Raw genomic sequence first — 57671 nt, forward strand, 5'->3', positions numbered from 1 at the left:
ATGCTGACGCGGTCCACGTCGTAGATGACGCAGGCGCTTTTGGTGATCAGCTCGGCGGCTTCCAGCAGGGTATTGGTGGTGGTGTAGCGATGCCGCGTCAGGCGCAGGATGAGGTCCTGCTGAGCCCGGACGCGCTCCAGATGCGCGTATTGATCACGCTGGGCGCGCTGGTTCAGCTCCAGAGCGATCTGCAGGCGTGAGTTGCGGGTTTCCAGATCATTGTCGACGGCCACTTCGCCTTCTGCGAGAGAGTCTTCGACGATGAGGAAATAGCCACGCAACAGATGGCGATTGTGCTGCTTGTAGGCTTCACCGATTTCCAGCAGGCCAACCGGGCCTCTGGGCGTGTGCAGGGTATAGCGAATGCTGTAATTGTTGGACGTCGCCAGCTGCAGTTGCACCTCGTCGTGCAATTGATAGCGCGCTTCGGGCTCCATCAGACTGGCGTAGGGCGATCCAATCAGGGCGCAAAGATCCACGGCAGGCAGGCCGAACTGTTTTTCACAGTTAGCGTCGAGGTACAACAGCGCCCAATTGGCTTCGTTAAGCCGCTCGAAACGCAGCATGCCCAGGCGCGAAGGCACAGGCAATTGCGTCACTACCTCGGCTGCGGATCTACCGGCAGCATCGGTCTGGCTCTTCATCAACAAATTCGCTTCCGGAATACTGATTGCGTTGGGCCAAAGGCCTGTTTCCGCTTATGGCAAGGTTGCATCATGCGGCCCATGCTTACAAGAGACCACGGTGGCTTAGTGCTATAAAAGTGTCGGCCGCAAGAGCCAGTTCTTCAGCGCAGATGATCGGATAGGCTAAACGATTCAGTTTTGAAGGCGCCAAGTTCTGTCTTTAGCGGGGAAATGGTCGCGCATAAAACAGCCGATGGCTCGTGAAATTGATGGTTTCGACGCGCGTTGCGCAGACACTGGCGTCCGAGCTGCATCTCCACGCGCAGTGCTCATCATCATACAAAAAGCCCTTCACGGAGGAACACGATGATGATCGTTCCCACGCGCCTGCGTGGTAACGCCGCCCAGAGCGCTCCGCGTCCGTTCTTGAATGTGACGCAGAGCGTCACGGGGGCACGCCCACGCGGAGCGGTGGGCACCGGAGCTTAGAACGATCACTCCATTGCCATGAGGCTCTGCGTCATGGCGACGACAATGAAACGGCAGGCAAAAAAAGCCCCGCGTGAAAGCGGGGTTGAGGTTCGAGCGTGGCAGCTCGTAAACACGTGCGGCAAGGCCCGCTGTGAGGCGGGCCTGCTCGGGCTTACAGCAGGATTGTGCGGATGTCCGCCAGCAATTCGCTCAAGCGCTTGGTGAAGCGGGCAGCGGCCGCACCGTTGATCACGCGGTGATCGTAAGACAGCGACAACGGCAGCATCAGCTTTGGCTGGAAGGCTTTGCCGTCCCAGACTGGCTGGATGGTTGCCTTGGAAACACCCAGGATAGCCACTTCCGGCGCGTTGACGATTGGCGTGAAGCCAGTACCGCCAATATGCCCGAGGCTGGAGATGGTGAAGCAGGCGCCCTGCATGTCGTTGGCGGTCAGCTTCTTGGTGCGGGCCTTTTCGGCCAGTGCAGCGGCTTCGGCAGCCAGTTGCAGCAGGCTCTTCTGATCGACATCACGGATGACCGGGACCAGCAGGCCGTCCGGGGTATCCACTGCGAAACCGATGTGCACGTACTTCTTGCGGATCACAGCCTTGCCGCTTGGTGCCAGCGAGGCGTTGAAGTCCGGCAGCTCCTTGAGCAGGTGTGCGCAGGATTTGAGCAGCAGAGGCAGAACGGTCAGCTTGACGCCCGCCTTCTCGGCAGCGCCTTTCTGCGCGACGCGGAAAGCTTCCAGTTCGGTGATGTCGGCCTGGTCGAATTGCGTAACGTGCGGGATGTTGAGCCAACTGCGGTGCAGGCCGGTCGCACCCAGTTGCATCAGGCGAGTCATCGGCACTTCTTCGATTTCGCCGAAACGGCTGAAATCGACTTCCGGAATCGGCTGGATGCCCATGCCGCCGCTTGCGCCGCCGGCCGGTGCGTCCTTGGCCTTCTGCATCATGGCCTTGACGTAAGCCTGAACATCTTCCTTCAGAACGCGGCCGTGCGGGCCGGTGGCGCTGACTGCGTTCAGCTCGACCCCGAACTCACGGGCCAGTTGACGAACTGCCGGGCCAGCATGGACCTTGGCGCCGTCTTTGGCCGGTGCAGCCGGTGCTGGCGCGGCGTCCGCCTTGGGAGCAGGTGCTGCGGCCGGAGCCGGTGCGGCTTCAGTCTTGGCAGATGCGGCTGCCGGTGCGCTGGCTGCCGGAGCAGGAGCGGCGGCAGGAACTGCGCCTTCGACTTTCAGCTTGAGGATCAGGTCGCCGGTGCCGACTTCCTGGTCCAGTTTGACTTCGATGCTTTCGACAACGCCCGCAGCAGGAGATGGAATCTCCATGCTGGCCTTGTCGGATTCCAGGGTGATCAGCGATTGATCGGCCTGGATGCTGTCGCCGACCTTGACCATCAGTTCGATGATCTTGGCCTTGCCCGACGAGCCGATGTCCGGCACGTGGATGTCCTGTACCGAAGCGGCAGCGGCAGGCGCTGGTGCAGCGGCTGGAGCCGGTGCGGCTTCAGCCGGTTTTTCGGCAGCAGCCGGGGCAGCAGCAGGTGCGGCCTCGGCCGGTGCGGCAGCCGCTTCGCCTTCGATTTCCAGCTCGAACAACTCGTCGCCTTCTTTCAGGCGGTCGCCCAGCTTGACCTTCATGGCCTTGATCACGCCCGCCTTGGGGGCAGGGATTTCCATGCTTGCCTTGTCGGACTCAAGCGTCAGAACGCTCTGGTCAGCTTCGATGCGATCACCGACCTTGACCATCAATTCAATGACTTCACCTTCACCGTTGCCGATGTCGGGTACGCGAATTAGCTCACTCACTCTGTATCTCCTTGGGAGAACCTGTTCACTCACGAATACGCTGGTTCAGTTACAGCGAAACAGCCTTGGATGCTCATTTACGCGAGGTAAATTCCGCACCTTCGGCTGTTCACGCCCTGATCAGCGCTCTTGAAGCAGACTCTTAGCAGTCCAGTGGATTGCGTTTTTCTGGATCGATACCGAACCTGGCAATGGCTTCAGCCACGACTTTAGGTTCGATATCGCCGCGATCAGCCAAGGCTTCCAGGGCTGCCAGCACAACGAAGTGGCGGTCGACTTCAAAGAAGTGACGCAGCTTCTTGCGGCTGTCGCTACGGCCGAAACCGTCGGTGCCCAGTACTTTGTATTCCTTGGTTGGAACCCACTGACGAATCTGGTCAGCGAACAGCTTCATGTAGTCGGTCGATGCGATGACCGGACCCTTGCGACCGTTCAGGCACTGCTCGACGTAGCTCAGCTCAGGCTTCTGACCTGGGTGCAGGCGGTTGTTGCGCTCTACCGCCAGACCGTCGCGACGCAGTTCGTTGAAGCTGGTTACGCTCCAGACGTCAGCGCCGATGTTGAACTCGTCACGCAGGATTTTCGCCGCTTCGCGAACTTCACGCAGGATAGTGCCCGAGCCCAGCAACTGGACGTGGTGCGCCGCTTCCTTGGTGTCTTCTTCGAGCAGGTACATGCCCTTGATGATGCCGTCTTCCACGCCGGCCGGCATGGCTGGCTGGGTATAGGACTCGTTCATCACGGTCAGGTAGTAGAAAACGTCCTGCTGTTCTTCGAACATCAGGCGCATGCCTTCACGAATGATGACAGCCAGCTCGTAACCGTAGGTCGGGTCGAAGGTGCGGCAGTTCGGGATGGTCGAGGCCAGGATGTGGCTGTGACCGTCTTCGTGCTGCAGGCCTTCGCCGTTCAGCGTGGTACGACCGGCGGTGCCGCCTACCAGGAAGCCACGGGTGCGGCTGTCGCCAGCGGCCCAGGCCAGGTCGCCGATACGCTGGAAACCGAACATCGAGTAGAAGATGTAGAACGGGATCATCGGCTGGTTGTGGCTGCTGTACGAAGTACCTGCAGCGATGAAGGAGGACATGGCGCCTGCTTCGTTGATGCCTTCCTCGAGAATCTGACCCTTCTTGTCCTCGCGGTAGAACATCACCTGCTCTTTATCGACTGGCTCGTAGAGCTGGCCGACGGAGGAGTAGATGCCCAGTTGGCGGAACATGCCTTCCATACCGAAGGTACGGGCTTCGTCCGGGATGATCGGAACGATACGCTGGCCGATTTCCTTGTCCTTGACCAGTTGGGCCAGGATGCGCACGAACGCCATGGTGGTGGAGATTTCGCGGTCGCCCGAACCGTCAAGGATAGCCTTGAGGGTTTCCAGCGGTGGCGTCGGCAGGTTGAAGCTCTGCGCACGACGCTGTGGCACGAAACCGCCCAGTGCGGCACGGCGCTCGCTCAGGTAACGGGCTTCGGCGCTGCCTTCTTCCGGCTTGTAGAACGGCAGGGCTTCCAGCTCGGAATCCTTGACCGGGATGTCGAAGCGGTCACGGAAGTGACGCAGGCTGTCGACATCGACCTTCTTGGTGTTGTGCGCGGTGTTTTTCGCTTCGCCTGCGCCGGTGCCATAACCCTTGATGGTCTTGGCCAGAACCACGGTCGGTTGGCCCTTGTGGTTCACGGCTTCGTGATAGGCCGCGTAGACCTTGTACGGGTCATGGCCACCACGGTTGAGTTTCCAGATCTCGTCATCGGACAGATCGGCAACCATCGCCTTGAGTTCAGGCGAGTTGAAGAAGTGCTCACGGACGAACGCGCCGTCCTTGGCCTTGTAGTTCTGGTATTCGCCGTCGATGACTTCGTCCATACGACGCTGCAGGATGCCGTCGACGTCCTTGGCCAGCAGTGGGTCCCAGAAACGGCCCCAGATGACTTTGGTGACGTTCCACTGAGCACCACGGAACACGCCTTCCAGTTCCTGGATGATCTTGGCGTTGCCGCGAACCGGACCGTCCAGACGCTGCAGGTTGCAGTTCACGACGAAGATCAGGTTGTCCAGCTTCTCGCGACCGGCCAGGGCGATGGCGCCCAGGGATTCCGGCTCGTCGGTCTCGCCGTCGCCCAGGAAGCACCAGACTTTCTGCTTGCCTTCCGGGATGAAGCCGCGGTGCTCCAGGTACTTCATGAAGCGTGCCTGGTAGATCGCCTGGATCGGGCCAAGGCCCATCGACACAGTCGGGAACTGCCAGAAATCTTTCATCAGCCATGGGTGTGGATAGGAAGACAGGCCATTGCCATCGACTTCCTGACGGAAGTTGTTCATCTGCTCTTCAGTGATGCGGCCTTCCATGAACGCACGGGCGTAGACGCCTGGCGATGCGTGACCCTGGAAGTAGATCAGGTCGCCGCCGTGCTCTTCGGTCGGGGCCTGGAAGAAGTAGTTGAAGCCGATGTCATACAGCGTGGCACTGGAGGCGAAGCTCGAAATGTGGCCGCCCAGATCCGGGTCGTTCAGGTTGGTTTTGACAACCATGGCCAACGCGTTCCAGCGCACCAGCGAGCGAATGCGGCGTTCCATGAACAGGTCGCCAGGCATGCGTGCTTCGTGGGTGACAGGAATCGTGTTGCGGTAAGGCGTGGTGATGGCGTAAGGCAGTTGCGAACCACTGCGGGTGGCGAGTTCGCCCAGACGGGTCATCAGGTAATGAGCACGGTCTTCGCCTTCTTTGTCGAGAACCGATTCCAGGGCGTCCAGCCATTCCTGGGTTTCGACGGGATCGAGGTCTTGCATGGCTTGCTCCAGGGCGGAAAGGCTTCCAGAATCGGTTGCCTGAGTTTGCGACTGGCCTTGTGGGCAGACGACATAAATTCTTGGATTACCGGAGGTTGGCCCGGCGGCGTGTAGTTTTACTACAAATCGACGACTATTTCAGCCCTCCGAGTAACTGAACCAGTAGTAAAACTACAGAGAAGCGACCAAATCGCTCCTGTTGTGTTGTGAGATAAAACGTTACTGTTGATGTGTTTCGAAAGTGTTGCGGTAAAAAGTCGGAATTTTATGCTTCTAAAACGATTTTTCCAGCAATTTATAACCTTTGTTCGACAAGCGGCGGTGGCAGGTGAAACTCCCAGTCATGGCAGGTAGCCCTTCGCACGCCGATCAAGGATAGACCATGAGCCTACCTTTACTGGCCGATTTTCCGGCCATCCTGCTGCCATTGATTACCCGAGCACAACAGACATTTCGCACAGCTCTCGCTGATTTGTCTGCCGAGGCACTGGCTTCTTTCGACGCTTGGCCCGAGTCGCGTCGTCTGGCGTTCGACCGCGTGTGCGCAGCCAGCGATTTCGTCACCGAACAAATCTGCCGGGATCCGTGCATGCTGCTGGATATGGCTGATGCGGGCGAACTGGAACGTAGCTTTTCGGCAGGAGAGTTGCGTGGACAAATAGCCAATGCATTGGGCACCGCGACCACTGACGATGAACTGGGACGTAATCTACGTCGCCAACGCATGCGGCATCAAGTGCGGATTATCTGGCGCGACCTGACACGCCAGGCGGACCTGATCGAGACGTGCCGCGACCTGTCGGACATGGCCGATGCCTGCATCGACCTGGCCTGCCACTGGCTTCACGAGCGTCTCTGTCAGCAGTTCGGTACGCCCACCGGGCGCCGCACGGGGCTGCCGCAGCAGATGGTGATCCTGGGCATGGGCAAGCTGGGTGCCGTCGAGCTGAACCTGTCCTCGGACATCGATCTGATCTTCGGCTACCCGGAAGGCGGCGAGACGGTGGGCGTAAAGCGTCCTCTCGACAATCAGGAATTCTTCATTCGCCTGGGGCAGCGACTGATCAAGGCGCTGGACCCGGTGACCGTCGATGGCTTCGTGTTTCGCGTCGACATGCGCCTGCGGCCTTACGGTTCATCCGGGGCGCTGGTGCTCAGTTTCAATGCGCTGGAGCAGTACTACCAGGATCAGGGCCGTGACTGGGAACGCTACGCCATGATCAAGGCGCGAGTGGTCGGTGGCGATCAGAAGGCGGGCGCCGAGTTGCTGGAGATGCTGCGCCCGTTCGTCTATCGCCGTTATCTGGATTTCTCGGCCATCGAAGCGCTGCGCACCATGAAGCAGCTCATTCAGCAGGAAGTGAAGCGCAAGGGCATGGCTGAGAACATCAAGCTCGGCGCTGGCGGCATTCGCGAAGTCGAGTTCATCGCCCAGGCCTTTCAGCTGATTCACGGCGGTCGCGACCTCAGCCTGCAGCAGCGTCCGCTGTTCAAGGTGCTGAAAACCCTCGAAGGGCAAGGCTATCTGCCCGGCGCCGTGACCGAAGAGTTGCGCGAAGGCTATGAATTCCTGCGCTATACCGAACATGCCATTCAGGCAATTGCCGACCGTCAGACCCAGATGCTGCCGGACAACGAGCAGGATCAGGCACGTATCGCACTGATGATGGGCTTTTCTGACTGGGCGAGCTTTCACGAACGATTGATGTACTGGCGTGGCCGGGTGTCGTGGCATTTCCGGCAGGTGATTGCCGACCCGGATTCTGATCCGGATGAAGAGCAGGAAGACGACAGTGACGTGATCGTCGGCGGCGAGTGGCTGCCATTGTGGGAGGAGTCACAGGACGAAGAGGCCGCCAGCCGCCAGCTTTCTCAGGCCGGTTTCGTCAACGCCGAAACGGCGATCAGACATCTGGCGAACCTGCGCAGCAGTCCGCACCTGCGTTCGATGCAGCGCCTGAGTCGCGAACGGCTGGACGCTTTCATCCCGCGTCTGCTGGCTCAGGCCGTGGAGCACGCTAAACCTGATCTGGTGCTCGAACGTGTATTGCCGTTGGTGGAAGCGGTGGCCCGGCGTTCGGCCTACCTGGTGCTGCTCACCGAGAACCCCGATGCACTGCGCCGTTTGCTGACCCTGTGCGCAGCCAGTCCGTGGATCGCCGAGCAGATCGCCCGTTTCCCGTTGCTGCTCGACGAACTGCTCAATGAAGGCCGTCTGTTCAATCCGCCACTGGCGCCTGAACTGGCCGCCGAACTGCGCGAGCGCTTGATCCGCATTCCCGAGGATGACCTTGAGCAGCAAATGGAAGCGCTGCGACACTTCAAACTGGCTCACAGCCTGCGGGTGGCGGCGTCGGAAATTACCGGCAGCCTGCCGTTGATGAAGGTCAGCGACTACCTGACCTGGCTGGCCGAGGCGATCCTTGAGCAGGTGCTGGCGCTGGCCTGGCGTCACAGCGTGGCCAGGCACGGCACGCCATCGCGGCCTGACGGCACGTTGTGCGATCCGGGGTTCGTGATCGTCGGGTACGGTAAGGTGGGGGGGATTGAACTGGGTCACGGCTCCGACCTTGATCTGGTGTTCATTCATGATGGCGACCCGCAGACCGAAACCGATGGTGCCAGGCCAATCGACAGCGCGCAGTTCTTTACCCGGCTGGGGCAGCGGATCATTCACCTGCTGACCACTCAGACCAACTCCGGTCAGTTGTATGACGTCGACATGCGGCTGCGTCCGTCCGGCGCCTCGGGGCTGCTGGTCAGCTCGCTGGGCGCATTCGCCCGCTATCAGGACAAGGAAGCCTGGACCTGGGAGCATCAGGCGCTGGTCCGTGCTCGCGTCCTGACGGGCAGCCCCGACGTAGGCCGTGAAGTCGAGAAGGTGCGCGCCGACGTGCTGGGTCGCGAGCGGGATCTGGACAAGCTGCGCGCCGAAGTCAGCGAGATGCGCGCCAAGATGCGTGACAACCTCGGCAGCCGTCTGACAGCGGCGGGCAGGGGAGCCAATGCCTTCGAGTCCTCCATGCCGTTCGACCTCAAGCAGGACGCCGGAGGTATCGTCGATATCGAATTTATGGTGCAATACGCGGCCTTGGCGTGGTCCAGAGAGCATCCGGGGCTGCTGCAATACACCGATAACATTCGTATTCTCGAAGGGCTGGAAGAGGCCGGGCTGTTGCCCGACGCCGATGCCAGCCTGTTGCGCGAGGCCTACAAGGCGTACCGTTCGGCGGCGCACCGACAGGCCTTGCAGAAACAAGCGGGTGTGGTCAGCGGCGATCAGTTTCATTGCGAACGGCGTGAAGTGATGCGGATCTGGGCGCAGATGGGGTTGAGCTGAACGGGCGACATGTCGTCCTTTCACAACAAGACTATATAAAGCTATGACAGGGAGGCGACAGGTTGTGTGGGAATGTCACGCAGCCTGATCGGCCTCCCTGATCGTTTCCGGTCGTTTTTGGATGAAGCATGAATATTCTGATCGTTGGGCCTAGCTGGGTCGGTGACATGGTGATGGCGCAAACGCTGTTCCAGTGCCTGAAGCAGCGTCATCCCGAGTGCCAGATCGACGTACTGGCGCCCGAATGGAGTCGTCCGCTGCTTGAGCGTATGCCCGAAGTGCGCGCCGCCCTCAGCTTTCCCCTCGGCCACGGTGCTCTGGAGTTGGCCACGCGTCGGCGTATCGGCAAGTCGCTGGCCGGTCAGTACGATCAGGCGATTCTGCTGCCCAATTCCCTGAAGTCCGCGCTGGTGCCTTTTTTCGCCGGCATCAAACAGCGCACCGGCTGGCGTGGCGAGTTCCGATACGGGCTGCTCAACGATGTGCGCACGCTGGACAAGCAACGTTATCCGCTGATGATCGAGCGCTTCATGGCGCTGGCCTGGGACAAGGGTGCAGAACTGCCCCGGCCATACCCCAAACCGAGCCTGCAGATCGACCCGGCAACCCGCGATGCCGCGTTGGCCAAGTTCGGTTTGACGCTGGATCGTCCGGTGCTGGCGCTGTGTCCCGGTGCCGAGTTCGGCGAGTCCAAGCGCTGGCCCGCAGAGCACTACGCTCAGGTCGCCGATGCGCGAATCCGCGAAGGCTGGCAGGTCTGGCTGTTCGGCTCGCAGAAGGATCACCCGGTCGGCGAGACCATTCGCGAGAACCTGATTCCCGGTCTGCGTGAAGAGTCCGTCAACCTCAGCGGCCAGACCTCGCTGGCCGAAGCCATTGATCTGCTGTCGTGTGCGGACTCGGTCGTTTCGAACGATTCCGGTCTGATGCACGTTGCGGCCGCGCTGAATCGTCCGCTGGTGGCCGTGTATGGTTCGACATCGCCGGCGTTTACCCCGCCGCTGGCCGACGAGGTCGAGGTTGTCCGGTTGGGTATCGAGTGCAGCCCATGCTTTGATCGGACCTGCCGCTTCGGTCATTACAACTGCATGCGTCTGCTTGAGCCGGGCGCCGTGATCCAGGCGCTGGGCCGTCTGGACAGCACTCCGGTAGAGGTCATTTGACGTTGCGGGTATTGCTGATCAAGACGTCTTCGCTGGGTGATGTGATCCATGCCCTGCCCGCGCTGACCGACGCGGCCCGCGCGCTGCCGGGCATCCGCTTCGACTGGGTGGTGGAAGAAGGCTTTGCCGAGATTCCCGCCTGGCATCCGGCGGTCGACCGGGTCATTCCGGTGGCGATCCGCCGCTGGCGCAAGAACCTGTGGCAAACCTTCAGAAGCGGCGAGTGGCGCGGATTCAAGGCGCGTCTGCGCGAGCAGCGTTATGACCTGGTGATCGACGCGCAGGGTCTGTTCAAGAGCGCCTGGCTGACCCGTTATGTCGATGCGCCGGTGGCCGGTCTGGACCGTGACTCGGCACGCGAACCGGTGGCCAGCCGTTTCTATGACAAGCGCTACCCGGTGGCACGGGGGCAGCATGCGGTCGAGCGTTTGCGGCAGTTATTCGCTCAGGCGCTGGCCTACAGCGTTCCGACTGAAATCGGTGACTACGGGCTGAATAAGCTGACAGCTCAGGATGATGCGCCTCAGGCTCCCTTCGTGCTGTTTTTGCACGGCACCACTTGGGACACCAAGCATTGGCCGGAGCTGTATTGGCGACAGCTCGCTGAACGGATGGCCGCTCAAGGCCTGCAGGTTCGCCTGCCGTGGGGCAATCCGGCTGAAAAGGCACGCGCCGAACGCATCGCCGACGGGCTGGAGGCGGCGCATGTGTTACCCAAATTGAATCTGGCGGGCGTGGCGCAGGTGCTGGCTCAGGCGCAGGCCTGCGTGGCGGTGGACACCGGTATCGGTCATCTGGCCGCTGCACTGGATGTACCGACCGTCTCACTGTTCGGGCCGACCAATCCGGTGCTGACCGGGGCCTATGGAAAATCTCAGGTGCATCTGGCCGCCGATTACCCGAGCTGCGCGCCATGCCTGCAAAAGAAATGCACGTACCAGCCGACCGCTGAAGATCAGCGCCGGTTTGACCTTAAACGCGAGTGGCCACCGTGCTTCACTCGCCTGAATCCCGAGCGAGTAGCGAGCCAACTGGGCGCGCTGTTGCTGGCAAAGGAACCTGGCTGATGCAACTGGCTTTCGTCCTGTACAAATACTTTCCGTTCGGCGGACTGCAACGCGACTTCATGCGCATCGCGCTGGAGTGCCAGAAACGCGGTCATCAGATTCGCGTCTACACCCTGATCTGGGAAGGCGAAGTGCCGCCCGGCTTCGAGGTTCTGGTCGCGCCGGTCAAAGCCTTTTTCAACCATCGCCGCAACGAGAAGCTCAGCGCGTGGATGGAGGCGGATCTGGCCAGGCGCCCCGTGGACCGTCTGGTCGGCTTCAACAAGATGCCGGGTCTGGACGTTTATTACGCGGCAGATGGCTGCTTCGAGGATAAGGCGCAAAACCTGCGCAGCCCGCTGTATCGCAAATGGGGACGCTACCGCCACTTTGCCGATTACGAACGCGCTGTGTTCGCCAGGGACGCCAAGACCCAGGTCCTGATGATTTCCGAAGTGCAGCAGCCGCTGTTCATCAAACACTACGACACCCCGCTGTCACGTTTTCATCTGCTGCCGCCCGGCATTTCACCGGATCGCCGTGCCCCACCCGAAGCACCGGAGATTCGTTCAGGCTTTCGGCAAGAGTTCGGTCTCGCTGACAATGACCTGTTATTGGTGCAGATCGGCTCCGGTTTCAAGACAAAAGGCGTGGATCGCAGCCTCAAGGCCCTGGCGGCACTGCCGGCCGAGCTGAAGAAACGCACGCGGCTGTTTGTAATCGGCCAGGACGACCCCAAGGTATTCCAGCTGCAAAGCGCTGCATTGGGCCTGGGTGATCAAGTGACCTTCATGAAAGGTCGCAGCGATATCCCGCGCTTTCTGATGGGCGCTGACGTTCTGATTCATCCGGCCTACAACGAGAACACCGGCACCGTGCTGCTTGAGGCACTGGTGGCAGGTTTGCCCGTTCTGGTCAGCGCGGTGTGTGGCTATGCCCATTACATCGCCGAAGCCGACTGCGGTCTGGTGCTGGATGAACCGTTCGAACAGGCGCAGCTCAATCGTTATCTGGCAGACATGCTCAAGGACGATACGGCGCGCAGTAACTGGAGCCGAAACGGCCTGGCGTTCGCTGATACGGCGGACCTTTACAGCATGCCGCAGCACGCTGCCGATGTGATTCTGGCGGAGCACTATTGATGAAGCTGTTCCTTGCTGAACCGTTCAAGACCCTGTGGGCCGGGCGCGATGCATTCGCCGAGGTCGAGGCCTTGAGCGGTGAGGTGTATCGCGAGCTCGAAGGTCGCCGGACGCTGCGCACCGAAGTCGACGGGCGCGGCTATTTTGTGAAGATCCACCGGGGGATCGGCTGGGGCGAAATTGCCAAGAATCTGGTCACCGCCAAGTTGCCGGTGCTGGGCGCAGGCAAGGAGTGGGACGCAATCGAGCGTCTTCATGAAGTCGGTGTGCCGACCATGACCGCCGTGGCCTATGGCGAGCGTGGCAACAATCCGGCCGCGCAGCACTCGTTCATCATTACCGAAGAGCTGGCACCCACCACCAGCCTTGAAGACGTCAGCATCAACTGGCGCAACGAGCCGCCCGAGCCGCGCCTCAAGCGGGCGTATATTGCCGAGGTCGCCCGACTGGTCGGCATGATGCACCGCGCCGGGGTCAATCACCGCGACTGTTACATCTGCCATTTTCTGTTGCACACCGACAAGCCAGTCACGGCCGACGACTTCAGGTTGTCCGTCATCGACCTGCATCGCGCCCAGACCCGCCGGGCGATCACCCCGCGCTGGCGAAACAAGGACCTGGCGGCGTTGTATTTCTCGGCGCTCGACATCGGTCTGACGCGTCGCGACAAACTGCGCTTTCTCAAGGGCTACTTCCAGAAGCCGTTGCGGGAAGTACTGACCAGGGAAGCGAAGCTGCTCGGCTGGCTTGAGGCCAAGGCCGAAAAGCTTTATCAGCGCAAAGTGCGATACGGAGATGCGCTCTGATGGCGGGTTGGAACCTGGAGCCTGCGTACGCGTTTCTGGCTGAAGACTTCGGAAGCCTGGACGCCGTGTTTGCCTTGCAGGGCGAACGCCTGACCCGCGATCCGCTGTCCGAGGTGATCCGGGTTCAGCGCGCCGGGATCAATTACTATGTCAAACGCTACGTGGGTGCCGGCAAGGGCCTGCGACGTTATCTGGGGCGGCCCCGGGTCAAGTCCGAGTGGCAGAACCTCAAGCGTTTCGCCAAGTGGGGCATTCCCACTGCCGAAGTCGTAGCCTGGGGCCTTGAGCGCAACGGCGCAGCCTATGACCGTGGTGCGTTGATCACCCGCGAATTGCCCAACACCGAAGACATGTCTGCGCTGGCGCTGCGCAAGGATCCGCTGCTGTCCGACCGGCAGTGGGTGGATGGCATCAGCCGCCAGCTCGCGTCCTACACGCGCATCATGCATGACCATCATTTCACTCATAACGACCTGAAGTGGCGCAACCTGCTGGTGGACGATCAGGCCCGGCTGTTCTTCATCGATTGCCCCAACGGGGCCTTTTGGTGGAGCTTCATGCTGCGCTACCGGATCACCAAGGATCTGGCGTGCCTGGACAAGGTCGCCAAGTATCATCTTTCCGCCACCCAGCGGCTGCGCTTCTACCTGCAGTACCGTCAGCGGGCGCGTCTGAACGCCTCTGACAAAAAGCGTATCCGCCATGTCGTCAGCTTTTTCGAGGGGCGCGAATGAGCGTTTTCATTGCCAGTGCCGACCTGCCCCTGCTGGAGCGTCATGGCCTGACCGATTTCGAGTCGCTGTGGAGCATGAAGCTGGACGCGGTCGATGAGCCCAACACCGGGCGAGGCGGCTGGAGCAGCGTGTTCCGGCTGGATCTGGACGGCCAGGGTTTTTACCTCAAGCGTCAGAGCAATTACCTGACCCACACGTTGCATCATCCGTTTGGCGAGCCGTCCTTTTCCCGCGAGTTTCGCAACATCAGCCGCTACCAGAAGCTCGGTATCCCGGCCCTGCAGGCTGTGTTTTACGGCGAGAGCAGGGTCGATGGCGAGCGTCGGGCGATTCTGATGACCCGCGCGCTCGACGGCTGGACCGATCTGGATGAACTGCTGCAGGGCTGGACGGAGCTGGGCACCGCATCGCGATCGGCTATTCTGAAAGCCTGCGGGCTGCTGGCGCGCACGCTGCACGGCGCGGGGCAGATCCATGGCTGTTTCTATCCCAAGCATATTTTTCTGCGCACCGATCAAGCGGGCTGTCAGGCGCAACTGATCGATCTGGAAAAGACCCGGCCGGTCATCTTTGGCAAGCGTGACCGGGTCAAGGATCTGGAACCGCTGTTGCGCCGCGCACGGATGTGGACAGAAGCCGATCAGCGCGAACTGCTGGCAGCCTATCTGCAAGCCAGTCCCGACAGCGAACGGGTCAACGAATGGCGTGCGCGCCTCGGGCAGCGAGGCCAGCACAAGCGTGACCTTCAACACCGTGACCAGAAAGAGACCCGCTGATGCGTTTGTCCGACCTCAAGAATGCCGGGCGCAAGCCCGAGCTGCCGATGAGCCTGACCCTGGCCGATGCCGCAGGCGCCGCCGAACTGCAATTGTTGACCCTGCTGCGTGTACTGCCCGGTCAGCGCTACGTAGGCGCAGGTGTCTGGCGTGGTCGCACGGTGCTGGCCAAGCTGCTGGTCGGCAGCAAGGCCGCCCGGCATTTTCAGCGTGAACTGAGCGGCGTACGGCTGCTGGCCGAGCAGGGCGTGACTACGCCTTTGCTGCTGGCCGACGGGCTGCAGGAAGGCGAGGGTGGCTGGCTGTTGTTCGAGTTTCTCGAAAATGCGCCAAGCCTTGGCGATGCCTGGAATGCCGTGCAGCACCAGTCCCCGTTGACCCATGAGCAGCAAAACGTGCTGGGCGAAGCACTCTCGGCGATTGCCTTGCTGCACGCCAAAGGCCTGTGGCAGGACGACCTTCATTTGGACAACCTGCTTCGCCATGACGGCAAGCTGTACATGATCGACGGCGCAGGCATTCGAGCCGAGCAGGCCGGACAGCCTTTGTCGCGTCAGAAAGTCCTGGAAAACCTCGGCGTGTTCTTCGCCCAGTTGCCCCGAGCGTTCGAGCCGTTTACCGAAGAATTGCTGGTGCATTACTTGTTGAGCAATGCCGAACATGGCTTGCCGATGGAGGCGCTGCAGAAGCAGATCGACAAGACACGCAACTGGCGTCTGAAGGATTTTCTCGACAAGACCGGGCGCGATTGCAGCCTGTTCAGCGTCAAGGACGGTGCTTCGGTGTTTCAGGCGATTCGTCGCGAGGAAGAAGCGGCAATGGTGCCGGTGCTGGATCAGGCCGATGCGTTGCTGGATGAGGGTCATCTGTACAAGACCGGTGGAGCCGCCAGTGTCGGGCGGGTCGAGGTCAATGGCCGTGCGTTGGTCATCAAACGTTACAACATCAAACACTTCAGTCACTGGCTCAAGCGCTTCTGGCGTCCCAGTCGTGCCTGGCATTCCTGGCGTGAGGGCAACCGGCTGGCGTTTCTGGGCATCGCGACGCCCAAGCCGTTGGCGGTGCGTGAAAAGCGCGTGCTGGGCCTGCGTAACAAGGCGTATCTGGTGACCGAGTTCCTGCCGGGACCGGACATCATTGAGCGCTTTGCGCCTTATGTTGAAACCGGTGAGGTGCCCGAGGCCGAGCTGCAAGCGCTCGACACACTGTTTGCGCAGTTGATACGCGAGCGCATCAGTCACGGTGATTTCAAGGGGCATAACGTGTTCTGGCAGGAAGGGCGCTGGGCACTGATTGATCTGGATGCCATGCAGCAGCATGCTTCCCGAGCCTCGTTCGAGGCAGCTTTTGCCCGCGACCGTGCGCGCTTCATGCGCAACTGGCCAGCGCAGAGCGCGCTGCACCAGAAGCTGGAGCAGCGCTTGCCGAAGGGCGAGCCGGCCTGAGCCGTCTCGTCCTGGCAGGTGGGCGCGTTATTCGACGCGACTGAGGTTCATGTCCCTGAGCGCGATGCTCAGGGCGTTCAAGTCTTCGTAAGTCTTCAAGTGCACCCCTATCCAGCTGGGACGGTCAACGGACAGCTTGCCCTTTGCGTCGACGTTCACCGGGGTGCGATGGATCTGACCGTCTCGCGAGCGATGCACGATGGTGTGCAGGCCATCGTCGGTCTGTTCGATGAGGAACATGCCGGGTTTGGTCAGACGCCTTCCCACGGACTGAGTTCTGGGCACGGTAACATCAGGCCTTGGCACTTCAAGGTCTACGCGATAGTCGCCCTGAATGTGAATGCGGGCTTTGCCTATACCTATCGGCAGCGATTCGCCCGGATCGCGTACTACCCCCCGCGACTGGCCCGGGACTACATCGATTACCCGCAGGCCAATGCCACCTTCCAGCTCGGCGATGCCGGGAACAGCGCTTTTGAACGTGTTGGAGTGGCTGTTGCCGACCAGAGCAATCCATTTGTGCGAGCCCATGACCTGCTGGTGCCTGCGAATCGTACGGGACGCAAAATAATTCATCATTTGCTGGCGAGTGGTAACCGTTTCGTCGGGAAGGCCCTTGAGCTGGTAGCTGGCCAGGCAGTCGATTGCCCGAACTTCCACCCCGTGTTGCCGGGCCTGGATCACCAGTTTCTCGAAGTTATAGACCCCGGCCGGATCGGTCCGGTGGCCTATGTCCAGGGTCTGCAGGTCATGCAGCAAGTGTTTGGTCATTTCGCCTGTTTCGAAGAAATGGTCCAGGTCAGCCTGGTGCAGGTCACTGGTAAGATGCTCGAGATACAGTGTCTTGACGTCCTGTTGCACGAGTGACGGCAGGTTGTCGATGATCAGCTTCTTGCTGGCTATCGAGGTGTGCGTCTCGCCCAGAACGACGCCGTCGGTATGCTGATAGAGCTTTTCAAAAAGCTCGGCAGGCGATGTTTTGGGCGCTATTTCAGGCAATAAAGGTCGGGCGGGGAGCACTGCGGACTCAACTGCTTTAGCGTCCTGTTGCAATTGTGCGCGCAGACTGAAAAACGCTTCCCTTACCTCGCTGAGCTCCTCATCGAAATAAAAGAAGCGCTCATCCAGCCCGCGATGTTCAAAGCTGGCCAGCGTGTGCAGGGCGCTTCTTTGTTCGAGCGCCACCTCGTAGGTCGCGTCGCTCAGCGACTGCTGAATGGCGGTCATCGGGCGAGGGCCGGTCGAGTCTGGTTGCTCACTGCGCACCCAACCCGATTCCGGCTCCCAACGGAACACGTAATCGCCAGTCCAGCGCTCTCCCGACTCGATGGTCTGCCGATCGGCCATTCGGTTCATCAAGATTTCATCCACTCGCGTGCCTGGCTGCGTTACAGGTTTTGGCGCCGTGATCAGGGGGTTGGGAAATTCAATCGTGAAGTCAGCTGAGGGGCCGGCAGTGGATGGGGTTGTACCGGTCGCGAGTACACGGGTCGGGCGCCCTGTCGGAATGTCTTGAACATGCACGCTGATAACGCCTTGCAGTTCGGCAATACCCGGGATGGTGTCGTGGGTGGTTGCCAGCTTCTGGTCGAGTAGCGCAATCCAGCGTTTTGCAGGCTGGCGTGCCACGTCAGCGCTGATCACGTGATGGCCGAAAAAGTTGCTGGTTTTCTGCTCGGCGGTCAGATCACCTGCGGCGGCGACAACCGGATGGTCCAGCAGCGGGTAGCTGGTTGACGAGCTGAAGGGACGAACCTCAATACCGTGCCTGTGTGCGGCCTTGATCAGGTGGTAGTAATCGTATTCGGAGGTCTGATTGCGCAAAGCGCCCTTATTGAGATGCTTGAGGTGGGTCTTGATTTCGTGAGAGCCGGAACGGCTTTTTCCGCCCAGTTGGCGATAAGTATTCAGTTTATCGAGGTGTTTGTCGGTGAACAGGTGGTCGAGGTACAGGACTTCAACGTTCTGTTTTTTGAGCAATGGCATATTGAGAATAAGCAGACGCTTGCTGGCGACCGATTGTCCGGCCTCGCTCAACACCAGCCCATTGCTGTGGGTGAAGACGCTTTCAAACAGCGACTCTACCCCGGCGTCAGACGCAAGGGTCGGCAGTGAGGGGCGGACGGGCACCACCACCTTCATGAAGAAGGCGTTGGCATCCTGATAGAGCTTGTCCTGAAGTCTTGAGAGCACCTGACGCAACTCGTCGTAGTAGCTCTTGAAGTAAAACTCCAGATCCATGCCTGTCGGGTCTGGGGCGAACTTATCCAGAATCGCATACAGCCCCGGTCTCATCTCCGGTGGCATCTCATAGTCGCTCAAGCGAACCGTGGTGTTGAGTCCGGCGGTCGCTTCTTCCGGCAGCGGTCTGTAGGTGCCTTCATCGCCAAGCCCGCCTCCTCGCAATTGATGCCGGCCGATTTTCTCCCATTGTCCTTGTTTGTTCAGGCGTACCGGCTGTTTGCCAAAGAATGCGAACGGGTTGGCCGGGTCGATGATCTGCCAGTGGCGCATGTGGGCGTCAAACTGCACCTGATAGGTCTTGCCGGACAGGTTGATGTAATGCTTGCCCTGGACACTGCAAATACCGTTGGCGTGACCGCTCTTGATACGTGGCACGTTTTGCAGGGAAACATCGACCGCCAGGTCGCGACCGGCGGTGTTGGCGCTATCCAGTGGCGAACTCAGGGGTTGCCAGCTGCCGTCGGGTGTCCGGCTGGCGAACTGCCCGGTGGCGCTGATCTTCTGTGACGACGTGCTGGTCTGCTGAAACAGGGGCGCGTGACCGTTGGCGTTTACCTTGCCGACCAGCACAGTCTTGTCCTGCAGAGTGGCCGGAAACAGATCCTCGTATCGCGGTGGCAGGTCGTGGGGGGCAATCGGCGGCAGCGCCGACGCGTCGGGAAGACGCTTTTCGAGACGATGCACGATGCCGCCAAGGCCTTTCATGCCGGAAAGCAGATCGCCCGCCGCGCCCAACCCATTGAACAGTGACGAGAGGATATAGCCGCTGGCAGCGTTCTGGTCGCCCTCGGTCAGTGCCTGTACGGCACGCACCGTATCGTGCAGGGACAGCAGGCTTCCGACCGCAAAGCTCGCGGGCGGGAATGGCAGCGTCAATGCCGTCGCGATGAGTTCAGCGCTGATCCAGATCATTCTGGACAGCATGTCGTGACGACCGGTGGTGGTGTCTTCGATGTCGCGCAGTTTTCGTTCGATAAACCGGTTGAAACAGGTGCCGGCGAAGTCTGCGATGTATTCCTTTGGTAGAAACGGTGCTTTGCTGGCGCCGCCCTGCTGCATGTCGCGCAGGAAAAAAGCCAGCGTCCGACGCGACTGAAGGCTGCAGCGGTCCTTGTAATAGTCGATCATGCCCGCCTTGCTCAGGGAGGGGATGAAGTCGCTGAAAAGGCGAAACTCGACGCCGTCCGGTGCCTGAGGCGTATAAAGCAGCGCGGTCTGGCGGGTCTGGGTAGACAGGATCGCAACGCAGCCTTGAACCGTTTCGACGTGGGTCAATTGCTGATCGGGAATCACCAATTGGTCCACACCTTTCAGGCCTGAGGCGATGAAGGGTTTGTCGATATGCAGTTGCAAGGGATAAAGCGGGTATTGCTGGCGCGTTTGAGCGTCATTCAGATGGGCGCGGTCCAGGCTGTTCATCAACCAATCGTACTGATCGCGTTTGATATGCCCCTTCAAAACGCTGCGCAGTGCCGCAGCCTTCATGTGCAACTGGTTGATCGCCACGCTCGCCGTGCGACGGTATTCATAGCCTTCATTGTCTGGATTGAGCAGCGTGCGCCTGACCAGCGCGATGTAGTCGTCGGCAAGCCATTTGCCGCGCACCGAGCCTGCCACTTTCTGGGGTGAAAGAGCGCTGAGGTCAACACCTTCCGGGCCTTTGAACGTGGCCATCCTGTCTGCGGTGGCGCGCGTCGGGTCAATGCTGTCGTCGTAGCCGTTGAGCAACATGTCGGTGTAGGTGACGGTTTCACGCTCGCTGCTGATCACGATCAGGTCGGGGTCTACCGTACCGTCAGGCAGGCCGAGCAGTGTGTTGATCTGTTGGCTGGCTCGTTCGAATACGTACTCTTCGAACGGCTTGACGTATGTGTGGGGTTTTAGCTGGTAGTTGCGCAGCGCGCCAGCGGCGGCCTCTTCCAGCGCAATCAGTTGCTGGCGATTCTCAAGAGATGCGCCTGCGTACCAGGAGGGCGTGTGGCGCGCCTGTTCCGAGATCGTCACGTTGGCATGGTCGAGCGCGAACAGCGAAAGCGCCATCGCGTAGTCGGACACGTCAATGAGGCGGACGAAATCAGCCTGCGGGTACGGTTTGAGTCGCAGTGCCTGCAATCGACTTTCGAGCTGCGGTCGGGCGGAAACCTCAAGCTGGCTGAGCAGATAGTCCAGGTGTTCCGTTGACTTCACCCAGCCGACCAGCGTGTGCAGCAATTGGTCTTCGTTGTCGAAGGCATGGAAAGGGCGTTGATGGGGGGCGTCCTGGGCGAACATGATCAGGCGCTCCAGTTGGCCTGATGCACTTTGCTTGCGAAACACCAGCAATTTGCTCATGACCGCGTGTCCGTCCAGCCTGATCTGTTGAATCCGGGGCGGTGCCTCTGCGCCTGCCTGTGCGGGTTGCAACACAGATTCGACGATGGCGAAGTCATCGGGGCGAATATGCCCCTGCATCTTGGCGGCACACGCCAGTGCCGTGATTTGCGTATGGGTCAGGGTGCGCATCAATTGCTGGTTGTGAGCCTGACGGTAGGCCGCTTTCTGAAAAGCGCCAAATTTGACGCGCACATCCAGTTCCTCGACGACGCGGGCGATGTAGGCCGCATCCAGCGCCGTGTAGGCGGGGCCCAGTGAAACGTTGTCGTAGTCGATCGTGGTTCGGGTCAGAAAATCGGAGCCCTCTGTGCGGTCGCCCGGGTGCAGGCCGTACAGGGCTAGTTCGACCCACGAGCGCGTCACTTGGTAAGTTTCGCCTGTCACAGGCAAGGTGCGCTGGGTGCTGATGGTGATGAGGCCGGGGTCCAGGGCGTAGCCCAGATCGTCAGCCAGGCGCACGTTGAGATGTGCCAGGGCGAACGCTTCTGGCGAGGCCGCCGTGCCCAGTGCACTGAGGACAGCGGCGCGTGCCTGTTCGCAGCGGTTCAGGCGCTCGGTGTAGATCGCCATTTCCTTAGGGCTTGCCAGCTTGATCCAGTCCGGCAGACTGCGACGATAATCGGCCTCACGCAGCGCTATTTCACGCAGTTCAAGCATTGCCTGTGGGCCGAACAGGCCTCGCTGGTCAATCGCGTGCTGAATGAGTGCCCGATGCTTCTGTCGGTCACCGACGTCTTGCAGGGCGCAGGCGTGACGAACATCGTTGCGCTGTTTGGTCAGCAGGCTGTCCAGCGCTTGAGCCAGCGGCTCTGCGTCAATGGCTTTTAATTGTAAGTCGGTGCTTAAAAACGGATCGGCATACAGGTCGGGGTCGGCGTCGATGGCTGCAATCTGGTCCTGATGGCGCAGTTCAAGACTGCGCGTCAGTGCGCCCTTCAAGGAGGGTGAGTTGAGCCACAGCGTCAGCGCCTCCAGCATCTGTGCCTGGGTAGCGAATGCGGTGAGGCCCAGACCTGGTAACACCAGCAAGGTCGGGCCTTGCGCCAGGGACAGCACCAAGGCACCGGCCAGCTCAGCCTCAACGTTGTCATCCAGCTGGACGTGAAGGGAAAAGGCGTCGGGTACCGGTGACGTGTTCATCTGCGAGACCGTCGCGGGAAGACACTGTGCGTAGACTGGCGCGAGCTCGCCTTCATGTACCTTGAGCGTCACCTCGTCGCGCAGGGCCTGGCGCAGGTCTGAAAGGTATTGATCGTAAGGGGTCTCACCGGGCGGCATGACCGGCCGCCAGTAATCGTCGAGCTGCGCAATCAGGCGAGTGATGTGTGTCTCGGACGCAGGTGTATCCAGCAGGGCGTCGTCGGGTGCTGGCAATTGCCTGAGTGTATCGCTTGATCGGCTGCTCAGTTCATCCAGTCGCTTCAGTGCGGCGGACGCCTTTGTAAAGGTGTCCAGGGGCTTGAGGGGGACAGGTGTCAATGTCTGCATTGTTTTTCGGCTCTGGAGGGGCGCGATGTGCGCCGCTGATTGAAGGCCGTGAGGCCGTGATTTCTGGCCGTCAATCAATCAGAATCCGGCGGGCCGGGAGCGTAGATAGTTATTGAATGTCAGCATGCGAGTGCATTTCTGCCGGGCGGTGCTGAAATACGGTGGCTTCGCCTGTTTGCTGAAAGCCTTACAGCCCCCGAGCCAAATCCTTGGGCATTACGCTATAATCCCGCGCTTTAGCTGCCCTCAGCCCGCTGTGCGGGGGCACACATTTTCTCGGGCGCAACGCGCCTGCATGCAGACTAAAGAGGCTAGACCCTTGTGGCATTGACGATCCTTGGCCTGTCCGGCGCCCTTAGCCATGATCCTTCCGCAGCGCTTTACATCGACGGCAAGCTGATCGCAGCGGCCGAAGAAGAGCGCTTCGTTCGCGACAAGCATGCAAAGAACCGCATGCCCTACGAGTCGGCGAAGTTCTGTCTTGAGCAGGCAGGCATCAAGCCCTCCGACGTCGACGTGGTCGCGATCCCCTTCGCCCCGATCAGTCTGTTCGGCAAGGCGCGCTGGCACTACGCCAAGCGCTACTGGTACGCGCCGGATCGCGCCCTCGATGCGCTGTTGATGGGCAACCGTCGTTATAAGCGTTATCGCAACAAGATTGTCTGGTGCCTCGAGCAACTGGGCTTCGATCCGAAAAAGATCAAGATCGAGCCGGTCGAGCACCACCTGGCCCACGCCTCCAGCGCCTACCACTGCTCCGGTTTCACCGAGAAAACCGCGATCATGGGCATCGACGGCAAGGGTGAATACGCCACGACCTTCTTCGGCTACGGCGAAAACGGCAAGATCCACAAGATCAAGGAGTTCTTCGATCCGGACTCGCTGGGCGGCCTGTATGGCGCAATCACCGAGTTTCTCGGGTTCGAGATGCTGGATGGCGAGTTCAAGGTCATGGGCATGGCGCCGTATGGCGACGCCAGCAAATACGATTTTTCGCGCCTGGCCACTTTCGAGAACGGCGAGCTGATCATCAACACCGAATTGGCCAACGTCATCGGGCTTCGTCGCTACAAAGAGAACGGCAAGGGTTTCTACTTCTCGCCGAAACTGATCGAATGGCTCGGCCCCAAGCGCGTCGGCGATGTGGCGGACGAGCCGTATATCCATTACGCAGCCAGCATGCAGGCGCTGTTCGAAAAGCTCGCGCTGCAGATGATGGACCACTACCTGGGTGACATCCTCAAGGAGACCGGCAAGATCGCTTTCGCCGGTGGCTGTGCCCTGAACGTCAAACTGAACCAGCGCATCATCGCCCGTCCCGAGGTCAAGGAGCTGTTCGTACAGCCTGCGTCCGGCGATGCCGGTACGGCGGTGGGCGCGGCGGCTTACGTGTCTCACGCGCGTGGCGTGCCGGTCGAGAAGATGGAGCACGTTTATCTCGGCCCTGCGTACAGCAATGAAGATGTGATCGCTGCGTGTGCCCGTCATCCGAGCAAACCCGTCTGGCGCCAGATCGAAAACACTCCTGAGCGGATCGCCGAGATCATGGTCAAGGGCAATCCCGTGGCCTGGTTCCAGGGTCGCATGGAGTTCGGTCCACGTGCGCTGGGTGGTCGTTCGATCATCGGTTGCCCGAGCGTGAGCGGCGTGGCTGATCGTATCAACCACCAGATCAAGTTCCGCGAGCGCTGGAGGCCTTTCTGCCCGTCGATGCTCGACACCGTCGCGCCGCAGATGATCAAGATCGATCACCCGGCACCGTTCATGACGTTCACCTTCGAAGTGGCGGAAGAGTGGAAGACCCGCGTGCCGGAAGTCGTCCATGAAGACGGTACGTCCCGTGCCCAGGTGCTCAAGCGCGAATACAACCCGCGCTACTACGACATGATGAAGGCGCTGGAAAACCTGACCGGCAACGGCGTGTCGCTGAACACTTCGCTGAACCGCCGTGGTGAGCCGATGATCTGCTCGCCGACCGATGCCTTGAACATGTTCTTCGGCTCCGACCTCGAGTACCTGATCATGGAAGACATTCTGGTGGTCAAAGAGGGCGTTGAGGCTTATGACACGCTCGGCTGAACGTCACGTGCTGCAGTTCTGTCACGGCTATGACGGGCCGTTTCTGGACTGCGCACGGCAATATGCCAGCCTGTTCGCGGGCAAGGGCTATCGGGTGACCACGGTGTTTCTGACCGGTGCCGCCGACCCTGACGTGGTCGCCGACTGCGGTTCGGATGAAGTGCTGTTCATGGAATTCAGCTCGAAGGCCATTCGTGGCCTCAAGCTGGGTGCCATTCGCGAATTGCGCAGCATCGTGGCGTCACGTCATTTCTCCTTCTGCATCGCGCACCGATTCAAGCCGGTCTATATCGCGCTGTTGGCAACACGTTTGCCGGTAATCGGCGTTCATCACGCGTTTGGCGACTATCAGCGCCGTAGCCGCAAGCTGTTCGCCAACCTGTTCCGCAAACGCCTGAGCCTGCTGGGCGTCTCGGATTCGGTGCGTGACGACATGCGTAAAAGCCTGCCTGCGTGGCCGGCCGAGCGCATCGAGACCTTGTACAACCGCATCGACGTCGAGCAACTGCAGGGCAGTCAGTTTTCTGCTGAAGACGCCCGCGTCGAACTGGGACTTTCGCCATCTGCCTGGATCGTCGGCAATGTCGGGCGTCTGCATCCCGACAAGGATCAGGCGACCCTGTTGCGCGGCTTTGCGCTCGCTCTGCCAAGCCTGTCCGAGAACAGCCAGTTGGTCATTCTTGGCAAGGGTCGGCTGGAAGAGTCCCTCAAGGAGCTTGCCCGTGAACTGGGCATTGGCGCGAATGTGCTGTTTCTGGGTCAGGTCGCTGATGCGCGTCGTTATTTCAAGGCGTTCGATGTGTTTGCCCTGAGTTCGGATCACGAGCCGTTCGGCATGGTGTTGCTGGAGGCGATGGTGGCCGGTGTGCCGGTCGTGGCAACGTCCTGTGGCGGCGCGCGTGAAGTGGTCGAGGACGTCGGTCTGCTGTTCCCGCTGGGGGATGAGCAGCGTCTGGCTCAAGGCCTGATGCACATGGCCGGGCTGAATGCCGATCAGCGTCAGGATTGCGCCGAGCGAATGCTTCTGCGCCTGCGCGAGCGCTTCTCCGATCACGCGGTACGCAACGTGTTCTGGCGCCTGCCCCAGGTCACCCGTCTGGTTGCGGAGTCTTGATGCTCAACCGACTCCAAGGCTGGCGTGAACGTGGCTGGACCGAAATCGATGCCGCTGCCTACACGCAGGCGTGGCACCGGTTTGGCGGTAGCGTGGCCACTCACCCCGATGTTGTCGAACGTCTTTCCGTTTTCGCTGACATACCTGTGCGTTATCTGGGCTGGGAGCAGGGTGGCGACATCAAGGCGGCTATTGCAGCCTGGGGGCGTTCGCTGGCGCTGTCCAAGGACGAGCTCAAGCGTCATGGCAAGAAAGGTCTTTTCGATCTGGGCAACGCCGAGCTGATTCTGCCGGTGGCTCAGGGGATCGAGGTGCCGGTTCGTCATCGTGGGCGTTACATTTCGTCGTTGAACGAAGGCCGGGTCAGCACCTTCAAGCCGCAGGCCGAGTCGCTGGCCATGGCGCGCACCCCTGAAGAGCTGTCAAAGAAATTTCGCTACAACCAGCGTCGCGAGTTGCGCCTGCTGGAGGAAGCGGGTGGTACGGTCCGGCCGGTCAGCGAGTTCGGCAGCGCAGAGCTCGCGCGCATGTATTGCGAGCTGTTCCAGCGTCGCTGGGGTTTTGAAGCGACGGGGGCTGCGCACAAGGCCGAAGTGATCGAGTTACTGCGCGACCTGCTGATGGGCTCGGTGGTGTTTCTCAACGATGCGCCGATTGCCATTCAACTGGTGTACCGCGTCGAAGCGCCCGAGTGGGTCAGCGTCGAATACGTCAACGGTGGCGTCGATCCAGAGACCCGTGATTTCAGCCCGGGCAGCGTCCTCAGCTTCGTCAATACGCAAGGTGCCTGGGAAGATGCACGGGCGCTGGGCAAGTCGCTGCGTTTCTCGTTCGGCCGCGCCGACCGCGAATACAAGGATCGCTGGTGCAACCCTGTGCCGGTGTTTCAGATTTGAGCCGCAAGCAGGAGTTGCTCAAGCGCCATCGCCGTAACAAGCGGCTGGCGTTGCTGGGTAGCCTGTTGCTGTTGATCGCCCTCGGCGTGGCTGTCGCGTGGTGGTTGATACCGGTGCTGGCGGTCGGTGCCTGGATCGCTCACGAGGCCTGGTTTGCCGATCATCTGTTCTACTCGCCCTCGGACGACTATCAATACAATTTTGCCGCCGAAAACGAAGTCTCGGGTGTGCGTCTGGAGAATGGCCGACTCACGTTTGCTGAGCCGCTCGCGCTCAGCGGCGGCGAAACGCTGGTATTGGCGCTGAGCCTCAAAAGCAACTGGCTGGGGCGTTTTCTGGACCCGGTCGTCGAACTCCAGGGTGCAGGGCTTGTTGATCGGCAAGCCTTCGAGCGCAGGGTAGATGCCATGCGCTATCTGAACCTGACCGGACTCGGCGAACCATTGGCGGCAGGCGTATTGAGCGTGCGCGGGCGTTTCTGCCGTCTGGTTGGACAGCCACGCTTGTGGGTATTCCGTCAGCCTGATGCACGCCAGCAGCGGGTGATGGTCATCGCGCCGCACGCCGATGACGCTGAGCTTGCCGCCTTCGGGCTGTATAGCCAGGCGGATGAAGCTTGGATCGTGACCCTGACTGCGGGTGAAATCGAAGCCGATCACTACCGGCAGATGGGTATGGACATGGCCGAGGCCGCTCGGTTGAAAGGCCGCCTGCGCGCCTGGGACAGCATCGCCGTGGCGCGCTGGGGCGGAGTACCGGAGGCGCAGTGTGTGCAACTCGGCTATTTCTGCCTGCAACTGCCTGCCATGCAGGCCGCGCCGGACACTTCGGTTGGCTCCCGCGAAGCGGATCTGCTCGATACCCGTCTTTTTCGTCAGTTCAACGCCCTGTCGCTGCCGGGCGATGACGGCCAGCCGACCTGGAATAATCTGCTGGACGATCTGCGTGCCTTGATTCTCAAGGCCAGGCCGCAGGTCATTGTCATGCCGCATCCGGCTATCGACCCGCACCCCGATCACATCTGTGCGCAGGCGGCCGTGCGTGAAGCGCTGGCCGGCCTTGAGTGGCAACCGGACGTCGTGTTGGGCTACGCCAATCACCTGCACGACAACGACCGCTGGCCCATGGGCGATGCCTACACCGGTATCAGCCTGCCGCCGGTCTTCGATGCCGAATTGAAGCTTGAGCCCTACAGCCTTGAGCTGTCGGTGCCGACCCAGCGCGACAAAGCCATGGCGCTGGGCATGATGCATGACCTGCAACCGCCGATGCCGACCAAGCGTCGAGTGCGCCGCTGGCTGCAGCAGGTGCTCGCTGGTCGACGCTGGCCAGCCGAGGGTGAGAACGAATTTTTCCGAAAGGCTGTGCGACGACATGAATTGTTCTGGCGCAGCCGTGATTTCTGATTCAGCAGGCGCAGTACTGCAAGGAAAACAATGAAAGTCCTACTTCTGGTTCAGAAAGAGCAGCGTGCGATTCTGGATCGTCTTTACGACGGCATCGCGTCCAGCTGCGATTGCGACGTGCGCTGGCTGGACTCCAACGATCAGCGCAACCTGCGCAGCTATTTTCGACGTGAAGTCGATGTGAGCCGTTATGACCGGATCGTGTTCTTTCTGCGCTTCAAGCAGGAAGTACGTCAGGTGGGTTTCATCCGTACGATTCCGAATCTGGTCATTCTCGAGCACGACGCTTACCAGAATTACATCACTTGCAAGTACACCGGCAAGTTCAGCGCGCACTATCGCAAGCTGCCCTGGGTCCGGGTGCTGTGCTCGGGCTTCATGGTCAGCGAGCGGCTGCGTGAGGAAGGCTTCGACGCGGTGTTCGTACCCAAGGGTTACGATCAGACCCTGCTGCAGGCGCAGAACCGTGAGCGTGACATTGAGCTGGCGTTCGTCGGCAGCACCAATAGTGTCGCCTACAGCGGCCGCAAGGCGCTGCTCGACGAGTTGGGGCAGCATGAGAATCTGCTGGTCACGCGGACCAAGTCGGGTGAGGAATACTGCGAAACGCTGAACCGCATTCGCTTTTTCGTCAGCGCCGATGTCGGCATGGGCGAATACATGATCAAGAACTTCGAGGCCATGGCCTGCGGCTGCGTGCTGCTTGCTTTCGATCAGGGCGCTGAAGAGAATCGCGCGCTGGGCTTCGTGGATATGCACAACATTGTGCTGTACCGCGATATTCCCCAACTTCGTGAAAAGCTGGCGCAACTGCGCGCCGCCCCGACGATGGCCGATGAAATATCCCGTAATGGGCAGGCGCTCGTCGAGGAGCGCTATACGTTCCACGCTTTGGGCAAAGCCATTGTCGAACACATGCGTCCACCGTTGCGACCCATGCCGGCTGCCAGCTGGGTCGACCGTCTGCGGTCGCGCTGGACGTGGTAATGCTTCTTGAACCTCCAATGATTGGGAACAGATGATGGTATTCAGCGAAAATAGCGACATCACGCTGGTGGTGACCAGTTGCGGGCGATTCGACCTGTTGAAGCGCACCCTGGAAACCTTTGATCGTTACAACACCGCCGCCATTCGCCATGTGCTGATCACCGAGGATTCAGGAGACGTTCAGGTCGAAGCCTGTATTCCTGAGCACTGGCGCGCTCATACCCGCTTCATCATCAACAATCCCAAGCTGGGACAGATGCGCTCGGTGGACGCTGCCTACGCGCTGATCGAAACGTCTTGGGTGTTCCATTGCGAAGATGACTGGGATTTCTACCGTCCGCACTTCATCGAAGACTCGATGACACTGCTGGAGAACGATCCTCAGGCGCTGCAGGTGTGGCTGCGCAGTTTCAATCATGACCTGCAGATACACAGCCCGTATGTCTATCTGAACGAGCGCGAAGTGGTGCAAGGCATCCCGTTCTACAAACTGGGGTCGCACAAGCCGGAGTGGCAGGGCTTTTCTTTCAACCCGGGATTGCGCCGTCTGGCCGACTACAAGCGGCACGCGCCTTATGCAGGCCATGGCGGGGAAAAGAAACTTTCACAGCTGTTCGCTTCGGAAAACCGATACGCTTTGATTCTGGAAAACGATGCAGTGCTGCACACCGGATTCGGTGAGCATGTCGTGGTGCCACAGGAGCGGCTCGACAAGCAGCGTCGAAAACGTCGTGATCGCGTCAAGTTGATCGTCGCGGTGATCATTGGACTGGTAGCAGGTTGGTTGCTCAATAATGTCATTTGACCGAACCGGTACGCCTTCAAGCAAGGTACAGCTTTATTTTGGTGCTGCGCTGGTCATCTTTCTGCTGAGTTTCATTCTGAATCCTTCTGCCAAGACGACCAATAATCTGTTCTACGCCCTGACAGCATTGCCGGGCCTGTTCTTCCTGATCAAGTACCGGGGCGCCAGCGTGTTTGCGCAGCCGCTGGGTGTGGCATGGGCAGTCTTCATGGCCTGGTTTCTGGTGCCCGCCTTCTATGGGCAGGATTTTCAGTTCTATAAACATGTGGCATACGTCAGCCTGTTTGTCTTTGTCGTGGCCGGGCTGACGGACAATGGATGCTTTCGCCAGGGCAGATTCATACGCAGCTTTTTCTGGGCGATATGCATTTATATTCTGGTGGCCAGCATTCATAGCTGGATGACCGGGCAGTTCGTATTCGGCAAGCGCGTGGAGATTCTTCCAGCGCGCATGGATAACGTGATTTACGCCAGTGCGTGGCTGGTCTGCTGCGTGGCCCTGGCGTTGCCGGTCTGGCTGAAAGAGCAGCGCTGGATTGAGGCCGTTGGTGGCGTTGTTCTGACGCTGGCCGTCGCGGCGTTCATCGTGCAGACCCGTACCGCCCTGGTGGGTGCGGCATTCCTTCTCGGAGCCTGTACCCTGTATTCGGTGTATCGCTTTCCGAAGCGCAGCCTTATCACCTTGCTGGCGCTGGCAATCCTCTGCGTTGCCTTGTTCTGGGTGGTCAGGGACGAGGAGTGGATCAAACTGCTGATGGTGCGCGGCGACTCCTATCGCATCGAGCTGTTCGAAATCATGACCGGCGAATGGCGCAATTGCGGATGGATGCTGGGCTGTGGCGTGGATTTCTACACCACCAAGACGCTGACAGGCGGCATGGCAATTCAGCACCCGCACAACATTTACGTCTCGATGGGGCTTTACACGGGCGCAGTGTCGCTGGTGCTGTTTCTGGTCGTGATGGTCATGACGCTCTGGCACGCCTTGCGCCTGCGGGATGCGTGGGGTCTGTACCTGGCCTGTGCGCTAGTCATGCTCAACTTCGACGGGGCCAAGCTGGTCGGCAACCCTGATGAGCTGTGGGTACTGGTGCTGTTGCCTGCGGCAATGGTGCTGGGGCGAGTGGTTCAGGAACACCGGCTCAGGCAGTAGAGCCCGTTCAGACAATGGCCGCCTTGCAAGCGGCCATTTTTTTCAGCTCATGGCCTGAGTCAGTTCGGCGGCAGTGCAGACGGTCTGCCCGCTCAGGTAACCCTTGATGAAAGCAGGGTTGTTGTCGCCCAGCAGCCACTTGCGGTCTTCCAGGTAGCGCAGCATGTGCTTGAAATTGCGCAGACGCAGGTGCTTTCTCAGTGGTCGGCGGTAGGTCTTCATATCGGCAATGTCGATAAGACCCAGCGTGCCTTCTGGCGTGAGAATCACGTTGCCCAGGTGCGCAGAGCGAAAATAGATGCCTTTTTCATGCAGGTTGGCGATGAAGCGACCCAGTTGCATGCGCAGGTCATCATCGCTGGCGGCCTTGCCCAGCAATTGACGCAGGGTATGACCGGCCAGTGGATCGTAATGCACCGCGTCGCGGGCGATGTCGGCGATTCTGTAAACAGTGCGGACATGCGGGCAGGGAATGGCGCGTTTGGCCAGGGTCAGGCAGTTGTCGGCAAAGCGTCTGGCGTAGGGATACCAGGCTGCGGAACTGATCAGCCGCTTGCGCCGAAACAGTTTCAGCATCGAACCGTCACTCAGACGTAGTACTTTATCGCCCGTGCCATCTGCTTCTAGCACTTCGGCACCTTGAACCAGGGCAAGGTAGTGGGCGTGGTCGAGCGCTTGCATCGATACTCCGGATTCTGCGCCCCAAGGGCTTGAAGGGCCGCCTATGTTACCGCAGCAGGCCGTCCCGAAAACCGCTTGTGATACAATTCCGCTTCTTTTTAACACGACGGATTCTCATGACAACCTCCGAATCGTCCGCCACTTCCAGCGTAAAAATCTATTTCCGCTTGTTGTCCTATGTGCGTCCGTATGTGGGCATTTTCCTGCTCAGCATCCTTGGTTTCGTGATCTTTGCTTCGACCCAGCCAATGCTCGCGGGCATCCTGAAATATTTTGTCGATGGGCTGAGCAATCCGGAAGCGGTGCTGTTCCCCAACGTCCCGTACCTGCGCGATCTTCAGCTGTTGCAGGCGGTGCCGCTGCTGATCGTGCTGATCGCCGCCTGGCAGGGTCTGGGTTCGTTTCTCGGCAACTATTTTCTGGCCAAGGTTTCGCTGGGCCTGGTGCATGACCTGCGCGTCGAGCTGTTCAACAAACTGCTGGTGCTGCCCAACCGCTACTTCGATACCACCAATTCGGGCCATCTGATTTCGCGCATCACCTTCAACGTCACCATGGTGACCGGTGCTGCTACGGATGCCATCAAGGTGGTGATTCGTGAAGGCCTGACCGTGGTGTTCCTGTTCATCTACCTGTTGTGGATGAACTGGCAACTGACGCTGGTCATGCTCGCCATCCTGCCGGTGATCGCCATCATGGTCGGCACTGCCAGCAAGAAATTCCGCAAGCAGAGCAAGAAGATTCAGGTGGCGATGGGCGACGTGACGCACGTTGCGTCCGAAACCATTCAGGGTTATCGAGTGGTGCGCAGCTTTGGCGGCGAGACGTACGAGCAGGATCGTTTTGCGCGTGCCAGCAACAGCAACACCAAAAAGCAGTTGCGCATGACCAAGACCGGCGCGATCTATACGCCGATGCTGCAACTGGTCATCTATACGGCCATGGCAGTGTTGATGTTTCTGGTGCTGTTTCTGCGTGGTGATGCCACTGCAGGCGATCTGGTGGCGTACATCACAGCCGCAGGCCTGCTGCCCAAACCGATTCGTCAGCTGTCGGAAGTCAGTTCGACCATCCAGAAGGGTGTTGCCGGTGCCGAGAGCATCTTCGAGCAACTGGATGTAGAGCAGGAAATCGACACCGGCACCATTGAGCGCGAGCGTGTTTCGGGGCGCCTGGAAGTCAAAAACCTCAGCTTCTTCTACCCGGAGACCGAGCGTCAGGTCCTGAACGACATCAGCTTCTCGGCGGCGCCGGGACAGATGATTGCACTGGTAGGACGTTCGGGCAGCGGCAAGTCGACCCTGGCCAATCTGATTCCGCGGTTCTATACCCATGAACTCGGTGAGATTCTGCTGGATGACGTTGAAATCAACGATTATCGCCTGCGTAACCTGCGGACCCATATCGCGCAGGTGAACCAGAACGTCACGTTGTTCAACGACACCATCGCCAATAACATCGCCTACGGCGACCTCGCCGGCGCGCCGCGTGCCGACATCGAGGCTGCGGCCGCCGACGCCTACGCCAAAGAATTCATTGACCAGTTGCCGCAAGGTTTCGATACCCCGGTAGGCGAGAACGGCGTGTTGCTGTCCGGTGGTCAACGCCAGCGTCTGGCGATTGCCCGTGCGCTGCTGAAGAATGCGCCTGTGCTGATTCTCGACGAAGCGACTTCTGCCCTGGATACGGAGTCTGAGCGTCACATTCAGGCCGCGCTGGATCAGGTCATGAAAGGCCGCACCACGCTGGTGATCGCGCACCGTCTTTCGACCATCGAAAAAGCCGACCTGATTCTGGTCATGGACGCCGGTCAGATTGTCGAGCGCGGCACCCACACCGAACTGCTGGCAAAAAATGGCTATTACGCCCGTCTGCACGCCATGGGGCTGGACGAACCCGCGCCTGTCGGCGCGATCTGATCACATCTGGCTGCGCTGTGTTTTCACCACGGCGCAGTGGCTTGTCACGGCACCGATACGCACCTTTTTCCCGGTTGGAATCGTGTTTTTATCAGCGTCAGGAATCAGGTTATGAACAGCCTGTCTGTTCAAACCCCCTGTGCTAAGATTCCGCCCCTGTCCAATTTTCTAGTACGGGTTGTTCGATGAAGTTATCCATGCCGCGCTTTGATCAGGCCCCTGTCCTGGTGGTTGGCGATGTCATGCTCGACAGATACTGGCATGGTGGTACCTCGCGTATTTCCCCCGAAGCGCCAGTGCCCGTCGTCAAGGTCGATCAGATCGAGGACCGTCCCGGCGGTGCTGCCAACGTGGCATTGAACATTGCGGCGCTGGGCGCGCCTGCCTCGCTGGTGGGTGTGACCGGTGAAGACGAAGCGGCAGACAGTCTGAGCAACAGTCTCAAGGCTGCTGGCGTTCTGGCCCGTTTCCAGCGCATCGCCGATCAGCCGACCATCGTGAAGCTGCGGGTCATGAGCCGACACCAGCAACTGCTGCGTATCGATTTCGAAGAACCGTTCGCCACCGATGCACAGGCCCTGAGCGCTGAGGTCGAAAGCCTGCTGGATGGCGTCAAGGTGCTGGTGCTGTCCGATTACGGCAAAGGTGCGCTGAAAAACCATCAGATACTGATCCGGGCTGCCTGTGAGCGCGGCATTCCGGTACTGGCCGATCCCAAGGGCAAGGATTTCGCAATCTACCGTGGCGCCAGTCTGATCACGCCGAACCTCAGCGAATTTGAAGCCATCGTCGGCCATTGTGCCGACGAAGCCGAGCTGGTCGCGAAGGGCGCGCAGTTGATGAGCGATCTTGACCTGGGTGCATTGCTGGTGACCCGTGGCGAGCACGGCATGACCTTGCTGCGCCCTGATCAACAGGCGCTGCACTTGCCGGCACGGGCACGTGAGGTGTTTGACGTCACCGGTGCTGGCGATACGGTCATTTCCACCCTGGCGGCTGCGATTGCGGCTGGCGAGGAACTGCCGCATGCCGTTGCGCTGGCCAATCTGGCGGCAGGTATCGTGGTCGGCAAGCTGGGTACAGCGGCCATCAGCGCGCCAGAACTGCGTCGTGCCATTCAGCGCGAAGAGGGCTCGGAGCGCGGAGTTCTGGGGCTGGAGCAACTGCTGCTCGCTGTCGATGACGCGCGGGCACACAAGGAAAGGATCGTTTTCACCAACGGCTGCTTCGACATCCTGCACGCGGGGCACGTGACCTACCTTGAGCAGGCCCGCGCGCAAGGCGACCGTCTGATCGTTGCGGTCAACGACGACGCTTCCGTAAGCCGTCTCAAAGGCCCTGGTCGTCCGATCAATAGCGTGGATCGCCGCATGGCTGTTCTGGCTGGCCTGGGCGCTGTGGACTGGGTGATCAGCTTTCCCGAGGGCACACCGGAAAACCTGCTGACCCACGTCAAACCCGACGTGCTGGTCAAGGGCGGCGACTACGGCATCGATCAGGTGGTCGGTGCCGACATCGTGCAAGCTTACGGCGGCGAGGTGAAGGTATTGGGGCTGGTTGAAAACAGCTCGACCACGGCCATCGTCGAGAAAATTCGCGGACAGTAAGTGGATCAGGTTTGCCCGGAGCGTTCCGGGCAAGCCGGTTATTTGCTCAAGCTGCCGCGTGCCAGGCCCAGAAGCTCTCTGGCCTTGCTGGTCAAGCGCTTCAGCCCCGTCTTCTTGGGCGGCGGTGTCATACCCTGCTGGCGCAGCCAGTCTTTCCAGCGAATTCTTTCCTCACGCACCACCCAGCCATCCTGTGCCGCAAAGCTCTCTGCCAGGTAAAGACCACGCGTGCCCGCCGGGCTCAGCTTGTCACGCTTGAGCGTGTAAAGCTCTGGCAGTGGCGACCCGTTTTCCAACGGCATCAGGTACAGATCGGGCTTGCTCCGGTTGAGGCGGGCGACCAGTTGATCGTTTTCCAGCATTTCATCGACGTGGAACAGGCTGATCGGACGGGCTTCCTTGGGGATTTCCAGGCGCATGTCATAGATCAGTTGCAACGAAGCGGTTGGCAGATGCACGTAGGCGCGCGGGCGTTCCAGCAGCGTCAGGTTGCCAGCTCGAACGGGTCTGGCAGCGCCCGAGAGCGGGGTGAGGGTGAACGGCATCGCTTCCCGGTAATGCAGCGCCGACGCGTAGGGGGCAGGCAGCCAAGTGTCCTTGAACAGTCCGCTGAGCCAGCCTTGCGGCGTCTCGATCAGGCACTCTTCAGCCACTTCCTGAATGGCGGTGTGAAGCGGCAGTGTCAGTTCATGTGCGGGTACGTAGCCTGAAATCAGCTTGAGCACCACGTCGCCACGGTCCTGACGGCGTTGCCGGACCAGTACCCAGTAATCCCGGTTCTGCCAGCTGATGGTCAGGCGGATGGACACCCCGAGATTGGCCAGTTCGGTGGCGAAGCGCTCGGGGTCCGGGACCTCGACCTTGCGTCGTCGCTGCAAGGTCTGGGTGAAGTTCATCGGCATGCCGACACTCTGATAACTCAGGCTTTCAGGAGTGGCTTCGACGAACAGCGGCAGGGTCTTGAAGTTGCTGGGATTTTTCCGAATCAATGTTCGCGGCATATCGGCTCCTTCTTGCGTTGGGGTCGGCCGCCCAAATCAGGCTTGACGGCAAATCACGGCAGCAGCGGTGGCAACGTTGTGTGCCAAGTGCATGGGGTTGATGGTCCCGACAATAGCACTGGCGACGCCCGGATGTTCAAACAGTAGCTGGAAGCTGGCCTGAACCGGGTCCGTGCCGGGCGTCAGGCACACATGACCGCTGGCCAATGCTTTTTTGACCAGAATGCCTTTGCCGTGGGCGGCCGCGTAATCCAGAACCGGTTTCTCACCCTGCTCATTCAGATTATAGGTAACCATCGCGCAATCCCCGTCGCGCAGGGCGAGCAGGCCGCCTTCGACGGTTTTGCCGGAAAAGCCGAAGCCACGGATCTTGCCCTCGCTTTTGAGCGCCGCAAGGGTTTCATACACCGCCGTTTCGTTGAGAGTCGCCAGATCGTTGCCATCCGAGTGGACCAGAACCAGGTCGAGAAAGTCGGTTTCAAGACGTTTCAAGCTACGCTCGACCGACAATCGGGTGTGCCGGGCACTGAAATCGTGGCTCGACTGTCCGTTCACGAACTCTTCGCCCACCTTGCTGACGATCACCCAGTCCTGACGCTGACCACGCAGCAGCGGGCCAAGGCGTTCTTCACTGGTGCCATAGGCGGGCGCAGTATCGATCAGGTTGATGCCCATGTCGCGCGCCATCTTCAGCAGCATGGCGGCCTGCTGATCGTCCGGGATCTTGAAGCCGCTCGGGTATTTCACTCCCTGGTCGCGGCCCAGCTTCACAGTGCCCAGGCCCAGCGGCGATACGCTGAGGCCGGTGCCGCCGAACGGGCGATGCAGATCGTGCAGGGTTTTCAGGCTCATGGCAGCAGTTGATCCCAGACAGGAACGGCGATGGGTGGCTTGGGCACATTCAACAGTGCGGGTTGCGGCGTCGGGTGGATGCCTTCCCTGGACAGGACTGACAGTACGCGGTCGGCGAAGTCCGGCGCCAGCGCCAGTTTGGTCGGCCAGCCCACCATCAGGCGTTGCTGACTGTCCAGGAACGCGTTGTCGGGACGCACCAGGCCCGATTGCGCAGGCTCTGCGCGATCGACGCGCAAGGTCGCCCACTGCGCCTGACTCAGGTCGACCCATGGCAGCAGCGCCTCGAGTTCCTTTCGGGCGACAGCGATCTGCGCCTCCGGCTCGCGGGCGACGCCATCCGCCTCGGCCAGGTCTCCGCCCAGATACCAGACCCACTGGCCGTCTGCCGCCGGGTGCGTAGTCACGGTAATGCGCGGCTTGGTGCCGCCACCCAGGCAGTGGGCATAGAGCGGTTTTAGGGTCGGGCCCTTGACCAGCACCATGTGCAGCGGACGACGCTGCATTTGCGGTTGAGAGATACCGACCGCCTTCAGCAGATCGGCATTGCCGCCGCCCGCACTCAACACGATGCGCTGGGCGTGGATTTCCCTGCCATCGACGCGCAGGCCGATCAGTTCTTCGCCTTCGTACAGCGGCTCGATCTGCTGCCCGGCGAGCAGGCTGTCACCGGCCAGCTCCGCCAAGCGATTGATCAGGCTCGGTACATCGACCACCAGTTCAGCCAGCCGGTAAACCTTGCCCTTGAATTTCGGATGCTGCAGTGCGGGCGGCAGTTGCTCGCCCTTGACCTGGTCCACTCTTCCGCGCACGGCCTTGCTGGCGAAGAAGCTGGTCAGGTTGCCCGCGATAGTGCCCGGCGACCAGAGATAATGGGCGTCCGACAGCAATCGAACGCCTGACAGGTCAAGTTCGCCCTTGCCGTCGAGGGCTTCACGCCAGCGGCGCGGCATGTCGGCAATGGCTTCCGAAGCCCCCGACAGCGCCCCGTGCAGCGCGTACTTGGCGCCGCCGTGGATGATCCCTTGAGATTTGAGGCTTTGTCCGCCACCCAGGCTTGCGCTTTCCACCAGCACTGTCGAGAACCCTTGACGACGCAACCGGGCATTGAGCCAGAGGCCGGCAATGCCAGCCCCGACAATCAGGACGTCAGTGGAAATAACAGATGGCATGGGCACCTCAGCGAGTAAAGATTGCGGCCATTATAAGGGAACGGACTTTCAATGCCCGGCGGTTTTCGAGAACACCTGAATGACCACCACGCCCGCCACGATCATTCCCATGCCCAGCAGTGCGGGCAGGTCGAGCTTCTGACCGTATACCAGAAACGCTGCAATACTCACCATGACAATGCCCATGCCCGACCAGATGGCGTAGGTGATGCCGACCGGAATGGTGCGCATCACCAGAATCAGCATCCAGAACGCAATCGCATAACCGCCGATGACCAGCAGCAGGGGCAGCGGTGTGTTGAAACCTTTCACCGCTTTCATCGAGGTGGTGGCGATGACTTCGGCGCAGATCGCGACGCCCAGCAGGTAATACGGATTCATGATGTTTTCCTTGTGTGAGACAGCGCATTCTAACGAGCGGCGTTGACCGGCCTGATGATTGACGCGCCACCCGCCATCGTGTCTGCGTCTTCATGCCGTTGTGGCATTGCGCAGGCGGGCTGATAAACTCCGCGCCCATGAATAGAACCCTCTACACCTTCCTGTTTCATCTCGGCCTGCCGCTGGTTGCCTTGCGGTTATGGTTGCGCGCCCGCAAGGCACCTGCGTATCGACAGCGCATCGGCGAGCGCTTTGCCATGAGCCTGCCACCGATGCAGCGTGGCGGCATCTGGGTGCATGCAGTGTCGGTTGGCGAAAGCATCGCTGCCGCGCCGATGATCCGCGCCTTGCTGGCGCAGTATCCCGAACTGCCGATCACTGTGACTTGCATGACGCCCACAGGTTCGGAGCGAATCAAGGCGATGTTCGCCAACGAGCCGCGCATCCAACATTGTTACCTGCCCTATGATCTCCCTTGGGCGGCCGGGCGTTTCCTCGATCATGTGCAGCCGCGTTTGGGCATCATCATGGAAACCGAGCTGTGGCCCAACCACATTCATCAATGCAGCAAGCGCGGTATTCCTGTGGTGCTGGCGAATGCGCGACTGTCCGAACGCTCGGCGCGGGGCTATGGCCGTTTTGCGAAACTCACAAGGCCGATGCTTGCCGAGATGGACTGGTTCGCCGTGCAGACCGAGGCCGAGGCTCAGCGTTTTCGTGACCTGGGCGCTCGGTCTGAGTGCGTTACGGTGACCGGCTCGATCAAGTTCGACCTGAGCATCGACCCCGCATTACTGGAGCGTGCTGCCGGATTGCGGGAAGAGTGGCAGGCCGTGCAGCGCCCGGTGTGGATCGCGGCCAGCACCCACGCGGGCGAAGATGAAAGCGTGCTTGCGGCGCATCGCACGTTGCTGTCGAGTCATCCTGATGCGTTGTTGATTCTGGTGCCACGTCATCCCGAGCGTTTCGACAGCGTGCACGGGTTGTGTCAGCAACAGGGATTCACAACGATTCGGCGGTCAGGCACGCAGGCCGTTACGCCAGACGTGTCTGTACTGTTGGGCGATACCATGGGCGAACTGCTGTTTCTGTATGCGCTGGCAGACACCGCGTTCGTCGGCGGCAGTCTGGTGCCCAACGGCGGCCACAACCTTCTGGAGCCTGCGGCATTGGCCAAACCGGTGCTGAGCGGCACGCACCTGTTCAACTTCCTCGAGATCGCTGCTCTGCTGCGCAGTGCCGGAGCGCTGACGGAAGTCAGCGATTCAGTCGCGCTGGCAGTCGCTGTGCAGCGTCTGTTTGATCAGCCACGCCTGGCGCAAACGATGGCTGAGGCGGGGCTGGGTGTCATGAAGGCCAATCAGGGCGCGTTGCAGCGCTTGCTGGATGGCGTCGGGCGGTTTGTCACGCGCTGCGCTTGAACCTGGCCCTGCCGAGAGGGTGAGCACGTGTGCTCATTGTGGAAGGCGGCGTGCCGGTGATGAGATACCTCCAGGGCTAACACGGCGACGGAAACAACGTATCGCCGGCAAGCCGCCTCCTACAGGTTTTGTATTTTTCAGCAAGGCTTGTCTAAAAGGCCAGTCGCTGTGCGTCCGATCCTGACGCGTGCTCAGCGTTGTGCCGGTCTTTCGAAGTTCTTGCGCGCTGCTGCCGCCAGGTCCGGTGGCAGGAAATCCTTGTCCGGGTTGTAATCGGATTTCAGATAGCGCGACAGGTCCTGCAGATCACCCGGATTCAGCGTTCCGGCGGCCTGTTTCAGGCGCAGATTGTCGAGGATATAGTCGTAGCGGGTGTTGTTGTAGTCGCGTACCGATGCATATAACTGACGCTGGGCATCCAGCACGTCGACGATGTTGCGTGTCCCTACCTGATAGCCGATTTCCGTAGCTTCCAGCGCGCTCTGGTTGGAGATGATCGACTGCTTGCGCGCCTGAACCTGCTCCACGTCGGTGTTCACTGCACGGTGCAGGTTACGGGTGTTTTCCACTACCTGACGGCGCAGGCCCTCGCGGCGCTGTTCACTCTGGCTCAGCCGGGAATAAGCTTCGCGCACCTGTGAATTGACCAGACCGCCACTGTAGATCGGAATGTTCAGTTGAACACCGATGGTGCGCTGCTCGACATCGCCGCCGTAGTTCTGCCCGGTGTAGTTGGGGTTGTTGAAACCCAGTGCATCGTTGTCGCCGCGTTGATAAGTCGCGACCGCATCCAGCGTTGGCGCATGCCCGGCCTTGCGTTGGCGCAGGGTTTCTTCGGCGGCGTTGACGGCGTAGTTGCTGGCCAGCAGGTTGAGGTTCTGCTGGGCTGCAGTGTCGACCCAGGCCTTGGCGTCGTTGGGCGTCGGTGCCAGCACCGGCAGGGTATGAACGATGCCTTCGATGGAGTTGTATTCACGATTGGTCAGGGTTACCAGCGCCTGAAATGCATCGTCCACCTGACGCTGGGCCAGAATGCGGCTGGCGCGCGAGGTGTCGTAGCTGGCCTGCGCCTGCAGCACGTCGGTCTTGTCCGAAAGACCGACATCGAAGCGTTCCCGGGCCTGATCCAGCTGACGCCTGAACGCGGATTCCTCGGCCTTGGTCGCGGCCAGATTGTCCTGAGCGCGCAGCACGCTGAAGTAACTTTGCGCCGATTGCAGAATCAGGTTCTGTTCAGTGGCCGACAGTTCAAGCGCCGCCTGTTCGTTGACCGCTTCAGCCGCCTGGAGCTGGAACCAGCGGTCGGCACGAAAAATCGGCTGGCTCAGGGTCGCCTGATAGACCGTGCCACTGCGCGTTGCGATTGCACGTGGCTGATCGATGCTGGTACGGGTGTTGTTGGCTTGTGCGCTGCCGGAGAGATTGGGCAGCAGACCGGCACGCGCCTGAGGCACAGCTTCCTTGCGGGCAGCGTAATCGGCGCGGGCCGCGGCCAGATCGGCGTTGTTGTCCACCGCCTGCTCATAGACGTTCACCAGACCCGTTTTGGTCGGCAGCGGCACGTCGGCTGCCCAGGTCAGTCCGTTGGACGCAAATGAAACAGCCACGACCAACGAAAGTTTGCGCAACATGAGGCGTTCCCTGTTCATGAAGAAAATAGTCACGGTTGGATGAAAAAAACCGGGATAGCGAGTGTAGAGCCAGACGCATGACGCAACAATCGGACATTTCAGCCATTTATCGATGCCCGCGCAATTGCGCTGGCTTTACAGCCTCGACGCGGCATAGACTGATGCCGTTCTTGTCGGGGTGCCTTGCTGTGAGGCTGAGATCGGTTAAACCGGATCCCGTTGAACCTGATCAGGTTAGCGCCTGCGTAGGGAACAAGATTTCTCGTCACCCGGCGAGTCCTCTTGAGTGTCGTCCGGGGTCGATCGTTCAATCAATGAACAGCACGCCTTTCTCGATACTCAGCACTTTCTCAGTGCACCCGTCCGTCCCGATCAGGTTACTCCGACAATAAATCCACAGTGGATGTCTGGAGAGACCGTGATGAGCATAAAACCAAAAAACGCACCCCACTTGAGCGAGTCGGCGCAGGTCGATTCCGGATCGGTACAGCCGTTTACCCGTTCGCAGAAGATCTACGTCCAGGGCTCGCGTCCGGACATTCGCGTGCCCATGCGCGAAGTCACGCTGGATATCACCCCGACGGACTTCGGCGGCGAAATCAACGCCCCCGTCACGGTCTACGACACCTCCGGTCCTTACACCGACCCCAACGTGATCATCGATGTGCGCAAAGGCCTGGCCGATGTGCGCTCGCCGTGGATCGACTCACGCAACGACACCGAGCGTTTGCCGGGGTTGAGTTCCAACTTCGGCCAGCAGCGCCTGAGTGACGCCGAACTGACAGCGCTGCGTTTTGCGCATGTGCGCAACCCGCGCCGGGCCAGGGCGGGTGCCAACGTCAGCCAGATGCACTATGCGCGTCAGGGCATCATCACCGCCGAGATGGAATACGTCGCCATCCGTGAAAACATGAAACTTCAGGAGGCGCGCGCCGCCGGCCTGTTGACTCAGCAACACGCCGGGCACAGCTTCGGTGCCAGCATTCCGAAAGAAATCACTGCCGAGTTTGTGCGCGAAGAGATTGCTCGCGGTCGCGCGATCATTCCGGCCAACATCAACCATGTCGAGTTGGAGCCGATGATCATCGGCCGCAACTTCCTGGTGAAGATCAACGGCAACATCGGCAACAGCGCACTGGGTTCTTCCATCGAAGAAGAAGTCGCCAAGCTGACCTGGGGCATTCGCTGGGGCTCGGATACGGTCATGGACCTGTCCACCGGCAAACACATTCACGAAACCCGCGAGTGGATCATCCGCAACTCGCCCGTGCCAATCGGCACGGTGCCGATCTATCAGGCGCTGGAAAAGGTCGGCGGTGCTGCCGAAGACCTGACCTGGGAGCTGTTCCGCGACACGCTGATCGAACAGGCCGAGCAGGGCGTCGATTACTTCACCATCCATGCCGGTGTGCTGCTGCGTTATGTGCCGCTGACGGCCAAACGCGTGACCGGCATTGTCAGCCGTGGCGGTTCGATCATGGCCAAGTGGTGCCTGGCGCATCACAAGGAGAACTTCCTCTACACCCATTTCGAAGACATCTGCGAAATCATGAAGGCTTACGACGTCAGCTTCTCGCTGGGCGATGGCCTGCGTCCGGGATCGATTGCCGACGCCAACGACGCGGCGCAGTTCGGCGAGCTGGAAACCCTGGGTGAACTGACCAAGATTGCCTGGAAGCACGACGTGCAGACCATGATCGAAGGCCCGGGCCATGTGCCGATGCAGTTGATCAAGGAGAACATGGACAAGCAACTGGAATGCTGTGACGAGGCACCGTTCTACACCCTTGGCCCGCTGACTACGGACATTGCGCCGGGTTATGACCACATCACCTCGGGCATTGGCGCTGCGATGATCGGCTGGTTCGGTTGCGCCATGCTCTGCTACGTCACGCCGAAAGAGCATTTGGGCCTGCCGAACAAGGATGACGTGAAAACCGGGATCATCACCTACAAGATCGCCGCTCACGCAGCCGACCTGGCCAAAGGGCACCCCGGCGCACAGATTCGCGACAACGCCTTGAGCAAGGCACGCTTCGAATTCCGCTGGGAAGATCAGTTCAACCTGGGGCTGGACCCGGACACTGCACGCTCCTACCACGACGAAACCCTGCCCAAGGATTCGGCCAAGGTCGCGCACTTCTGCTCCATGTGCGGACCGAAATTCTGCTCGATGAAGATCACTCAAGAAGTGCGCGAGTACGCGGCCAATCAGCGGATCGAGGCAGTTGATGTAGAGGTCGCCCAAGGTCTGGCCGAGCAGGCCGAGCGCTTCAAACAGGAGGGCAGTCAGCTCTATAAAAAGGTCTGACACGCCTGGTATCAGTGCGCGCGCTCGCGCACTGATACAGCCCACGCTTTCGCGCGGGACCGCCGCTCAGGACGCTCCGCGTCCAAACCACAAGACGCTACATCACTCATTTCTTACCGAGCCAGAACCGTGAACACACCCGGCACCTATTCCCCCGACACGCCCATCACTGTCAGCCAGCGGGTTTTCGGCGGACGCGATCTGTTTTCCCTGTGGTTCTCGTTGGGCATCGGCCTGATGGTGCTGCAGACCGGTGCCTTGCTGGCGCCGGGGCTGGGCATGTCTGGCGCGTTACTGGCGATAGTTCTCGGCACGCTGGTCGGCGTCATGCTGCTGGCCAGTGTCGCAGTGATCGGCACGGACACAGGCCTGTCGTCCATGGCCGCGCTCAAACTCAGTCTCGGCAGCAAGGGCGCGTCCTTGCCTGCCTTGCTGAATCTGCTGCAGTTGATTGGCTGGGGCTCGTTCGAGATCATCGTCATGCGCGATGCCGCCAGTCTGCTGGGCGCACGTGCCTTTGCAGAAGGCAGCCTGTGGGCCAATCCACTGCTCTGGACGTTGTTCTTCGGTGCGCTGGCGACTCTGCTGGCCGTCGGCGGGCCGTTGACGTTCGTGCGTCAGATCCTGCGTCGCTGGGGTATCTGGCTGTTACTTGCCGCCTGCCTTTGGCTGACCTGGAATCTGCTGAACAAAGCTGAGCTGGCCGCACTCTGGGCGCGCAGCGGTGACGGGTCGATGCCGTTTGCCGTGGGTTTCGACATCGCCATCGCCATGCCCCTTTCCTGGTTGCCACTGATTGCCGACTACTCTCGATTCGGCCAGCGCGCACGCAACGTGTTCGGCGGCACGGCCGTGGGTTTCTTTATCGGCAACTTCTGGCTGATGGGGCTCGGCGTCGCCTATACCCTGGCGTTTGCGCCGAGTGGCGAAACGAATGCGCTGCTGCTGGCACTGGCCGGCGCGGGTCTGGGGATTCCGTTGTTGTTGATTCTGCTGGACGAGTCGGAAAACGCTTTCGCCGATATTCACTCGGCGGCAGTGTCCACGGCGCTGCTGACACGGATCAAGGTCGAGCACCTGGCATTGGCAATCGGCATTATCTGCACACTGATCGCCTGTCTCGCGCCGCTGGCGCAGTACCAGAATTTTCTGTTGTTGATCGGTTCGGTGTTTGCGCCGCTCTTCGGCGTGGTGCTGGTGGATCACTTCATCCTGCGTCGTCGCGGCAGTCAGGTCGCCGCGAGTGGCTTGCGCTGGATGAGTCTGCTGGCCTGGCTGGGCGGTATCAGTACCTACCACCTGCTGGCCAACCTGTACCCGGATGTGGGTGCAACACTGCCAGCGCTCATCGTCGCTGGCGTGCTGCAACTGTTGATCGGTCGTGCGATCAGCCGCGGCCGGGAAACAGCTCTGACTTGATGATGCCATTGAGCTGAGGGTAAGGAATCTTCAGCTCGATGTGGCCCATGGAGTAGGGTGCGATGGTTTCCACCGGATACTTGAGGATCACGGCGCCATAGGTCAGGGCGATGTGCGGCGTGCGCTTGAACGGCCAGGTCTGCACGAATGCAGCGTCTTCGTTCATCTTGCTCGACACCAGCCAGCCCTGATGAGCCAGCTCGGCTTTCTGCCAGAACTCCTGCTCCTTGCCCGGGATCACCATGTCGGCCAGCGTCAGAACCTTCTGCTGCTGGCGTGAGTAGTTGATGAACGCCCGGCCAGGATTGCCATGAGCGCCGCCGTTATCCAGATAACTGGAAAGCTCGACGACCACGATACCGTCATGCTGCTCGCGTACCTTGGCTTGCAGGTAGCTGCTGTTGCGGCCTTGGGCACGGCTCAGGAACTGTTCCTGATAGGCCTTGATCGACGGAGGCGGCGGCGTGCTGCTGTCGGCGACAGTCAGTTGCAGCAGCGTCTTCTGAACGATGGCGTCCAGCTTTGGCTCGTCAGGGAAGTGCACGGTATCGATGTTCACCAGCGGGCAGTCGGCAGTGGTGCAGCCCGGCTTGATCAGCTCGGAAGCATCACGCTGAACCTGCAGCGGTGCGCGCATGTTGGGCGTGAAGAGGCTTTGGCAGGCGCCCAGCAACAAGGCCAGGCAGGCCAGTGAAGTGATCCTCAGTAACGACATGTTGATCCTTGGCAGAGTCAGTAAAGGCGGTCGTGTTGTGCGTATGCAGGCAGGTTGGACTGCAAAGGCCCGGTTCGGTTCGCCGCTGGGCGGATTAGAATTGTTTTACGTAGCGCCCGTCTACCCTGCTTATTTAAGAGGGGCTGCATCCGGTGGTCGATGCGCGTTAGGATGGTTGGAAGTTCAAGATAGCCGCAAGCGAGAAACCCATGACCCAGACCACCCGATCAGTACCGACGGCTTTCGAGATTACCCGGCGGGAAAACTGCTTCTCAGGTTTTTACAAGCTGGACAAATTGCACCTGCGCCACGAACTGTTCAACGGCGGTACCAGTCAGGAAATCAGTCGCGAGCTCTTTGTTCGTCACGATGCTGTCTGCGTGCTGCCGTATGACGCCAAGCGTGACGAGGTGGTGCTGATCGAGCAGTTTCGCGTGGGGGCTGTCGAGAAGACCGGTAACCCCTGGCTGGTCGAACTGGTGGCCGGTCTGATCGACAAGGACGAGCAACCGGAAGAAGTTGCTCATCGTGAGGCAGAAGAGGAAGCTGGGCTTGTGTTCGGTGCGCTATGGCCGATCACCCAATATTTTCCTTCGCCGGGTGGCAGTGACGAGTTCGTTCACCTGTTCATGGGGCAGTGCGACAGTCAGGGGGCGGGCGGCCTGCACGGGCTTGAGTCAGAAGGTGAAGACATCCGCGTGACAGTCTGGTCGTTCGACGATGCGATGCAGGCCGTGGCGGACGGAAGAATCATGAACGCGGCAACGATCATTGCCTTGCAATGGCTAGCGTTGAACCGCGCTGAAATAAGGGGGTTATGGTCGTGAATCTACTGCGCGAGCGCTACCGTGTTGATCTTGCCGGGCTGCAGGCTGCCTGCGAGGCCAACTACGCGCGCTTGATGCGTTTGTTGCCGGACATGCGCAACGAACAGCGCTCACGCCGCGTCGCGGTGACCCAGGGTGACCAGATGCTGGGCGTGCTGGCGGTCGAGGTGCTGCTCGACTGCCCGTACACCACTACCCTGCAGGTGCGTCAGGAACACAGCCTGCCATGGCTGCCGATCCCCAGTCTGGAAGTACAGGTCTACCACGACGCCCGCATGGCCGAAGTCATCGGCGCCGAACACGCCCGTCGTTTTCGGGGGATCTATCCGTACCCCAATGCCGACATGCACCAGCCGGACGAAAAGGCCCAGCTCAATCTGTTTCTGGGTGAATGGCTTAGCCACTGCCTGGCCTGTGGACACGAGTTCGAAGCGGTCCGCTGATTCATCTTTCGATACGTTTTGACCTTCTCTGCTGACAAATGCCGCTATTCCTGGGCGGCATTTTGCTGAATACGTTTCAGCCCTCGTCTCCGAAATTTCCCGATACTTTTTGACGCTGGACGACCTCGCGCCAGTGCTTAAACTCGCCAGCTGCTTTTCATCTGCCCACGTTCAGCCAAGGTTTCACGACCGACTGAACCGCACTGCCTCAGCGCATGGACGCGTGATCATCGATACAAGGAGTTCACCGCCATGGGTGTTTACGACACCAGAGGCAACTATTCGCCGACCCCGGGTGTATGCCGGCCCGCCGGACCTGCCAAATCCCCGCCAAAGCCGCCACCACCCGAATACACCTGGGAAAATCAGCCGCCACGTACGCTTTATGCGCAAGAGCCCAAAGTCAGTTGTCTGGTAGGCGTTCGATTTCTCTGGAGTAACGGTGAATGTCTGGTTGGCTGTCCCTGGGCGCTTACTCAGGAAGACGGCCAGGTCATCCGGGGCACGCTGGATTCCAAGAGTTTTCTCAGCCAGGTCACTGAAGGCCGTGCGCACAGAATCCGGCTCAATCCGCGGTTCGATCCGAAAGCGCAGCTGGGTGGCATTCGATCAGAGCTGCAAAAGGTGCTGCATGAAATCCTGGCCGCCGAGCGAGTCGAAGCCGACCGTCTGACAGCGATCCAGGCACAGCGCAGCGCGGTTGCCAATGTCTTTTATGCCCAGATCGCACTGGGACGTGGATTTTTGTACGGCGCTTGGGGGCTGGTTGAGTCAAGCCTTGAATTCGCTGATCTGGCCAACCCCTTTGATGAGCTTGCACAGGCGGCAGTGGCGGCCTGGAAGGCTGAGCCGGAACCCGGAAAAGGCTGGCTGGATTCATTTCTGGAGCAGTACACGGCAGCTCAATACCGTGATCTGGCCGCAGCACTGGGTTTTGATCCCGCAACCATCAGCCGGGAAAAGATGGCGCAGGCTTATGAGGCTGCGAACTACATCTTTGAAGATGCAGCCAGCAAGCGTGTACTGCGAGACTTTGCCGCAGAATACGTCAGCATCCTGAATCACGAGTCCATCCTCGAATTCACCGGAGGCATGGCCTTCGAGATCGTATTGGCAGCCCTGCTGGTTTTCCTGACCGGCGGCACCGGCCTCGCAGCACGCGCATCAGTTGCTTCCACACGAATGACGCCACTGCTCACACGGTTAGGCGAGACACTGGGCAAGCTGGGCGCTAATCTCAAGAAAGCCAGGGTTTACGAGGCAGGGATTGCTGAAGGCAAGGGGAGCGGATCGCAGACGGTTGTGATTCCGCAGGCGAAGGCGGTTGTGCCGGCATATTTATATCGGCCGGAGAGAAAACTACCTAGAGACAAGCACGGCAACCATATTCCTGATTCTGATGTTCCGCATACACAACTGGGTAATAAAAAGGGGCGTCGTGGAGACTACAGGCAAGCACGTGAGTGGCGTGAAGATGAGGCTGGCGCATTGGTGCCCAGTCGGGACATCGACTTTACAGATCATGGTCGCCCTGAAAATCATACAAATCCACATCAGCACGATTGGACTCCCAATGAAACCGGAGGAACTCTTAAGCATGGAGATGCTAAACCTTTGGAGTATCCCTAATGAATAAGCTGACTATCCCGGTAACGGGTGAAGGCTTTATTTTTAACTTGAAGGAAATGCTGTCATTTGTTCCTGATAACAAATGGATCTGGGCCGTGCTTGAGTTTTACGGTGTCGGCATCGCTCCGGCTGGGCTGGCTATGCCTGACTTTGAGGAGCGTTTGCGAGACCTCGAAAAAGGATGGTTATTCAGTTGGGAAGAGCTGCGCCTATTTGCCAATGATATCGAGCAGGTCTTCGACTGCTTTATCGTCGCCGTGGATTCTGTCGACAAGATCAGGAAACCCATCGAGGTGGATGAGCCGCCGCAAAACTGTTTTATCGCACTTGAAGCCTTTGACAGTCATGAGTGGATCATATGGAGTGATGTTCATGAACGGTTAAGTCCGTTTTCAGCGTTACGTGAATTGGCTGACTGATATGGGATCTTACGATGTTGCATCGTTCCGGGCTGATAATGCTCATCACCCTGTCTCGGGCTTCGATTACATTCATGCGATTCATCATACGCAGCGCTTGCCTGCTGATTTTGCGCTCTGGATGGCGAAGCTGTACTGGCCTGAATTTATACGTGTGGATGACTGGGTTTTTGTTAAGGAGAACTTTGATGAGGCTTATTATCACTCGCTGTTGGAATCGGATAACTCTCCAGCCAAGAATCAGTTCTGGATGAACCTGCTTGAGGTGACGGGACTTTTTGAGAATCTCTCAGTGCCTGAAGCGACGGTTGTCGCGAATGCATTGGCGGGAAGCTGGAACGCCAAACTTGCCTCTGAATTCGGCCCGTCTTTTGCTCAAGCCAGAGCGATTGTCGATGATGAGGGCTGTGAGGTATTTGTGACGATTGGCTTTTCGGATTAAGGTTTGAAGGGCTTTGGATGTGCCTAATGGATTTTAGATTGCTCGACGTGGTCAGGCTTGAAGTGGATGTTCCTGATGAAGGTTTGCTCAAAGGGACAACAGGAACGATTGTGCATGAATTCTTTGTTCCGGATATTGCGTACGAAGTCGAGTTCACCGATTCGCAAGGCAGAACGACGGCGCAGTTGACCTTGTTTCCTTCGCAGTTATCTCTTTTGGTACGGCTGTGATGAGCTTGAAAATACTTGAACGACTCAAGGGTCTCTTTCGGTCGGAGACTTCTAGCAGTGATGAGGTGCCGATCATATATCCTTATGCGGATTATGTGGTGGGAGATAGGGCCAGCACATCAAAGTTTTGCTATCTCTACATGAGCCTGTCGCGTCTGAGTTTTCCGGCAGACGTCATCGAAAGCTTCGCTGCGCTCTTCAATCCCACGATTTTTATTCATGAAGGCGGGTATTTCATCGAGGAGAACTTCACATACACCAATTATGAAGACTCGCTGGAACGGCAGGTGCCTATTCAGAAAATACCCTACTGGATAAATATGGTCGAGATCACCAGCTTGCTGGGCGATATCGGTTACGACGAGGCTGCCGAGTTGGGTGCGGTGATTCGCGATTGCTGGGGCGCGAAGCTCAATCGGCAGTTTCCGGATTCGGGTTTTGAGGCGCTGCTTTTGCTTGATGATGAACTGGATGAGGTCTGGGTGACATTGTGCAGCGTTTGATTTTTGATCTGGCGTATACGCGTATCGCTGACGTGTGAGGGATAATGACTGTCATACGAGGTTTACTGGCATCCTTCTCAACCATGACCCTCTGCACCCTGATCACACTATTCATCATGGGGCACTGCTGGCCCGAGATGCCTTACGAGCAAGCGCTGGGTTATCTGTCGGGCGCCGGGCTGGCGGGGATGGTGGCGGGAGCGTTGATTTTTTCGACTGTTCGGAAGGCGAGGCTTCGGCGTTTTTACTGAAGAGGCATCAGGAGGGCTTCGGTGTGCGACGGGCCCCTGATTCTCATCAGGCGCCCGGCACCACGACTGGTTTCACACGTTGAAACGACGGACCAAAGCGCTGAGGTTGTCAGCCAGACGGCACGGATGACTTGAGTGAAAATGTGACCCATATCCGCTGCCACCTCCACATTCCGGGTTTACCCGTACCGCTCGCCGTCACATAATCGCGCTGAATCCTTTCCAGGAGACGGCCTTGCCGAGCGCAGCCCCTTCATCGTCAGTTTTGCTGGTCCAGCTATCCGACAGCCATCTGTTTGCCGAGGCGGACGGCACGTTGCTGGGCATGAATACCCGTGACAGCCTGGAAAAGGTGGTCGAGCGGGTGCTGGCCGAGCAGTCGGATATCGATGCGGTGATTGCCAGTGGGGATATTTCCCAGGATGGCAGCGTGGAGTCGTATGAGGCGTTTCGTCGGCTCAGCGGACAGATTGCAGCGCCTGCGCGCTGGTTTGCCGGCAATCATGATGAGCTGCCGCAAATGGAGCAGGTGGCGCAGGGCGTCGGGTTGCTGGAGCCGGTGCTGGATATCGGCCAATGGCGGGTGACGTTGCTGGATTCTGCGGTGCCAGGTTCTGTGCCGGGTTTTCTGGCTGAATCGCAATTGCGGTTGTTGGCGCAGTCCCTGAGCGAGGCGCCCGATCGGCATCATCTGGTTTGTCTGCATCATCACCCGGTGACCATCGGGTGTGAATGGATGGCGCCGATCGGTTTGCGCAACGCCGAGGCGTTTTTTGCGGTTTTGGATCGATTTCCGCAGGTCCGTGCCGTGCTCTGGGGGCATGTGCATCAGGAATTCGACCAGATGCGACAGAGCGTGCGGTTGTTGGCCTCGCCTTCGACCTGCATTCAGTTCGCGCCGGGCAGTGAGGACTTCAAGCTGGACACCCTCGCGCCAGGCTACCGATGGCTGCGTTTGCACGATGACGGACAGCTTGAAACAGGCGTTTCCCGCGTGGTCGGCATGGTGTTCGAGGCCGATTACGGCGGCACCGGCTACTGAATCGTCTTACGTAACTATTTCCAGTAAGGTTTTGTCGCGTTAGTCCCTGTAAACTGCGCGGCTTTGCTTTGCACCCAGGAGCGGCAGCGTGACCAGTGAAACCCCCTCATTGCTGTACATCCATGGCCTGAACAGCTCGGCTTTGTCGAAAAAGGCCTGCCAGTTGCTCGCGCTGATGAAGACGCTGGGTCTTGCCGAACAGCTTCAAGTCCCTGAACTGCATCATCATCCGCGTCAGGCCATGGTTCAGCTTGAGTCGGCCATTGCTGCGCTGGGTCGGCCTCTGCTGGTCGGCAGCTCGCTCGGCGGCTACTATGCGACTCATTTGGCGCAGCGCCACGGTCTCAAGGCCGTGCTGATCAACCCGGCTGTCAATCCGCATCAGTTGTTCGACGGGTTTCTCGGCACGCAGCAGAATCTGTACACCGGTGAGCAGTGGCAACTGACACAAGACCATATCGACGCGCTGGCGGAACTGGAAGTGCCCGCCCCTCAGGATCCGCAGCAGATTCAGGTCTGGCTGCAGACGGGTGATGAGACGCTGGATTACCGCCGCGCCCAGGCGTTCTACCGTGCCTGTGCATTGCGCATACAGCCCGGTGGCGATCACAGCTATCAGGGTTTTGCCGAGCAACTGCCAGCGCTGCTGAGTTTTGCCGGGTTTGCCCCGAGCCTGTTGCAGGGGATTGATCTGTCAGCGCTGTAAATGACTGCCGGTCAAGGCATAAAAGAACTTTCAACTCCCGAAATTTAATGAACGATTGATAACGAGAACCCATGGCCAATCCCAGCGCTAGCTCTTATAACGCAGACGCCATCGAAGTCCTCTCGGGCCTCGATCCGGTTCGCAAACGTCCGGGCATGTACACCGACACCTCGCGGCCCAACCACCTGGCGCAGGAAGTCATCGACAACAGTGTCGACGAGGCCCTGGCCGGTCACGCGAAGTCGGTGCAGGTCATTCTGCATGCCGACAACTCCCTTGAAGTGTCCGATGATGGTCGCGGCATGCCGGTGGACATTCACCCGGAAGAGGGCGTGTCTGGCGTCGAGCTGATCCTTACCAAGCTCCATGCAGGCGGCAAGTTTTCCAACAAGAACTACCAGTTTTCCGGCGGCTTGCACGGCGTAGGGATTTCGGTGGTCAACGCGCTTTCCACTCAGGTCCGGGTGCGGGTCAAGCGTGACGGCAACGAATACGAAATGACCTTTGCCGATGGCTTCAAGGCCACCGAGTTGGCGGTCATCGGTACGGTTGGCAAACGCAACACCGGCACCAGCGTGTATTTCGCGCCCGACCCCAAGTATTTCGACACGCCGAAGTTTTCCGTCAGCCGCCTCAAGCATGTGCTCAAGGCCAAGGCCGTTCTGTGCCCGGGCCTGCTGGTCAGCTTCGAAGACAAATCCACCGGCGAGAAAGTCGAGTGGCATTACGAAGACGGCCTGCGCTCCTACCTGCAGGATTCTGTCACCGAGTTCCTGCGCCTGCCGGATGAGCCGTTCTGCGGCAGTTTTGCGGGCAACAAGGAGGCCGTCGACTGGGCCTTGCTCTGGTTGCCGGAAGGCGGCGACAGCGTTCAGGAAAGCTACGTCAACCTGATCCCGACCGCGCAGGGCGGTACCCACGTCAACGGTCTGCGTCAGGGCCTGCTGGATGCGATGCGCGAGTTCTGCGAGTTCCGCAATCTGCTGCCGCGCGGCGTGAAGCTCGCGCCGGAAGACGTGTGGGAGCGCATCGCGTTCGTGCTGTCGATGAAAATGCAGGAACCGCAGTTCTCCGGCCAGACCAAAGAGCGCCTGTCGTCCCGTGAAGCGGCGGCGTTTGTCTCTGGCGTGGTCAAGGATGCGTTCAGCCTGTGGCTCAACACCCACTCCGAACTGGGCCTGCAACTGGCGGATCTGGCGATCAACAACGCCGGTCGCCGCCTGAAGGCCAGCAAGAAGGTCGAGCGCAAGCGCATCACGCAAGGTCCTGCCTTGCCCGGCAAGCTGGCCGATTGCGCTGGGCAGGATCCGGCGCGCTCGGAGCTGTTTCTGGTCGAGGGCGATTCTGCGGGCGGTTCGGCCAAACAGGCACGCGACAAGGAGTTTCAGGCGATTCTTCCGCTGCGCGGCAAGATTCTGAACACCTGGGAAGTGGACGGCGGCGAAGTGCTTGCCAGTCAGGAAGTGCACAACATCGCAGTCGCCATCGGTGTCGATCCGGGTGCAACTGACATCAGTCAATTGCGCTACGGCAAGATCTGCATCCTGGCCGACGCCGACTCGGACGGGCTGCACATCGCAACGCTGCTGTGTGCGCTGTTCGTTCAGCACTTCCGCCCATTGGTCGACGCAGGTCATGTATATGTGGCCATGCCACCGCTGTATCGCATCGACCTGGGCAAGGAAATCTACTACGCGCTCGACGAAAGCGAGCGTGACGGGATTCTTGATCGTCTGGTGGCCGAGAAGAAGCGCGGCAAGCCGCAGGTCACCCGATTCAAGGGCCTGGGCGAAATGAACCCGCCACAGCTGCGTGAAACCACCATGGACCCCAACACCAGGCGCCTGGTGCAGCTCACGCTGGATGATTACGCGGCAACCTCGGAAATGATGGACATGCTGTTGGCCAAGAAGCGCGCCGGTGATCGTAAAAGCTGGCTTGAATCGAAAGGCAACCTCGCCGAGGTCATGATTTGATACGAGCCTGGCTCGCCGCCCTGGCCCTTGTGGTCGCGCCGGTTTTTGCGGCCCCGCTCGAGGCCCTGAAACTGCAGTCCGAGCATCCGGTAGACGGCATGGTTGGCGGCAATCTGTCGGGTCTAGCCTCGTGTCATGGTCGGCTGTGGACGGTTTCCGACCGGGACGACAACCTGCTTTACAGTCTTGATGTGTCAGATCGCGTCTGGAAGGCCGAGCCCCATGTTATCGACATGCCGAAGCCTGAGAGCTATCTGCCGTTGAACCTGCGCTCGCTGGCGAACCTGTCATCGATAGTGCGTGGTGGCAGCATGGATTTCGAAGGCATCAGCTGCGATGCGGCGGGCAATCGTTATCTGGTCAGCGAGGCCTACGGCACGGTGCTGAAAGTGCCGTTGGAAGGTGCACCGGTCTGGCTGCCATTGCCTGCGGCGATGGTTGAACAGGCGCGGGCCAACGGCATGTTGCAGCACTTCAATGCGATCTTTGAAGGCATTGCGGTGAACGCCGCAGGCGACCGGATCTGGCTGGCGGCCGAGCGCGAGAAGCGCGGGCTGCTGGTGGTGCAGCGTGACAAGGATCAGTGGACCTGCGGGCAAAGCTGCGTACTGCTGGCCGAAGCAGGCAAAGATACGCTGCCGCCGGAGCAGAAGCGCAAGAAGGTCTCGACGGATTTTTCTGATATCTCGCTGTACAACGGCAAGCTGTTCACCCTGGAGCGTTCGGTGTATCGCATCTGTCGTCGGGAGCTTGAAACCGGGCAGATCGAGCGTTGCTGGTCATTTTCCAGGGAGGCCATGCTGCCTTCGCGTCGCTATGATCAGCCCTACGGCCTGACCGAGGCGCTGGTGGTGGATGATACCGGTGCCTGGATCGGCATCGACAACAATTCCGGTGCCCGTGCCGATGGCGAAGAACGCCCGATTGTGTGGCGTTTCGCTGCACCTGCCGCGGGCTGGAGTGACGGTCAATGAACCAGGCGGTTCCCGGAAGGCGCGCTGGCAAGGCCCTGATGATTCTGGCCTGGGCGGCCGGTATCTTTCTGGCTACGCGCTTTTTCGGCGACTGGGAAGACAAGCAGCGCAACCCCAATACCGTGGTCTCTTCGCAGCACGTCGATGGTTATGTTGAGGTGCAGCTTGCGGGCAATCGTCAGGGGCATTTCGTCAGTACCGGCCAGATCAATGGCCGGACGGTAGAATTCATGATCGACACCGGGGCGACGGACGTCGCCATTCCCGGTGACATGGCCGACAGCCTGGGCCTGAAGCGCGGCCTGCCGGTAACCGTCAGCACGGCCAATGGCAACAGCCAGGGTTTTCGGACCTCGCTCGACCGGCTGCAACTGGGCGACATTGTCCTGACCAACGTGCGCGCCCTGGTCGCGCCGGGTCTGGAAGGCGATCAGGTGCTGCTGGGCATGAGCGCAATGAAACAACTCGAATTCACACAGCGCGGCGGCAACTTGCTGCTGCGCCAGTCAACACAATGATGAGGCCCGCATGAGCGACTCCCTTGACCTCAGCCTGGATGGCGTAGAACGCCGCTCGCTGGCTGACTTCACCGAACAGGCCTACCTCAACTATTCCATGTACGTGATCATGGACCGTGCCCTGCCGCATATCGGCGACGGCCTGAAGCCCGTACAGCGCCGTATCATCTACGCCATGAGCGAGCTGGGCCTGGGCGCCGATGCCAAGCACAAGAAGTCGGCGCGTACCGTCGGTGACGTGCTCGGTAAATTCCACCCGCACGGCGATTCGGCCTGCTACGAAGCCATGGTGCTGATGGCCCAGCCGTTCAGCTATCGCTACACGCTGGTGGACGGCCAAGGCAACTGGGGTGCGCCGGACGATCCCAAGTCCTTCGCGGCCATGCGTTACACCGAGGCGCGCCTGTCGCGCTATTCCGAGGTGCTGCTCAGCGAATTGGGTCAGGGCACGGCGGACTGGGTGCCGAACTTTGACGGCACTCTGGATGAACCTGCTGTCTTGCCTGCGCGTTTGCCGAACATCCTGCTCAACGGCACCACGGGTATCGCTGTGGGCATGGCGACCGACGTACCACCGCATAACCTGCGTGAAGTCGCAAGTGCCTGCGTTCACTTGCTGGACGAGCCCAAAGCGACCATTCAAGAACTGTGCGAACACATTCTGGGGCCGGATTACCCGACCGAAGCGGAAATCATCACGCCTCGCGCCGACCTGCTGAAAATCTACGAAACCGGTCGCGGTTCGGTGCGGATGCGTGCGGTGTATCGCATCGAAGACGGCGACATCGTGGTCACCTCGCTGCCGCATCAGGTCTCCGGTGCCAAGGTGCTGGAGCAGATCGCTGCCCAGATGCAGGCCAAGAAACTGCCGATGGTGGCCGACCTGCGTGACGAGTCGGACCATGAGAACCCTTGCCGCATCGTGATCATTCCGCGCTCCAACCGCGTCGAGCTCGACGAGTTGATGCAGCATCTGTTTGCGACCACCGAGCTGGAATCCAGCTACCGGGTCAACATCAACATCATAGGCCTGGATGGCAAACCGCAGCTCAAGAACCTCAAGACACTGCTCAGCGAGTGGCTGACCTTCCGTATCGGAACGGTCCGCCGTCGTCTGCAGTTCCGTCTGGACAAGGTCGAGCATCGTCTGCACCTGTTGGATGGTTTGCTGACGGCTTACCTGAACCTGGATGAAGTGATTCACATCATCCGCACGGCCGAGCACCCGAAGGCCGAACTGATCGCACGCTTTGATCTGTCGGAAATCCAGGCCGATTACATCCTCGATACCCGTTTGCGCCAATTGGCGCGTCTGGAAGAGATGAAGCTGCGCAGCGAACAGGATGCACTGCGTAAGGAGCAGGCCAAGCTTCAGGCGCTGCTGGGCAGCGAGTCCAAGCTACGCAAGCTGGTGCGTGCCGAGCTGATCGCCGATGCCGAAACCTACGGCGATGACCGTCGCTCGCCAATCGTGGCGCGCGCCGAAGCCAAAGCGTTGTCCGAAAACGAGTTGATGCCGACCGAACCGGTCACCGTGGTGCTGTCCGAGAAAGGCTGGGTACGCTGCGCCAAAGGGCACGACATCGACGCGACCGGGCTTTCCTATAAGGCTGGCGATGGCTTCAAGACGTCAGCCATCGGGCGCTCCAATCAGTTTGCGGTCTTCATCGACTCGACCGGGCGCAGCTATTCGGTTGCCGCGCATACCTTGCCGTCCGCACGCGGGCAGGGCGAGCCGTTGACCGGCAAGCTGCAGCCTCCGCCGGGTGCGACGTTCGAGTGCGTACTGCTGCCTGACGATGAGTCGCTGTATGTGATCGCCTCCGACGCCGGTTACGGATTCGTCGTGAAGGGTGAAGATCTGCAGGCCAAGAACAAGGCGGGCAAAGCGTTGCTGAGTCTG

The 57671-nt window shown here is 59.9% G+C and carries 44 protein-coding genes and 1 riboswitch (2 of these 45 only partly in view); of the genes, 33 read left to right on the top strand and 11 right to left on the bottom strand.

From position 1 onward, the window contains the following. The 3 genes from KDX39_RS09660 to aceE form a co-directional block, all read right to left on the bottom strand. Positions 1–644, bottom strand: partial view of a sensor domain-containing phosphodiesterase gene (locus KDX39_RS09660; RefSeq protein ID WP_231660162.1) — the beginning only. 2050 nt of this gene lie to the left of the window's left edge; the window shows 644 of its 2694 coding nt (coding positions 1–644); the start codon lies at positions 642–644; its stop codon lies beyond the left edge, outside the window. A gap of 625 nt (positions 645–1269) precedes the next feature. Beyond that, the gene (aceF, locus tag KDX39_RS09665) at positions 1270–2913 is read right to left on the bottom strand and encodes a dihydrolipoyllysine-residue acetyltransferase (protein WP_231660163.1); all 1644 of its coding nucleotides are present in this window, start codon (positions 2911–2913) and stop codon (positions 1270–1272) included. Positions 2914–3055: 142 nt separating this feature from the next. Then, positions 3056–5701, bottom strand: a complete 2646-nt coding sequence (gene aceE, locus KDX39_RS09670) for a pyruvate dehydrogenase (acetyl-transferring), homodimeric type (protein WP_099229469.1) — start codon at positions 5699–5701, stop codon at positions 3056–3058. A 382-nt stretch (positions 5702–6083) separates the two neighbouring features. On the opposite strand from aceE, the gene glnE reads away from it, so the two are divergent. The 8 genes from glnE (at position 6084) to KDX39_RS09710 (ending at position 16153) form a co-directional block, all read left to right on the top strand. Then, on the top strand, positions 6084–9041 hold the full coding sequence (gene glnE / locus KDX39_RS09675) for a bifunctional [glutamate--ammonia ligase]-adenylyl-L-tyrosine phosphorylase/[glutamate--ammonia-ligase] adenylyltransferase (protein ID WP_231660164.1): 2958 nt from the start codon (positions 6084–6086) through the stop codon (positions 9039–9041). A gap of 128 nt (positions 9042–9169) precedes the next feature. Next, a complete protein-coding gene (gene waaF, locus KDX39_RS09680; protein WP_099229471.1) occupies positions 9170–10204 on the top strand; it encodes a lipopolysaccharide heptosyltransferase II in 1035 nt (344 codons plus the stop codon). A 2-nt stretch (positions 10205–10206) separates the two neighbouring features. Beyond that, positions 10207–11271, top strand: a complete 1065-nt coding sequence (gene waaC, locus KDX39_RS09685) for a lipopolysaccharide heptosyltransferase I (protein WP_231660216.1) — start codon at positions 10207–10209, stop codon at positions 11269–11271. Then, entirely contained in the window at positions 11271–12392 is a 1122-nt protein-coding gene (locus KDX39_RS09690; RefSeq protein WP_231660165.1) for a glycosyltransferase family 4 protein, read from the top strand. Before waaC ends, KDX39_RS09690 begins: the two co-directional genes overlap by 1 nt. Continuing rightward, positions 12392–13198: a lipopolysaccharide core heptose(I) kinase RfaP gene (rfaP, locus tag KDX39_RS09695; RefSeq protein ID WP_231660166.1), complete on the top strand. Its 807-nt coding sequence runs from the start codon at positions 12392–12394 to the stop codon at positions 13196–13198. The genes KDX39_RS09690 and rfaP overlap by 1 nt, the downstream gene beginning before the upstream one ends. Beyond that, a complete protein-coding gene (locus KDX39_RS09700) occupies positions 13198–13932 on the top strand; it encodes a lipopolysaccharide kinase InaA family protein (protein ID WP_099229475.1) in 735 nt (244 codons plus the stop codon). Before rfaP ends, KDX39_RS09700 begins: the two co-directional genes overlap by 1 nt. Next, positions 13929–14708 carry a lipopolysaccharide kinase InaA family protein gene (locus tag KDX39_RS09705; RefSeq protein ID WP_231660167.1) on the top strand — a complete coding sequence of 260 codons (780 nt, stop codon included), beginning with the start codon at positions 13929–13931 and terminating at the stop codon, positions 14706–14708. Before KDX39_RS09700 ends, KDX39_RS09705 begins: the two co-directional genes overlap by 4 nt. Then, on the top strand, positions 14708–16153 hold the full coding sequence (locus KDX39_RS09710; RefSeq protein WP_231660168.1) for a lipopolysaccharide kinase InaA family protein: 1446 nt from the start codon (positions 14708–14710) through the stop codon (positions 16151–16153). The genes KDX39_RS09705 and KDX39_RS09710 overlap by 1 nt, the downstream gene beginning before the upstream one ends. Before the next feature lie 27 nt (positions 16154–16180). Here the strand turns inward: KDX39_RS09710 and KDX39_RS09715 are convergent, their stop codons facing one another. Next, complete coding sequence (locus tag KDX39_RS09715) at positions 16181–22258, bottom strand: membrane-targeted effector domain-containing toxin (protein WP_231660169.1); 6078 nt, start codon at positions 22256–22258, stop codon at positions 16181–16183. A gap of 321 nt (positions 22259–22579) precedes the next feature. On the opposite strand from KDX39_RS09715, the gene KDX39_RS09720 reads away from it, so the two are divergent. Genes KDX39_RS09720 through KDX39_RS09750 form a run of 7 tightly spaced genes read left to right on the top strand, consistent with a single transcriptional unit; the run spans position 22580 to position 30698 of the window. Further along, positions 22580–24337 (top strand): carbamoyltransferase family protein, encoded by a 1758-nt coding sequence (locus KDX39_RS09720; RefSeq protein WP_231660170.1) that lies wholly within the window; start codon positions 22580–22582, stop codon positions 24335–24337. Beyond that, complete coding sequence (locus KDX39_RS09725; protein ID WP_231660171.1) at positions 24321–25451, top strand: glycosyltransferase; 1131 nt, start codon at positions 24321–24323, stop codon at positions 25449–25451. The genes KDX39_RS09720 and KDX39_RS09725 overlap by 17 nt, the downstream gene beginning before the upstream one ends. Then, positions 25451–26347 (top strand): antimicrobial resistance protein Mig-14, encoded by an 897-nt coding sequence (locus tag KDX39_RS09730; protein WP_231660172.1) that lies wholly within the window; start codon positions 25451–25453, stop codon positions 26345–26347. Before KDX39_RS09725 ends, KDX39_RS09730 begins: the two co-directional genes overlap by 1 nt. Further along, the gene (locus KDX39_RS09735; protein WP_231660173.1) at positions 26344–27753 is read left to right on the top strand and encodes a PIG-L deacetylase family protein; all 1410 of its coding nucleotides are present in this window, start codon (positions 26344–26346) and stop codon (positions 27751–27753) included. Before KDX39_RS09730 ends, KDX39_RS09735 begins: the two co-directional genes overlap by 4 nt. 30 nt (positions 27754–27783) lie before the next feature. Beyond that, entirely contained in the window at positions 27784–28740 is a 957-nt protein-coding gene (locus tag KDX39_RS09740) for a glycosyltransferase family protein (RefSeq protein ID WP_231660174.1), read from the top strand. Between the two features lie 31 nt (positions 28741–28771). Further along, on the top strand, positions 28772–29545 hold the full coding sequence (locus KDX39_RS09745) for a glycosyltransferase family 2 protein (RefSeq protein WP_231660175.1): 774 nt from the start codon (positions 28772–28774) through the stop codon (positions 29543–29545). Beyond that, the gene (locus KDX39_RS09750; protein WP_231660176.1) at positions 29535–30698 is read left to right on the top strand and encodes an O-antigen ligase domain-containing protein; all 1164 of its coding nucleotides are present in this window, start codon (positions 29535–29537) and stop codon (positions 30696–30698) included. Before KDX39_RS09745 ends, KDX39_RS09750 begins: the two co-directional genes overlap by 11 nt. Positions 30699–30740: 42 nt before the next feature. Here the strand turns inward: KDX39_RS09750 and KDX39_RS09755 are convergent, their stop codons facing one another. Then, positions 30741–31379, bottom strand: a complete 639-nt coding sequence (locus KDX39_RS09755) for a toluene tolerance protein (RefSeq protein WP_231660177.1) — start codon at positions 31377–31379, stop codon at positions 30741–30743. Positions 31380–31495: 116 nt separating this feature from the next. Between KDX39_RS09755 and msbA the strand changes: the two genes are divergently transcribed. Both msbA and hldE read left to right on the top strand, forming a co-directional pair. Then, positions 31496–33298, top strand: coding sequence for a lipid A export permease/ATP-binding protein MsbA (gene msbA / locus KDX39_RS09760; protein WP_231660178.1), 1803 nt, complete (start codon positions 31496–31498; stop codon positions 33296–33298). 185 nt (positions 33299–33483) lie between these two features. Then, positions 33484–34905, top strand: a complete 1422-nt coding sequence (hldE, locus tag KDX39_RS09765; RefSeq protein WP_231660179.1) for a bifunctional D-glycero-beta-D-manno-heptose-7-phosphate kinase/D-glycero-beta-D-manno-heptose 1-phosphate adenylyltransferase HldE — start codon at positions 33484–33486, stop codon at positions 34903–34905. Positions 34906–34943: 38 nt separating this feature from the next. Here the strand turns inward: hldE and KDX39_RS09770 are convergent, their stop codons facing one another. Genes KDX39_RS09770 through KDX39_RS09785 form a run of 4 tightly spaced genes read right to left on the bottom strand, consistent with a single transcriptional unit; the run spans position 34944 to position 38311 of the window. Continuing rightward, positions 34944–35906, bottom strand: coding sequence for a metal ABC transporter ATPase (locus KDX39_RS09770; protein ID WP_231660180.1), 963 nt, complete (start codon positions 35904–35906; stop codon positions 34944–34946). Positions 35907–35942: 36 nt separating this feature from the next. Then, positions 35943–36758, bottom strand: a complete 816-nt coding sequence (locus KDX39_RS09775) for an aldo/keto reductase (protein WP_184321826.1) — start codon at positions 36756–36758, stop codon at positions 35943–35945. Next, a complete protein-coding gene (locus tag KDX39_RS09780; RefSeq protein ID WP_231660181.1) occupies positions 36755–37930 on the bottom strand; it encodes an NAD(P)/FAD-dependent oxidoreductase in 1176 nt (391 codons plus the stop codon). Before KDX39_RS09780 ends, KDX39_RS09775 begins: the two co-directional genes overlap by 4 nt. Before the next feature lie 48 nt (positions 37931–37978). Beyond that, positions 37979–38311 (bottom strand): SMR family transporter, encoded by a 333-nt coding sequence (locus KDX39_RS09785; RefSeq protein ID WP_004883465.1) that lies wholly within the window; start codon positions 38309–38311, stop codon positions 37979–37981. A 137-nt stretch (positions 38312–38448) separates the two neighbouring features. Between KDX39_RS09785 and waaA the strand changes: the two genes are divergently transcribed. Beyond that, the gene (gene waaA / locus KDX39_RS09790; RefSeq protein ID WP_231660182.1) at positions 38449–39732 is read left to right on the top strand and encodes a lipid IV(A) 3-deoxy-D-manno-octulosonic acid transferase; all 1284 of its coding nucleotides are present in this window, start codon (positions 38449–38451) and stop codon (positions 39730–39732) included. 191 nt (positions 39733–39923) lie between these two features. Here waaA and KDX39_RS09795 read toward each other — a convergent pair whose 3' ends face one another. Further along, positions 39924–41363: a TolC family outer membrane protein gene (locus tag KDX39_RS09795; RefSeq protein WP_099229492.1), complete on the bottom strand. Its 1440-nt coding sequence runs from the start codon at positions 41361–41363 to the stop codon at positions 39924–39926. Between the two features lie 164 nt (positions 41364–41527). Continuing rightward, a riboswitch (TPP riboswitch) is annotated at positions 41528–41632 on the top strand. Between the two features lie 152 nt (positions 41633–41784). On the opposite strand from KDX39_RS09795, the gene thiC reads away from it, so the two are divergent. Together thiC and cytX are read left to right on the top strand one after the other, a co-directional pair. Further along, positions 41785–43674 (top strand): phosphomethylpyrimidine synthase ThiC, encoded by a 1890-nt coding sequence (gene thiC / locus KDX39_RS09800; RefSeq protein ID WP_099229493.1) that lies wholly within the window; start codon positions 41785–41787, stop codon positions 43672–43674. 129 nt (positions 43675–43803) lie between these two features. After that, positions 43804–45093, top strand: a complete 1290-nt coding sequence (gene cytX, locus KDX39_RS09805) for a putative hydroxymethylpyrimidine transporter CytX (RefSeq protein WP_231660183.1) — start codon at positions 43804–43806, stop codon at positions 45091–45093. Here the strand turns inward: cytX and KDX39_RS09810 are convergent. Then, complete coding sequence (locus tag KDX39_RS09810) at positions 45062–45808, bottom strand: RsiV family protein (RefSeq protein ID WP_231660184.1); 747 nt, start codon at positions 45806–45808, stop codon at positions 45062–45064. The two genes, cytX and KDX39_RS09810, sit on opposite strands and share 32 nt — an antisense overlap. A 209-nt stretch (positions 45809–46017) precedes the next feature. On the opposite strand from KDX39_RS09810, the gene KDX39_RS09815 reads away from it, so the two are divergent. The 13 genes from KDX39_RS09815 to parC all read left to right on the top strand — a co-directional run. Beyond that, a complete protein-coding gene (locus KDX39_RS09815; protein WP_231660185.1) occupies positions 46018–46635 on the top strand; it encodes an NUDIX domain-containing protein in 618 nt (205 codons plus the stop codon). Continuing rightward, the gene (locus KDX39_RS09820; protein WP_004883494.1) at positions 46626–47078 is read left to right on the top strand and encodes a DUF1249 domain-containing protein; all 453 of its coding nucleotides are present in this window, start codon (positions 46626–46628) and stop codon (positions 47076–47078) included. The genes KDX39_RS09815 and KDX39_RS09820 overlap by 10 nt, the downstream gene beginning before the upstream one ends. A 252-nt stretch (positions 47079–47330) precedes the next feature. Further along, positions 47331–48707 (top strand): hypothetical protein, encoded by a 1377-nt coding sequence (locus KDX39_RS09825; protein ID WP_231660186.1) that lies wholly within the window; start codon positions 47331–47333, stop codon positions 48705–48707. Then, positions 48707–49126, top strand: coding sequence for a hypothetical protein (locus tag KDX39_RS09830; RefSeq protein ID WP_099229496.1), 420 nt, complete (start codon positions 48707–48709; stop codon positions 49124–49126). The genes KDX39_RS09825 and KDX39_RS09830 overlap by 1 nt, the downstream gene beginning before the upstream one ends. 1 nt (position 49127) lies before the next feature. After that, positions 49128–49568, top strand: a complete 441-nt coding sequence (locus KDX39_RS09835; RefSeq protein WP_231660187.1) for a hypothetical protein — start codon at positions 49128–49130, stop codon at positions 49566–49568. A gap of 47 nt (positions 49569–49615) precedes the next feature. After that, positions 49616–49798, top strand: a complete 183-nt coding sequence (locus KDX39_RS09840; RefSeq protein ID WP_231660217.1) for a DUF4926 domain-containing protein — start codon at positions 49616–49618, stop codon at positions 49796–49798. Continuing rightward, complete coding sequence (locus tag KDX39_RS09845; RefSeq protein ID WP_231660188.1) at positions 49798–50301, top strand: hypothetical protein; 504 nt, start codon at positions 49798–49800, stop codon at positions 50299–50301. Before KDX39_RS09840 ends, KDX39_RS09845 begins: the two co-directional genes overlap by 1 nt. A gap of 486 nt (positions 50302–50787) precedes the next feature. Beyond that, positions 50788–51594, top strand: coding sequence for a 3',5'-cyclic-AMP phosphodiesterase (gene cpdA, locus KDX39_RS09850; RefSeq protein ID WP_231660189.1), 807 nt, complete (start codon positions 50788–50790; stop codon positions 51592–51594). An 88-nt stretch (positions 51595–51682) separates the two neighbouring features. Further along, the gene (locus KDX39_RS09855; protein ID WP_025993163.1) at positions 51683–52300 is read left to right on the top strand and encodes a YqiA/YcfP family alpha/beta fold hydrolase; all 618 of its coding nucleotides are present in this window, start codon (positions 51683–51685) and stop codon (positions 52298–52300) included. 71 nt (positions 52301–52371) lie between these two features. Further along, complete coding sequence (gene parE / locus KDX39_RS09860; RefSeq protein ID WP_231660190.1) at positions 52372–54276, top strand: DNA topoisomerase IV subunit B; 1905 nt, start codon at positions 52372–52374, stop codon at positions 54274–54276. Continuing rightward, positions 54273–55250 carry an esterase-like activity of phytase family protein gene (locus KDX39_RS09865; protein ID WP_231660191.1) on the top strand — a complete coding sequence of 326 codons (978 nt, stop codon included), beginning with the start codon at positions 54273–54275 and terminating at the stop codon, positions 55248–55250. Before parE ends, KDX39_RS09865 begins: the two co-directional genes overlap by 4 nt. Next, positions 55247–55768 (top strand): retropepsin-like aspartic protease family protein, encoded by a 522-nt coding sequence (locus KDX39_RS09870; RefSeq protein ID WP_231660192.1) that lies wholly within the window; start codon positions 55247–55249, stop codon positions 55766–55768. The genes KDX39_RS09865 and KDX39_RS09870 overlap by 4 nt, the downstream gene beginning before the upstream one ends. A 10-nt stretch (positions 55769–55778) precedes the next feature. Further along, on the top strand, positions 55779–57671 hold the 5' portion of the coding sequence (gene parC / locus KDX39_RS09875) for a DNA topoisomerase IV subunit A (protein WP_004883528.1). The gene runs 363 nt beyond the window's last position; the window shows 1893 of its 2256 coding nt (coding positions 1–1893); its start codon is at positions 55779–55781; the stop codon falls past the right edge of the window.

Source organism: Pseudomonas sp. CDFA 610 (genome assembly GCF_021147865.1).
GTDB classification, from domain to species: domain Bacteria; phylum Pseudomonadota; class Gammaproteobacteria; order Pseudomonadales; family Pseudomonadaceae; genus Aquipseudomonas; species Aquipseudomonas alliivorans.

Excerpts from the sequence above, each read along its gene's own strand:
- aceE (WP_099229469.1), bottom strand. The coding sequence starts at position 5,701 with ATGCAAGACCTCGATCCCGTCGAAACCCAGGAATGGCTGGACGCCCTG.
- glnE (WP_231660164.1), top strand. The coding sequence starts at position 6,084 with ATGAGCCTACCTTTACTGGCCGATTTTCCGGCCATCCTGCTGCCATTG.
- waaF (WP_099229471.1), top strand. The coding sequence starts at position 9,170 with ATGAATATTCTGATCGTTGGGCCTAGCTGGGTCGGTGACATGGTGATG.
- KDX39_RS09690 (WP_231660165.1), top strand. The coding sequence starts at position 11,271 with ATGCAACTGGCTTTCGTCCTGTACAAATACTTTCCGTTCGGCGGACTG.
- rfaP (WP_231660166.1), top strand. The coding sequence starts at position 12,392 with ATGAAGCTGTTCCTTGCTGAACCGTTCAAGACCCTGTGGGCCGGGCGC.
- KDX39_RS09700 (WP_099229475.1), top strand. The coding sequence starts at position 13,198 with ATGGCGGGTTGGAACCTGGAGCCTGCGTACGCGTTTCTGGCTGAAGAC.
- KDX39_RS09705 (WP_231660167.1), top strand. The coding sequence starts at position 13,929 with ATGAGCGTTTTCATTGCCAGTGCCGACCTGCCCCTGCTGGAGCGTCAT.
- KDX39_RS09710 (WP_231660168.1), top strand. The coding sequence starts at position 14,708 with ATGCGTTTGTCCGACCTCAAGAATGCCGGGCGCAAGCCCGAGCTGCCG.
- KDX39_RS09715 (WP_231660169.1), bottom strand. The coding sequence starts at position 22,258 with ATGCAGACATTGACACCTGTCCCCCTCAAGCCCCTGGACACCTTTACA.
- KDX39_RS09725 (WP_231660171.1), top strand. The coding sequence starts at position 24,321 with ATGACACGCTCGGCTGAACGTCACGTGCTGCAGTTCTGTCACGGCTAT.
- KDX39_RS09730 (WP_231660172.1), top strand. The coding sequence starts at position 25,451 with ATGCTCAACCGACTCCAAGGCTGGCGTGAACGTGGCTGGACCGAAATC.
- KDX39_RS09740 (WP_231660174.1), top strand. The coding sequence starts at position 27,784 with ATGAAAGTCCTACTTCTGGTTCAGAAAGAGCAGCGTGCGATTCTGGAT.
- KDX39_RS09745 (WP_231660175.1), top strand. The coding sequence starts at position 28,772 with ATGATGGTATTCAGCGAAAATAGCGACATCACGCTGGTGGTGACCAGT.
- KDX39_RS09750 (WP_231660176.1), top strand. The coding sequence starts at position 29,535 with ATGTCATTTGACCGAACCGGTACGCCTTCAAGCAAGGTACAGCTTTAT.
- KDX39_RS09755 (WP_231660177.1), bottom strand. The coding sequence starts at position 31,379 with ATGCAAGCGCTCGACCACGCCCACTACCTTGCCCTGGTTCAAGGTGCC.
- msbA (WP_231660178.1), top strand. The coding sequence starts at position 31,496 with ATGACAACCTCCGAATCGTCCGCCACTTCCAGCGTAAAAATCTATTTC.
- hldE (WP_231660179.1), top strand. The coding sequence starts at position 33,484 with ATGAAGTTATCCATGCCGCGCTTTGATCAGGCCCCTGTCCTGGTGGTT.
- KDX39_RS09770 (WP_231660180.1), bottom strand. The coding sequence starts at position 35,906 with ATGCCGCGAACATTGATTCGGAAAAATCCCAGCAACTTCAAGACCCTG.
- KDX39_RS09775 (WP_184321826.1), bottom strand. The coding sequence starts at position 36,758 with ATGAGCCTGAAAACCCTGCACGATCTGCATCGCCCGTTCGGCGGCACC.
- KDX39_RS09780 (WP_231660181.1), bottom strand. The coding sequence starts at position 37,930 with ATGCCATCTGTTATTTCCACTGACGTCCTGATTGTCGGGGCTGGCATT.
- KDX39_RS09785 (WP_004883465.1), bottom strand. The coding sequence starts at position 38,311 with ATGAATCCGTATTACCTGCTGGGCGTCGCGATCTGCGCCGAAGTCATC.
- waaA (WP_231660182.1), top strand. The coding sequence starts at position 38,449 with ATGAATAGAACCCTCTACACCTTCCTGTTTCATCTCGGCCTGCCGCTG.
- KDX39_RS09795 (WP_099229492.1), bottom strand. The coding sequence starts at position 41,363 with ATGTTGCGCAAACTTTCGTTGGTCGTGGCTGTTTCATTTGCGTCCAAC.
- thiC (WP_099229493.1), top strand. The coding sequence starts at position 41,785 with ATGAGCATAAAACCAAAAAACGCACCCCACTTGAGCGAGTCGGCGCAG.
- KDX39_RS09810 (WP_231660184.1), bottom strand. The coding sequence starts at position 45,808 with ATGTCGTTACTGAGGATCACTTCACTGGCCTGCCTGGCCTTGTTGCTG.
- KDX39_RS09815 (WP_231660185.1), top strand. The coding sequence starts at position 46,018 with ATGACCCAGACCACCCGATCAGTACCGACGGCTTTCGAGATTACCCGG.
- KDX39_RS09820 (WP_004883494.1), top strand. The coding sequence starts at position 46,626 with ATGGTCGTGAATCTACTGCGCGAGCGCTACCGTGTTGATCTTGCCGGG.
- KDX39_RS09825 (WP_231660186.1), top strand. The coding sequence starts at position 47,331 with ATGGGTGTTTACGACACCAGAGGCAACTATTCGCCGACCCCGGGTGTA.
- KDX39_RS09830 (WP_099229496.1), top strand. The coding sequence starts at position 48,707 with ATGAATAAGCTGACTATCCCGGTAACGGGTGAAGGCTTTATTTTTAAC.
- KDX39_RS09835 (WP_231660187.1), top strand. The coding sequence starts at position 49,128 with ATGGGATCTTACGATGTTGCATCGTTCCGGGCTGATAATGCTCATCAC.
- KDX39_RS09845 (WP_231660188.1), top strand. The coding sequence starts at position 49,798 with ATGAGCTTGAAAATACTTGAACGACTCAAGGGTCTCTTTCGGTCGGAG.
- parE (WP_231660190.1), top strand. The coding sequence starts at position 52,372 with ATGGCCAATCCCAGCGCTAGCTCTTATAACGCAGACGCCATCGAAGTC.
- KDX39_RS09870 (WP_231660192.1), top strand. The coding sequence starts at position 55,247 with ATGAACCAGGCGGTTCCCGGAAGGCGCGCTGGCAAGGCCCTGATGATT.